Origin of the sequence: Neptunicoccus cionae (assembly GCF_014643735.1) — a bacterium.
Taxonomy (GTDB): Bacteria; Pseudomonadota; Alphaproteobacteria; order Rhodobacterales; family Rhodobacteraceae; genus Amylibacter; species Amylibacter cionae.
This window is the reverse complement of record NZ_BMKA01000004.1, coordinates 281,965-339,635: the sequence shown is the minus strand read 5'-3', so window position 1 is coordinate 339,635 and position 57,671 is coordinate 281,965. Positions and strand designations below refer to the sequence as shown.

General features: G+C 55.9%; 50 protein-coding genes and 1 pseudogene (2 of these 51 only partly in view). 28 read left to right on the top strand and 23 right to left on the bottom strand.

The features are described from left to right. From IEX10_RS15530 to IEX10_RS15480, 11 genes are all read right to left on the bottom strand, one after another. Nucleotides 1-504, bottom strand: partial view of an inositol monophosphatase family protein gene (locus tag IEX10_RS15530; RefSeq protein WP_188677315.1) — the 5' portion only. It extends 300 nt beyond the left edge of the window; 504 of the gene's 804 nt are visible here — the first part of the coding sequence; it begins with the start codon at nt 502-504; its stop codon lies off the left edge, out of view. Between the two features lie 21 nt (nt 505-525). Beyond that, nucleotides 526-1,284, bottom strand: a complete 759-nt coding sequence (locus IEX10_RS15525; protein WP_188677313.1) for a DeoR/GlpR family DNA-binding transcription regulator — start codon at nt 1,282-1,284, stop codon at nt 526-528. A gap of 2 nt (nt 1,285-1,286) precedes the next feature. Beyond that, entirely contained in the window at nt 1,287-2,978 is a 1,692-nt protein-coding gene (locus IEX10_RS15520; RefSeq protein ID WP_188677312.1) for an ABC transporter permease subunit, read from the bottom strand. Then, entirely contained in the window at nt 2,975-4,003 is a 1,029-nt protein-coding gene (locus IEX10_RS15515) for an ABC transporter ATP-binding protein (RefSeq protein WP_188677309.1), read from the bottom strand. The genes IEX10_RS15520 and IEX10_RS15515 overlap by 4 nt, the downstream gene beginning before the upstream one ends. A 116-nt stretch (nt 4,004-4,119) precedes the next feature. Next, the gene (locus tag IEX10_RS15510; RefSeq protein WP_188677307.1) at nt 4,120-5,127 is read right to left on the bottom strand and encodes an ABC transporter substrate-binding protein; all 1,008 of its coding nucleotides are present in this window, start codon (nt 5,125-5,127) and stop codon (nt 4,120-4,122) included. A 295-nt stretch (nt 5,128-5,422) separates the two neighbouring features. After that, nucleotides 5,423-5,653 (bottom strand): hypothetical protein, encoded by a 231-nt coding sequence (locus IEX10_RS15505; protein ID WP_188677305.1) that lies wholly within the window; start codon nt 5,651-5,653, stop codon nt 5,423-5,425. A gap of 11 nt (nt 5,654-5,664) precedes the next feature. Beyond that, complete coding sequence (locus IEX10_RS15500; RefSeq protein WP_188677302.1) at nt 5,665-7,311, bottom strand: amidohydrolase; 1,647 nt, start codon at nt 7,309-7,311, stop codon at nt 5,665-5,667. A gap of 32 nt (nt 7,312-7,343) precedes the next feature. Continuing rightward, nucleotides 7,344-8,792, bottom strand: coding sequence for an amidase (locus IEX10_RS15495; protein ID WP_188677300.1), 1,449 nt, complete (start codon nt 8,790-8,792; stop codon nt 7,344-7,346). Between the two features lie 121 nt (nt 8,793-8,913). Further along, complete coding sequence (locus IEX10_RS15490; RefSeq protein WP_188677297.1) at nt 8,914-9,927, bottom strand: TAXI family TRAP transporter solute-binding subunit; 1,014 nt, start codon at nt 9,925-9,927, stop codon at nt 8,914-8,916. A gap of 32 nt (nt 9,928-9,959) precedes the next feature. Next, nucleotides 9,960-11,849 carry a TRAP transporter permease gene (locus IEX10_RS15485; RefSeq protein WP_188677294.1) on the bottom strand — a complete coding sequence of 630 codons (1,890 nt, stop codon included), beginning with the start codon at nt 11,847-11,849 and terminating at the stop codon, nt 9,960-9,962. Continuing rightward, nucleotides 11,846-12,358 carry a MarR family winged helix-turn-helix transcriptional regulator gene (locus tag IEX10_RS15480; RefSeq protein WP_188677291.1) on the bottom strand — a complete coding sequence of 171 codons (513 nt, stop codon included), beginning with the start codon at nt 12,356-12,358 and terminating at the stop codon, nt 11,846-11,848. The genes IEX10_RS15485 and IEX10_RS15480 overlap by 4 nt, the downstream gene beginning before the upstream one ends. A 395-nt stretch (nt 12,359-12,753) precedes the next feature. On the opposite strand from IEX10_RS15480, the gene IEX10_RS15475 reads away from it, so the two are divergent. From IEX10_RS15475 to IEX10_RS15460, 4 genes are all read left to right on the top strand, one after another. Beyond that, nucleotides 12,754-13,407 carry a DUF998 domain-containing protein gene (locus IEX10_RS15475; RefSeq protein WP_188677288.1) on the top strand — a complete coding sequence of 218 codons (654 nt, stop codon included), beginning with the start codon at nt 12,754-12,756 and terminating at the stop codon, nt 13,405-13,407. A 67-nt stretch (nt 13,408-13,474) separates the two neighbouring features. After that, nucleotides 13,475-14,422 carry a mechanosensitive ion channel family protein gene (locus IEX10_RS15470; RefSeq protein ID WP_188677285.1) on the top strand — a complete coding sequence of 316 codons (948 nt, stop codon included), beginning with the start codon at nt 13,475-13,477 and terminating at the stop codon, nt 14,420-14,422. 223 nt (nt 14,423-14,645) lie between these two features. Next, nucleotides 14,646-14,804 (top strand): YqaE/Pmp3 family membrane protein, encoded by a 159-nt coding sequence (locus tag IEX10_RS15465; protein WP_188677282.1) that lies wholly within the window; start codon nt 14,646-14,648, stop codon nt 14,802-14,804. Next, nucleotides 14,776-15,195, top strand: coding sequence for a DUF4112 domain-containing protein (locus IEX10_RS15460; RefSeq protein ID WP_188677278.1), 420 nt, complete (start codon nt 14,776-14,778; stop codon nt 15,193-15,195). The genes IEX10_RS15465 and IEX10_RS15460 overlap by 29 nt, the downstream gene beginning before the upstream one ends. A 36-nt stretch (nt 15,196-15,231) precedes the next feature. Here the strand turns inward: IEX10_RS15460 and IEX10_RS15455 are convergent, their stop codons facing one another. Both IEX10_RS15455 and IEX10_RS15450 read right to left on the bottom strand, forming a co-directional pair. Then, nucleotides 15,232-18,261 (bottom strand): efflux RND transporter permease subunit, encoded by a 3,030-nt coding sequence (locus tag IEX10_RS15455; protein ID WP_188677276.1) that lies wholly within the window; start codon nt 18,259-18,261, stop codon nt 15,232-15,234. Nucleotides 18,262-18,271: 10 nt separating this feature from the next. Next, on the bottom strand, nt 18,272-19,324 hold the full coding sequence (locus IEX10_RS15450; protein ID WP_188677272.1) for an efflux RND transporter periplasmic adaptor subunit: 1,053 nt from the start codon (nt 19,322-19,324) through the stop codon (nt 18,272-18,274). Between the two features lie 421 nt (nt 19,325-19,745). On the opposite strand from IEX10_RS15450, the gene IEX10_RS15445 reads away from it, so the two are divergent. Continuing rightward, nucleotides 19,746-20,264: a TetR/AcrR family transcriptional regulator gene (locus IEX10_RS15445; protein WP_188677269.1), complete on the top strand. Its 519-nt coding sequence runs from the start codon at nt 19,746-19,748 to the stop codon at nt 20,262-20,264. A 54-nt stretch (nt 20,265-20,318) separates the two neighbouring features. Continuing rightward, nucleotides 20,319-20,486: pseudogene (locus tag IEX10_RS20020) on the top strand (dioxygenase); the annotation flags it as partial. Nucleotides 20,487-20,558: 72 nt separating this feature from the next. Here IEX10_RS20020 and IEX10_RS15435 read toward each other — a convergent pair. The 4 genes from IEX10_RS15435 to IEX10_RS15420 form a co-directional block, all read right to left on the bottom strand. Further along, nucleotides 20,559-21,860 (bottom strand): TRAP transporter large permease, encoded by a 1,302-nt coding sequence (locus tag IEX10_RS15435; RefSeq protein ID WP_188677266.1) that lies wholly within the window; start codon nt 21,858-21,860, stop codon nt 20,559-20,561. Beyond that, complete coding sequence (locus tag IEX10_RS15430; protein ID WP_229678587.1) at nt 21,853-22,332, bottom strand: TRAP transporter small permease; 480 nt, start codon at nt 22,330-22,332, stop codon at nt 21,853-21,855. The genes IEX10_RS15435 and IEX10_RS15430 overlap by 8 nt, the downstream gene beginning before the upstream one ends. Before the next feature lie 79 nt (nt 22,333-22,411). Further along, on the bottom strand, nt 22,412-23,440 hold the full coding sequence (locus tag IEX10_RS15425) for a TRAP transporter substrate-binding protein (RefSeq protein ID WP_188677260.1): 1,029 nt from the start codon (nt 23,438-23,440) through the stop codon (nt 22,412-22,414). Between the two features lie 49 nt (nt 23,441-23,489). Then, entirely contained in the window at nt 23,490-25,820 is a 2,331-nt protein-coding gene (locus tag IEX10_RS15420) for a cytochrome P450/oxidoreductase (RefSeq protein WP_188677257.1), read from the bottom strand. 177 nt (nt 25,821-25,997) lie between these two features. On the opposite strand from IEX10_RS15420, the gene IEX10_RS15415 reads away from it, so the two are divergent. Continuing rightward, nucleotides 25,998-26,678, top strand: coding sequence for an IclR family transcriptional regulator (locus IEX10_RS15415; RefSeq protein WP_188677254.1), 681 nt, complete (start codon nt 25,998-26,000; stop codon nt 26,676-26,678). Nucleotides 26,679-26,699: 21 nt separating this feature from the next. On the opposite strand, the gene IEX10_RS15410 is transcribed toward IEX10_RS15415, so the two are convergent. The 3 genes from IEX10_RS15410 to IEX10_RS15400 all read right to left on the bottom strand — a co-directional run bounded on the left by IEX10_RS15410 (nt 26,700) and on the right by IEX10_RS15400 (nt 31,327). Continuing rightward, nucleotides 26,700-28,325: an alkaline phosphatase family protein gene (locus tag IEX10_RS15410; protein WP_188677252.1), complete on the bottom strand. Its 1,626-nt coding sequence runs from the start codon at nt 28,323-28,325 to the stop codon at nt 26,700-26,702. A 71-nt stretch (nt 28,326-28,396) separates the two neighbouring features. Further along, nucleotides 28,397-29,428 (bottom strand): TAXI family TRAP transporter solute-binding subunit, encoded by a 1,032-nt coding sequence (locus IEX10_RS15405; RefSeq protein ID WP_188677249.1) that lies wholly within the window; start codon nt 29,426-29,428, stop codon nt 28,397-28,399. Between the two features lie 12 nt (nt 29,429-29,440). Further along, the gene (locus IEX10_RS15400) at nt 29,441-31,327 is read right to left on the bottom strand and encodes a TRAP transporter permease (RefSeq protein WP_229678581.1); all 1,887 of its coding nucleotides are present in this window, start codon (nt 31,325-31,327) and stop codon (nt 29,441-29,443) included. Nucleotides 31,328-31,433: 106 nt separating this feature from the next. On the opposite strand from IEX10_RS15400, the gene IEX10_RS15395 reads away from it, so the two are divergent. The 13 genes from IEX10_RS15395 (at nt 31,434) to IEX10_RS15335 (ending at nt 45,503) form a co-directional block, all read left to right on the top strand. Beyond that, on the top strand, nt 31,434-32,240 hold the full coding sequence (locus tag IEX10_RS15395; RefSeq protein ID WP_188677246.1) for an IclR family transcriptional regulator: 807 nt from the start codon (nt 31,434-31,436) through the stop codon (nt 32,238-32,240). Nucleotides 32,241-32,465: 225 nt separating this feature from the next. Next, nucleotides 32,466-33,413, top strand: a complete 948-nt coding sequence (locus IEX10_RS15390; protein ID WP_188677244.1) for a Bug family tripartite tricarboxylate transporter substrate binding protein — start codon at nt 32,466-32,468, stop codon at nt 33,411-33,413. A 56-nt stretch (nt 33,414-33,469) separates the two neighbouring features. Next, complete coding sequence (locus IEX10_RS15385) at nt 33,470-33,889, top strand: tripartite tricarboxylate transporter TctB family protein (protein ID WP_188677241.1); 420 nt, start codon at nt 33,470-33,472, stop codon at nt 33,887-33,889. An 11-nt stretch (nt 33,890-33,900) separates the two neighbouring features. Then, nucleotides 33,901-35,415 (top strand): tripartite tricarboxylate transporter permease, encoded by a 1,515-nt coding sequence (locus tag IEX10_RS15380; RefSeq protein WP_188677237.1) that lies wholly within the window; start codon nt 33,901-33,903, stop codon nt 35,413-35,415. Nucleotides 35,416-35,516: 101 nt separating this feature from the next. Next, a complete protein-coding gene (locus tag IEX10_RS15375; protein ID WP_188677234.1) occupies nt 35,517-36,317 on the top strand; it encodes a siderophore-interacting protein in 801 nt (266 codons plus the stop codon). A 65-nt stretch (nt 36,318-36,382) separates the two neighbouring features. Further along, the gene (locus IEX10_RS15370; protein ID WP_188677230.1) at nt 36,383-37,549 is read left to right on the top strand and encodes a M20 aminoacylase family protein; all 1,167 of its coding nucleotides are present in this window, start codon (nt 36,383-36,385) and stop codon (nt 37,547-37,549) included. Between the two features lie 176 nt (nt 37,550-37,725). Beyond that, complete coding sequence (locus tag IEX10_RS15365; RefSeq protein ID WP_188677227.1) at nt 37,726-38,754, top strand: LacI family DNA-binding transcriptional regulator; 1,029 nt, start codon at nt 37,726-37,728, stop codon at nt 38,752-38,754. A 107-nt stretch (nt 38,755-38,861) separates the two neighbouring features. Beyond that, entirely contained in the window at nt 38,862-40,157 is a 1,296-nt protein-coding gene (locus tag IEX10_RS15360; protein ID WP_229678580.1) for an ABC transporter substrate-binding protein, read from the top strand. A 135-nt stretch (nt 40,158-40,292) separates the two neighbouring features. Next, nucleotides 40,293-41,159: a carbohydrate ABC transporter permease gene (locus tag IEX10_RS15355; protein ID WP_188677221.1), complete on the top strand. Its 867-nt coding sequence runs from the start codon at nt 40,293-40,295 to the stop codon at nt 41,157-41,159. 13 nt (nt 41,160-41,172) lie between these two features. Next, nucleotides 41,173-42,003 (top strand): carbohydrate ABC transporter permease, encoded by an 831-nt coding sequence (locus IEX10_RS15350; RefSeq protein ID WP_188677216.1) that lies wholly within the window; start codon nt 41,173-41,175, stop codon nt 42,001-42,003. A gap of 11 nt (nt 42,004-42,014) precedes the next feature. Then, nucleotides 42,015-43,019, top strand: a complete 1,005-nt coding sequence (locus IEX10_RS15345; RefSeq protein ID WP_188677213.1) for an ABC transporter ATP-binding protein — start codon at nt 42,015-42,017, stop codon at nt 43,017-43,019. 82 nt (nt 43,020-43,101) lie between these two features. Beyond that, nucleotides 43,102-44,580: a mannitol dehydrogenase family protein gene (locus IEX10_RS15340; protein ID WP_188677210.1), complete on the top strand. Its 1,479-nt coding sequence runs from the start codon at nt 43,102-43,104 to the stop codon at nt 44,578-44,580. Then, nucleotides 44,577-45,503, top strand: coding sequence for a carbohydrate kinase family protein (locus tag IEX10_RS15335; RefSeq protein WP_188677207.1), 927 nt, complete (start codon nt 44,577-44,579; stop codon nt 45,501-45,503). Before IEX10_RS15340 ends, IEX10_RS15335 begins: the two co-directional genes overlap by 4 nt. A gap of 6 nt (nt 45,504-45,509) precedes the next feature. Here the strand turns inward: IEX10_RS15335 and IEX10_RS15330 are convergent, their stop codons facing one another. Both IEX10_RS15330 and IEX10_RS15325 read right to left on the bottom strand, forming a co-directional pair. Further along, nucleotides 45,510-46,583 (bottom strand): hypothetical protein, encoded by a 1,074-nt coding sequence (locus IEX10_RS15330; RefSeq protein ID WP_188677204.1) that lies wholly within the window; start codon nt 46,581-46,583, stop codon nt 45,510-45,512. Nucleotides 46,584-46,679: 96 nt separating this feature from the next. After that, nucleotides 46,680-47,465 (bottom strand): IclR family transcriptional regulator, encoded by a 786-nt coding sequence (locus IEX10_RS15325; protein WP_229678579.1) that lies wholly within the window; start codon nt 47,463-47,465, stop codon nt 46,680-46,682. Between the two features lie 217 nt (nt 47,466-47,682). On the opposite strand from IEX10_RS15325, the gene IEX10_RS15320 reads away from it, so the two are divergent. From IEX10_RS15320 to kynU, 8 genes are all read left to right on the top strand, one after another. Next, nucleotides 47,683-49,176, top strand: a complete 1,494-nt coding sequence (locus tag IEX10_RS15320) for an ABC transporter substrate-binding protein (RefSeq protein ID WP_188677395.1) — start codon at nt 47,683-47,685, stop codon at nt 49,174-49,176. A 127-nt stretch (nt 49,177-49,303) separates the two neighbouring features. Then, nucleotides 49,304-50,221 carry an ABC transporter permease gene (locus IEX10_RS15315; RefSeq protein ID WP_188677200.1) on the top strand — a complete coding sequence of 306 codons (918 nt, stop codon included), beginning with the start codon at nt 49,304-49,306 and terminating at the stop codon, nt 50,219-50,221. Between the two features lies 1 nt (nt 50,222). Continuing rightward, complete coding sequence (locus IEX10_RS15310) at nt 50,223-51,134, top strand: ABC transporter permease (RefSeq protein ID WP_188677197.1); 912 nt, start codon at nt 50,223-50,225, stop codon at nt 51,132-51,134. Between the two features lie 4 nt (nt 51,135-51,138). Then, the gene (locus tag IEX10_RS15305) at nt 51,139-52,134 is read left to right on the top strand and encodes an ABC transporter ATP-binding protein (protein WP_188677194.1); all 996 of its coding nucleotides are present in this window, start codon (nt 51,139-51,141) and stop codon (nt 52,132-52,134) included. Continuing rightward, the gene (locus tag IEX10_RS15300; protein ID WP_188677191.1) at nt 52,131-53,147 is read left to right on the top strand and encodes an ABC transporter ATP-binding protein; all 1,017 of its coding nucleotides are present in this window, start codon (nt 52,131-52,133) and stop codon (nt 53,145-53,147) included. Before IEX10_RS15305 ends, IEX10_RS15300 begins: the two co-directional genes overlap by 4 nt. Continuing rightward, a complete protein-coding gene (locus IEX10_RS15295; protein ID WP_229678578.1) occupies nt 53,147-54,727 on the top strand; it encodes a gamma-glutamyltransferase in 1,581 nt (526 codons plus the stop codon). Before IEX10_RS15300 ends, IEX10_RS15295 begins: the two co-directional genes overlap by 1 nt. Continuing rightward, on the top strand, nt 54,724-56,124 hold the full coding sequence (locus tag IEX10_RS15290) for a M20 family metallopeptidase (protein ID WP_188677189.1): 1,401 nt from the start codon (nt 54,724-54,726) through the stop codon (nt 56,122-56,124). Before IEX10_RS15295 ends, IEX10_RS15290 begins: the two co-directional genes overlap by 4 nt. A gap of 161 nt (nt 56,125-56,285) precedes the next feature. Next, a complete protein-coding gene (kynU, locus tag IEX10_RS15285) occupies nt 56,286-57,536 on the top strand; it encodes a kynureninase (protein WP_188677187.1) in 1,251 nt (416 codons plus the stop codon). On the opposite strand, the gene IEX10_RS15280 is transcribed toward kynU, so the two are convergent. Next, on the bottom strand, nt 57,529-57,671 hold the 3' portion of the coding sequence (locus tag IEX10_RS15280; protein ID WP_188677185.1) for a GntR family transcriptional regulator. It continues 571 nt past the right edge of the window; 143 of the gene's 714 nt are visible here — the last part of the coding sequence; the start codon falls outside the window, past its right edge; its stop codon occupies nt 57,529-57,531. The genes kynU and IEX10_RS15280 overlap by 8 nt on opposite strands.

Genomic DNA, 57,671 nt, shown 5'->3' with positions numbered 1-57,671 from the left:
GCCTTCGTTTATGTAAAGCGTGCAATCATCAATGCTGCGCTGGTTGGAAACCGAAATCGGCGCACCGTTGCAGGTTGCGTCCTGCCCCACCGCCCCGCAATAAATCTCGTCCAGCATCGGCATGGAAATCAACCCCGCCACAGGCGCGCCATTTTGCACATAGGACAAAAGCATCCCGAACAGCGGGTTTCCCGAAATGAAAGAGCGGGTTCCGTCGATCGGATCAATCACCCAAAGATTACCGTCGAGTCCACCATCAACGCCGCTTTCCTCGCCAAAAATACCGTCCAACGGATATTTCGCGGAAATAGCCGTTTTCAGTTCTTGCTCGATCCTTTGGTCAATTACCGTAACCGGGCTTTCGTCCTCTTTGAATTCTACCGCATTGTGCTGGCGGAAATAGGTACGGGCCGTTTTGCCAGCAGCCTGCGCAAAATCCACGCCATCTGCGAGTATTTGGCGAAGACTGATATCGCCTGCCGAAGTGGAGGTAGGGTCGCTCATGGGGTAATCTCCTGTTCTGGCCTAGATAACTACGGTTGTTCCGGCAGTTTTAAACGGATCGATCTGATCGGGTCGTGCCTTACTGTCCGTAACCAGCGTGTCAATCCGCGAGGCCTCGCAGAACCGCACGCGGCTGGTTTCACCAAGCTTGCTGCGATCACACAACAGCACCGCTTCACGGGCCTGTGCCACCATCGCGCGAGCCACCTCGGCCTCTTTAAACTCAAACGAAAAAGCCCCTTCGTGCGCATCCGCAGCAACAGGCGCGATAAAGGTCTGATCCACATTGAACCGCGCGATTTCCGACAAGGTCATCTCGCCGTAAGTGGCCGGTACATCGGAAACAATCTGTCCGCCAAGCAGGATCAGATCAATGTCAGATCCCGCCGCGCGGATGGTCTGGGCGATGTCGATGGAATTGGTCACCACCATTATTCCCGACAGTTTCGCCAGTACTTCCCCAAACACAGTGGTCGTCGTGCCTGCATCCACCATGATCGAAGACCCCGCAGGAATAAGCGAAACCGCCTTGCGGGCAATATCCTGTTTTGCGCGGTGATGGGCCCCTTTGCGGGTTTCGAAAGGCGCCTCGTTTTCCTGACGCGGCAGAACCGCACCGCCGTGGACCCGATCCACCAAACCATCGCGCTCCAGCTCCAGCAGATCACGGCGCACGGTTTCGCGGGACACATTCAGTAGATCAGCTAAATCATTGGCGCTGACCTGCCGATTACTTTGCAGCACATTCAAAATACGTTGATGGCGGTCCTGTGCCCACATGCTCAACCCGCCTTGTTCAGTTTGGGAGACCGCGACAACAGTTTCAGCCCCAGCTTCATCACACCCAAGGCCACACAGACCACCGCCATCACACATGTCGAAAAAGCAGCTGCCTGTGATGTCAGCCCCGCATCATCCAGCCGCATGATCGTCACCGCTGCCACATCCAGCTTGGCCGTGGTCAAGAACACGACAGCGGACAGCGTCACCATCGACCGCATGAACAGGAAGAAAAATACCGCAATCAGCATTGGTGCTACAAAAGGGGCCACCACGGTTACCGCCGTGCGCCCATAACCCGCGCCAAGGGTGCCTGCGGCCTCTTCCAAGGCTGACGGGAATTGGCGAAATCCAGTCATCACTGTCAGGAACGCCTGCGTGTGGTAGTGATAGAAGTTGATTACAGCGATCAGCGTTGCCGTGCCGTACAACAGATACAAAGGTGTCGCCGTGGAATTGAACGTCAGGATATAGGCAAGCCCCAGAACAATACCCGGAACCGCCGCAGGCATCGCCGCCAGAACCTGAACCGCCTGCGCAATCCCGCCAGACAGTTTGCGCAAACCCAAGGCCATGATGAAAATCAACACCGTACCACCAGCCGCCGCCCCCAACGAAATGGCGATTGTGATCCAGAGAGAGGCATATCCCCCTGCCAGAGTGATGTTGAAATGCTTGAAGGTCAGGTCATGGTTATAAGGCCAAAGCTTGACGAAACTGGCATAGATCACCACGCCAATCACCGACAGGATCATTGCCACCACTACGAAACAAGCCGCTGCCATCGGAATGTCGCGGTTGAGATAAAAGCTGGGGATGAACTTTTGCACATTGGTCGCGTGCCGCCCCTGCTGGCGCTTCATTGACTGGCGTTCGATATAATAAGACACCACGGTTGGCAGCAGCAGCATAATACCCACAACCGCCCCCATGTTGAAGTTACGCAAGCCGATCACTTGGGTATAGATTTCAGTGGCCAGAACCGAATAATCCCCGCCGATCACAGCCGCATTGCCAAAATCGGTAATCGTGATGATGAAGACCACAAAAGCGCTGTTCAACAGGGCGAAGAAAATCGCAGGCAGGGTCAGATCGCGGAACTGGCGCATGGGCTTGGCTCCCATCACCTCGGCCGCTTCATAGGTGCGGGCATCCAGCAGCACCAGTGACGCACCGATGATCATCACCGCTTGGGGCAGCGCATAAAGCGTGTTGGCAATGAGCAGCCCCCAAAATCCGTAAATATCCAGTTCAATCCCAATCGCGCGGGAAATCAAACCGTTGCGCCCCAGCAGAAAGATCAATCCCAACGCCTGCACCAAAGACGGCGCGAGCAGTGGCAGGACGATCACCCCGCGGATCAGCCATTTGCCACGAAACGCACAGCGGTGCAGGCCGTGGGCGATGATGAACCCCAGAAACACGCTGACCACAGTGGTGGCAACGCCCATGGTCATCGAATGCTGCGTCGCGCGCCAGAACCCCTTGGAGGACAGAACCTCGGCATAATTGCCAAGTCCGTAAGTTCCATCCGGCGTGGTGAGCGAGCGTAAGAAAACGATGACCATCGGGTACAGGAAGAACAACGTCAAACCGATCAGCGGGATCAGGATACAGGCCGCAGCAAGCAGTTTGTCACTGTCCATCCACCACCGCTGTTTCGGTGCGGTTGCACGGGTTTCTGCAACGCTCATTCAGACACCTCGGTGCCGTCGTTCACGACCCAAGTGCAATCGGTCGGCGCAATTTGCAACGCAACCTTCTGCCCCTCGGTTATACCAAGCGAACCGTGGGTTTCGACCACCAGATCGCCCAAAGCACTGTCCAGATTGTACCGGGTCAGGTTGCCCAGGAAACCGACCGAACGCACGGTCGCCATCCCACTCGGATCGGCGGCAAGCTGTATTTTTTCAGGGCGAATACACGCATCAAACTGTTCATCCGGCCCATCGGGTCGCTCTGCCAGAAGGGCGGGCATCTCTTGGCGGATCACTGCGGTAGGAACCAGATTGCTGACCCCCATGAAATCCGCCACAAATCGCGTTGCGGGGCGGTGATACAGGTCTTCGGGCGTCCCCGCCTGCACCACAACTCCGTGGTTCATACAGATGATTTTATCCGCCAGTGCCAGCGCCTCTTCCTGATCGTGCGTCACCATCAGGGTCGGGATTTCAAGCGAACGCTGGAGCTGTTTTATCTCATCACGCAAACTGCCACGCACCTTGGCATCAAGCGCGGACAGCGGTTCGTCCAGCAGCAAAACGCGCGGATCAACTGCAATCGCACGGGCCAGCGCAATGCGTTGTTGCTGACCGCCAGACAACTGTCCAGGAAACTTATCCGCCAAATGGGGCAGCTTTACAATCTCAAGCAACTCCGCCACCCGTGCCGTGATCTGTTCCTGCGGAGCATTGCGAATTTTCAGACCGTAACCAATGTTTTCCGCGACCGTCATGCTTGGGAACAGGGAATAGGATTGGAACACAATGCCAAAGCCCCGCTTGCGCGCGGGCAAGTCACTCAGAACCCCGTTCTCCAGTGACACGGTGCCTGAATCGATGTCCGTCAGACCCGCGATCAGCCGCAACAACGTGGTCTTGCCACAGCCGCTCGGCCCCAGAAGGCATACAAATTCGCCCTGTTCGATTGAGATGGAAACATCGTCCAAAGCGGTGAAAGTGCCAAACCGCTTGGTTACGTTACTGACGGTAAGATACATGACCGCGTGCCTTGAATAAGGGCGTTCAACGGGGGCGCTGAACGGGTATTGAATTATGGTAAATCGGGCAGACTGGCTGCGGGGGCACTGCGCCCCCGCAGCCCAAAAGAGGCAGCTTAACGACCGAACTTTTCGCGCCACTCTGCTTTGATCTCGTTCTGGCGACCGGCAGACTCTACGAAATCTACTGGGGCGAGCACGGTTGAAATATCACTCGGCAATCCCGCTTTGACGGCCGTTTCAGACGGTTTTGCACCCGCTACAGTCACCAGCGCTTTGTACTGGCTGAACAGTTCAATCGCGTCAGGGGACATGGTCCAGTCCAGAAACTTCTTCGCTTCTTCCTGCTGGTCACTGCTGGACAGAATACCGGAGGCTTCCAGTTCATAGCCTACACCTTCGGACGGGAACACCATGGCCAAAGGATAGCCCTCTTCGATGGATTGCATCGCGGTGAAAGCCAGCGAGATGCCAACGGTATATTCGCCGGTACGGGCAGATTTACACGGCTTTGACCCCGAAGACGTATATTGCGCCATGTTCGGATCGACCGCTTCCAGCTGCGCCCAACCTTTTTCCACACCCATGCCTTGCAGAACCGCATTCACATGCAAATAACCCGTGCCGGATTCATTTGGATCGGGCATCAGAACCTCGCCCTTGAATTCAGGCGCTTCCAGATCGGCCCAGCTGGTGGGCATGGTCAAGCCTTTGTCTTCCAGCCGTGCGGTGTTCACACAGAATGCGCCCATATAACCGATTTGCGCGAACCAGCGATCCTCGGTATCGCGGAACTGCGGGGCCAGCGCCTCGGTTCCGGCGATTTTCACGGGTGCCATCAATTCCAGAACCTGCGGGTCCATCATGGCTGTCACAGCCCAGCCCCAGATAACATCCGCCTGCGGATTGCCCGCTTCGGCCAGCAGACGCGCGCCCAGCTTGCCGGTGGACAGGCGCAGCACGTCGATTTCCAGATCAGGCATCGCCGCCTTCGCTGCATCGAGATAGATCGCCACCTCTTCTTCCTCAAGCGCGGTGTAGACTGTCAAAGAGTCAGCGAAAGCAGAAGATGCCGCACAAAGCGCTACGGCGGAAGCGGTAAGTTTGATGGTGTTTTTGTACATTTTGTATAATTCCCTGTTTGCAAGTTTCGCAGCATCGTCCCCCAAAAACCATTGCCACAGCCAAGGAATGGCACGGAACATGCAGCGTTTCTTCAGACCCGAATCACGATGTGATTTGAGCATATTTATGTATTAGTGTGTTTTTGTGGATTTGCGAAATAATTTCTGAAAAACACAATTCTCCACACGGACACCCCCGGCTGCGCCCCTAAAAAAGCACAGAGTAATGCCAGAACGGCGCATTTTTAATCAGAAATAGCATAGCAACAGGTGGCAGATCTATTGGACCAGCGCCCTAACCGCGCGCTTCGGGCCGGATCACCGGAGTGGTAAATGCGATCAAATCGCCTGTTGGTGTGACCCAAGTGCTGTGATCGTATGCAATCAGCGTGAAGGTCAGCGCGTTTTCGCGGAGAAAGACAGTGGAGATAGCAAGTGATGCCAGTTCCCGTAAACCCGCGTTATTTTTTCCGTTGATGTAGATGTGGGCGTGTCCTTCGTTCGCAGACACTTCGCGTTTGATCACAGAGTAACCCCCTAACGCGCGAAAACTGTATTGCCCTTCCAGACGGTCTCTTGCACCTCAATCGCGCCGATTTCCGCCGGTGTCAGCGTTTGGATATCACCGTTTAGCACGATAAAGTCTGCAAATGCCCCCTCCCGAAGGATCGACGTCTGACCTCCAAGACCGATTGCGCGGGCGGCGTTTTTTGTGAACAGGTCCAGCGCGCAATCCAGCGGGACAGACTGCGCCCCGTTCATGGTGCCGGAAAACTTTTTTGTGGGATCTTGCCGGTTCAACATGCCTGCCAGACCACTCCACGGGTCGGCGTCCGGTGCGCTCGCGGGCCAGTCCGTGGCGAAGATAACCTCTGCACCCGCGTCCAGCAAATCGCGTATACGGTGCAGGCGGTTCATCTGCTCTGCGTTCAAAACTGCCTTTTGTGACGGGGTCGCGGCGTTTGGCATCCAAAGCTTCGGAGACACTTCGGCAACAGCGTCGAGCACGGCGAAACGGGGTAAATCCGCGTCGCTGACAAAGGCGGAATGGGCAATTTCATGGCGCAAGCCGGAAAAACCGTTGGTCCGTCGCGCTGCCTCTATCGCGTCCAGCCCCTTGCGGATTGCGTTATCCCCGACCGCGTGCATCTTGACCACATAGCCGTGCCGGTCCAGTTCTGTCACCTTGTCATTAAGATCCGATGGGGACATCAGCAAAGTCGCATCAGGATCGTGAGAGTCCGGATCATAGCCCACCGCAGGCTGGTAGGGATCGAGAAAAGACGCAGTATGAGCTGGCGCCACCCCGTCCAGAAACAGCTTCGCGTAATCCAGTCGCAGATCATCCCGAGTGTAGGTGTTTCGCAACCGGTTTATTTCATCCAACGGTACATTTCCGTCGGAAAGGGGCGAATAAGCTGTGATATGGGCAGCGGCGTGCAGACTCCAGCGCCCCGCGTCGCAGGCTTGTGCATAGGCGGCAAGTGTCCTCTCATCTGCCATAGGTTCCTTGAAACCTGTGTACCCCAGACTGTTAAGATACCGCAGCGCATAATCGCAGGCTTCGCGCAGTTGCTCCGGTGTTTCTTTGATTTTGCCACGAACCGGCGCAAGGGCCGCTTCGGCCAGCATTCCGCTCAGTCTGCCGGTTGCATCCCGCTCTATCACACCACCTGCTATGGGTGGGCTATCTTCATCAAAACCACATAGGGAGAGCGCTTGGCTATTACACCATACCGCGTGCTGGCTGGTGTCAAACAGGGCCACAGGATGGGCCGGTGCCAGTGTATCGAGCCAGTCCCGTGGTGACATGCCCAGTTCGTCGCGCATTTCATAACGCCACGGACCGCCGCTGATCCAGAGGCCTTTTGCGGTGGACTCCGCGCGATTGCGGATCGCCTGCGCCAAGGTTTGCGATGTGGCGGTATAGCCAACATAGACCTCGAACAAATCGCGGCACGCCCCCCAAAGCGCATGGGTATGGGACTCGATCAAGCCGGGCATAACAAACCGCCCCCCGAACGAGACCTTCCGCGTCTGCGGCCCCACAAAGGCATCGATGTCTTGGTCGCTGCCACATGCCAGCACATGCCCTTTGGCAACGGCAATCGCCTCCGCATGGGGCTGTGAAGGATTTAGTGTCAGGATATTGCCACCAAGAAAAACCGTATCCGCCTTTTGCATTTCAGCACCTTTCCTGGACTACGCGCCACTGCTTAGGAGTGCGTCACGTTGGGATCAATCGGGCCAAGCGGACCACCGACAGCCATTTCCACGGCGCGGGCGGCGGCAAGCAGATCAGCTTCTCCACGTGGTTTACCGATCAGTTGAATCGCCACAGGCAGTCCTCGTGGACCGATCCCAACCGGCACGGAAATCGCAGGCAACCCTGTGACGGTGGCAAGATACGCAAAGCGCAGCCAGCCAAGATAATCGTCAAAGGTAACTCCCCCCACACGTTGCACCCATTCTTCGCTTTGTGCGTGGGGCAAACACCCAACAGTGGGACAGGCCAGCACGTCAAAATGTTCAAACAACCCGACCATGCGCGTGTAAATTCCAGAGCGGGTCCGGTGGGCAGATGCAATGTCCGACACGCCCAAGGACTCGCCGCTGGCGATGTTTTCTTCAAGCGTATCTTTGAAGTGGGCGCGGATCTGGGGTGCAACCCCCTGCCCCATCGCAGCCCACATTAAACCGCGTAAGCTGCGGTATGCGGTTTCAAGGCCAGTCAGATCGGGGCATGTTTGCTCTACAACCGCCCCCTCCCGCGTTAACAGCCCCAGCACCCCTTCAAGGTGTTGGGAAACTTCGGTATCCACCGGCGAAAATCCGTTCAGATCCGGTGAATAAGCGATGCGCAACTTGCTATCTGCCCGCAGCACTGCGTCCTGAAAAGACCCCTCAGGCGCGGGGATCGACAAGGGATAGCGTCTGTCAAAACCCGCCATCGCATCCAGAAACAAGGCGCAATCCCGCGTGGAACGGGCCATCGGCCCCTGTGCGCCTTCGATCATGTAGAGGTTATCAAAGTTCCCGCTGCTGATCCGTCCGGGGCTGGGGCGCATACCCACCACGCCGCAAAAAGCAGCCGGTGTACGCAAGCTGCCACCGTGATCCGAACCATGGCTCAGCCAAACCTCACCAGCCGCAATCGATGCTGCCGCACCGCCAGAAGATCCCCCCGCATTCAGCCGTGTGTCCCAAGGGTTGCGGGTCGGGCCGAAAACATCGTTGAAGGTGTTGCCCCCCGCCCCGAATTCCGGCGTGTTGGTTTTGCCAACCACTATACCGCCGCGCTTTTCCAGCCGCTCTACCAGCGGGTCACTGGCATCGGGGATATGATCCCCCAGACCGCGTGTTCCAAATGTAGTGCGCACCCCCTTCACCGGAGTGAGATCCTTAATCCCGAGCGGCAGCCCACCGATCCAACCCGCGTGATCCGCGTTGGTATAGTCTAATTTGTTGGCGGCTTCATACGCACGGGACGGACAGATCGTCGGGCTGGCATTGATCGCTGGGCTTACCGCTTCGATCCGCGCAAAACTAACGTCGAGCAATTCCTTCGGGGAGACCTCTTTACGTTTAAGAAGATCGACCACCTCATAGGCTTGCAAGGACGACAGATCATCGCCGGTGAAATCTCTGTGTGTTGTCTCGGCCATCGTGTCTCCAGCGCTTGGGGCTTTGGGTTCAGAGGCATCCGCTGCGATTGCCCCAATTCATTATATGTAAGGGAAGGCCTGCGCCGGATCTTTGATCAGGGCGCAGGCCGATTTTATTTTATCAGTCCGCTTTACCAAAGGTCACTGGTTCTGGAATTTCCCAGCCCATTTCACGGTAGTAGCGTTCGGCGCCCGGATGCAAGCGGCTGGCAATTTGCTGCAACGCATCTTCTTTGCGCACGGTCGAGGGCATCCAAATCGCTGTCTCGTGGATTTCGTCGATATTCTCCCAGATCGCTTTGGTGACCTGATAGACGACCTCTTCGTCCACGTGCATCCCCGCCGAGAAGTTCACCACAGCCCCGTGGGTGCGCGCGTCTCCGCCAACCTGATTGCTACCATAAGTGTCGCCGGCGATGGTGTTCACCGTCCCACCGGTTTTGGCGTTGATGGTCAGCTTGTCGATGTCCACATCAAGAATGCGAATTTCCTTGGTCAGCGCAAACTGCTGGATCGGCGGGCTTGGCATGTTTGTCGGCAAAACAATCACGTCGATTTTGTCGTCCTGAAACGCCTGAATAGCCGCATCAAACCCGAAGGTTTGCACCTTCATCTCATCCGCTTTGATCCCTGTCGCAGATTCTATATTACGCAGCACGACGTTCTTTGCAGCCCCGCCCGGAGGGCCCGCGAATACGGTGCGCCCCTTGAAATCAGCCAGCGTCTCAATACCGGAATCCGCCCGCGTCACGTAATGGTACGGGCCGATCTGGTAGGCAAAGATCATGCCGATATTCTTTTCAATCTCCGGTGCTTTGGCCATGTTTTTAAATGGGCCAATGTTTTCCGCCATCAGCCAGTTGATCGTTGAGGACCCGAACAAGAAGTCTACTTTCCCCATGCCCGCATCAACCATGTGTTTGGTCGCTGCCCCGGTGGCGCGGACCTGAAACTCTACGTCATCCACATGCTTGTTCACCACTTTCGCGATTGCGGTATTCACCACGAACGGGGACATGCCGGGTGCGGTAGAGGTTACTTTATAAAGATCTGCAACAGCAGCGGTTGCTGGCAGCGTTACTGCCAAAACACCGGCGAGCGTCAGGCCCTTAGCTTTAGTTATAAGATTTAACATTCAAGTATACTCCCGTTGATTGAATTGAAATTTCAGGTTTTGAGTGGGGCCGTCGTTGTCGGCGTTTTAGAAAACAGCCCCACTGCAAGGGTTGCAATGACCGCAGGTGCCCACAGGTAAATCAGCGGCATCATTGCAGCGGCGCCGATCAAAAGCCGGATGCTACGCTGCCCGACACCCAAGCGTCCCACCCGTGGATCAGCTCCGCCCAAGGCGCTGGCGAGCATCCAAACAGCCGCCAGCAGGCGCAGTATCGTGCAAGCAAATTCCACCCATGAGAATCCGTCAGCAACCAGCAGGATCGAGGGCGAATAGACAAAGACGTAAGGCACCACCAAACCGATGACCGATATGCGCAGCGCAACAAACGACGTGGCCAGCGGGTTGCCCCCTGCAATTGGCGCGGCCACGTAACACCCATAGGCAATCGGTGGCACAATCGACGAGTAGACTGCGAAATAGAGAACGAACATATGGGCGGCGATCGGTTCCACTCCGGCTTTGATGATCGCAGGCGCAATCATAATCGCGATGATCAGGTAGGCCGGAAGCGTAGGCAGCCCCATGCCAAGGATCAGCGCCCCGAACATGGCAAGGATCAGCGCCAGAATAAGACTGCTTTCCCCAGCCGCCGCGATAGAAGTCGCAAAACGGATCGCCACGCCGGTTTCGTTCACCACGGCCAGCACCATGCCAATCACCCCGACCGCAAGAATAATTTGCGCAGCACTGACACCCCCATCGGCGAGCGCATGAACAATCCGTTTAGGCTCGCGCCGGAAATCAGGGTTCAGCAAAGCGCCCATGATGATCGCGGTCAGCAACCCGTAAAGACCTGCCATCGCCGGGCTCTTGCCAGAAATAAACGCCACCATCAAAGCGCCGATCGGCACGAAAACCAGCGCAGAATTTAGCCAGTCCCGCGCAGTAATTTTAGGGATCTGATCTTCCGGCAGGTTTTTGATATCCAGACGGATCGCCTCGGCGTACACCTGTGCGAACAGGCCGATGTATTTAAACAGCGCAGGTATCGCAGCTGCTGCCATGACCATCACAAAAGGCATCCCAACAAGATCAGCCATCACAAAAACCGCAGCAGCCATAATAGGCGGCGTCAATTGCCCCCCCGAAGAAGCTGCTGTTTCGACCGCGCCGGCGAAGTTCTTGGAGAACCCCTGACGTTTGATCATCGGGATCGTAAACACGCCAGTCCCCGCAATATTGGCTGCAACGCTTCCGCTCATCATGCCAAACACAGCCGAGGCGACAATTGCTGCATGGGCCGCGCCGCCACGAATACGCGCTGTGAGGGCGGTGGACAGATGGATCAGACTTTCACCTGCGCCAGTCCGCTCCAGCACCGCGCCAAAAATCAGGAAGATCAGAACATTGTCCGCCACCAGACCGGTCACGCGGCCAAAAACACCGTCAAACGAATACCAGCCGATTTGCATGAAACCGGCCAAATCCATGCCGAAGTGTTCCAAAATACCTGGCAGATATGGTCCCGCAAAACCGAACACGACAAAGACAACCGCCATGATCGCAAGGGACACCCCCCAAGCGCGGATCGACAGGACAAGGATTGCCAACATGCCAGCCAGCCCCGCCACGATGTTTTCAGGGGTCGCGGTGAAAAAGCCGGTGTAAAGTTCTTCTTTCACCCGAAAAAACCACACAGCCGAATACAAGAACGCAAGCATTAGGCCGAGATCAAGCACCCAACCCAAGCGGCCCATCCGCCCCTTGTCCGACGTCAGCGCAACCACAGCGAGGCTAATTGCCATAACCCCGAAACGGGCGTTGGCTTCGTCGATGACAAAGAAAGCGATCACCGCAATGATGATCAGCGAAAACACTACAGCAAGCCCTCGACCGAGGATCTGTAACGGGTTTCTGGGGGCCAGCAACGTATTGGTCATGATCTCGGATCCTGTTTGGATTTCAGCAAGGTGGCGTTGTGGGCAATCATCACGTCCAACAGGCGGTTAAGCTCCGCCTGCTCATCAGGGGACAGCACGGATGCCATCACCGCGTTGCGTTCAATTGTGAAAGAAATACAGTCATTGTGAAGGCGGCGGCCCTCTGACGTCAGGGTCAGCTCAATCTGCCGTTTGTCCGTCTGACAAGCCTGGCTGGACAGCAATCCCCGTGCGATCAACTCTTTCACCACGCGGCTCAGCAGTCCGTGGTCCATCACAAGTATTTCCCGCAGGGTGCTGGTCAGCATCGGTTCGGATTCCGCCACTAAACCGATGACACGCCATTCCGACAGGCTCACACCAAGCTGATTGCGAAAATGATGGGAACCGTTCCGCTCGTTTATTGCAGCGAGGCGGGAAATACGGAAACTCAGAGCCCCTGAAAGGTTCTCAATCTGGGGTCCGTGCACCAATGGCGCATCGTCAATCTGCATCTTTAAATCCGGCATTCCCTGTCCTCCTGGTTAACATGTGTACCTCATTACGTGATAAAGTCACCTAATTTTCGTGACATTATCACATAAAATCTGAGTAGTGTCCGCATAATGCTTTAAAAACCGGACGATAGAGCGGTCGTGCAATTTCCAGAAACATCCCCGCAGAGCCCAACAAATGCCCGCCGGAAGCAGTCTTCAGGGACGCAGGGAGAATCACCCTTGAGCGTTTTGCACAGGATCGAAAAACCATCACGCGGGAGCGCTGGCCGAATTACGCCTGTAAAAGGGGAACCAATATCTTGGTCAATACGTTGTGGTTGCAGGGACAGGTTTAGCGGACTGAAACGCTGATCCACCCAGCACACCAGAACACATGCATTTAGAACGAACCGACGAGACCCAGTGACATGAGCGATGAAGCTACGACTCCGCAGGTGCATGACCAGCCTAAGTTGCTCATCGGTTTGGGCGCCTTTGCCATTTTTGGGTGTGTTGTGCTTGGCTTGTCGATCCTAATTGCGGACATCATCGTTCCTGATCACGACTGGATCGCGGATACGATCAGCGATCTTGGTGCGGGCAAATACGAGTTCATCGTTGATATCGGCATATACGCTTTCGCCGCCGCGCTGATCTCGATTGCGCTGCTGTCGGCCCATGTGCATCTGGGCGGCTGGATCTGGAGCCTTGGCGCCGTCGGGTTTGCTTTGCTCGGGCTGATCGTGTTTTTGATTGGTGCGCGGAACGAATATGGCGACAGTGATAATGACGGTGTGGTGATCCATATCTACCTTGTCTATGTACTCGGCATCTTGATGACATTGATCCCCATCGGAATGGCAAAAGGGGCGCATCGTGCGAGCGCGGCTTATGGCTATACGCTGATTGGCGTGGCCATCGTCTGGACCCTATCCGCGCCGGTTTTCTTTTTCCTGCCCACCGGCATCGACGGCATTTACGAACGCTACCTTGGCCTGATCGCCATTGTCGCCGTGGTAACTCTGGCCCGTCTGTTCATCGCGCGGGGGCGCGCCCTGCTGAACAGTGCAGGGTCCTATTAACTAGCGCCGATTTGCCTATCTCGGCACCGACCCTAACTAAAATAATATCAACAACAAGGAACCGAACATGGATGAAGTGGACACAAACCCCGGTCTTATATTCGATAAGATTGACGCTTGGCTGGATGGCCTGTTCAAACTGCTGCCCAATATTGCGGTGGCGATTGTCGTGCTTGTCATTTTCTGGCTGATCGCACGGGGGATCAGTTCGCTCGTCCGGCGCTACGCGAAAAAGCAGGACCGCCCGAGCCTTGCCGATGTGGGTGGCTCGCTGGTGAAATGGGCGATCTTCATTGTCGGCATAATGCTGGCTGTAACCATCGTCGCGCCCACGATCTCTCCGGGTGATCTGATCGCCGGACTGGGGGTCAGTTCGGTCGCAATCGGCTTTGCGTTTAAGGACATCCTGCAAAATATGCTGGCGGGTATTCTGATCCTGCTGCGCCAACCATTTGAGATCGGTGACCAGATTGTGTCCGGGGGTCACGAGGGCACTGTAGAGCGGATTGAAACGCGGGCGACCTTGATCAAAACCTACGATGGACGCCGCGTGGTTATTCCGAATGCCGACATTTACACCGACAGTGTTGTGGTCAACACGGCCTTTGAAACACGCCGCTCGGAGTATGACATTGGCATTGGTTGCAACGATGACTGGGATAAGGCACGCGACCTGATGGTCAAGGTCTGTGCTGGCGTAGAAGGTGTGTGCAGCGATCCTGAACCGGAAACCATCCCGATCGAGCTCGGCGATTCTGCAAATGTGGTTCGTTTGCGTTGGTGGACAAAATCCGACCGTGCCAGCCAGATCCACACCTTTGGTGACGTTTTGCAAAGCGTGTACAAAGCACTGGACGAGGAAGGCATCGACATGCCCTACCCAACCCAAGTGCATCTGTTTCACGATCAAACCGAGGAAGTCGATGGCGACCGCGCCAAACAGCGCGAAGGTTGGCCTGCTGGCAAATCCGAGGTGCCAAAACCGGCCCGCACATCGCGTCAGGCAGCAGATTAACCACTGCAGATCACCGGTTGATGGGGTTTACCGAGAGCGTTCTGTCGCGCTTGGTAAACCCTTTTTGCATGGGTTCACGTGGATCAATGACAGGCGTGCAGTCCCCGCGTGCAGCGTTGATAAACGGGTCAGTGTATCGTTTTCCCCCATTTTCACATCTTCCGGGAACCACAGCGGGCCTTGGCGCGTTAAGTGACAAAGGAAGTCACTCTAAGGGTTTGAAATGGACATTATTAAAATCATCATCGCTATCCTGCTTCCACCGCTCGGGGTGTTCCTTGAAGTCGGTCTTGGCAAGCATTTCTGGCTAAATCTTCTCTTAACACTTCTCGGTTATATCCCAGGGATCGTCCATGCTGTCTACATCATCGCTCGCCGATAACAGCCCCGCAATGGGCCAAAGGTCACATGACCGTCGTGCACGGATCGAACGGCTGGACCGTTTGGCTGACAAACTTGACACGCGGTTCCGTGTTTTCGGGATACCCGTAGGGTGGGATTCCATCCTCGGGCTCATCCCGGGCGTTGGTGATCTTATCACCGCCGGTCCGGGCGCGGTCATGTTCTATGAGGCCCATAAGATGGGTGCGCGCAAGCGGGCCAAGGTGAAAATTGCGGCGAATACCGGTGTGGATATGCTGATTGGTGGTATTCCGCTGGTGGGAGACCTGTTCGACGTGGTGTTTAAATCCCACCGACGTAATATTGAAATTCTGAAGCAGGAATTGGAGCGGGTCGAAGCCGCCGAGCAACGAGAAACAGCGCGCCAGTAATTGTCGCGCTGTTCCATTTTTAAGTTGTAAAATCCTTCACCCAGCTTTGCGGGCTGTTGGGAAGAAGGCGTAATAGAACACCGGCGCCGCGATCAACGTCAGGATTGAGGCAAAGGCCAACCCCCCCATTATCGTAATCGCCATCGACTGGAAGAAAGCGTCCCAAATCAGTGGGATCATCCCCAAAATAGTTGTTGCCGCTGCAAGGATTACGGGACGCAACCTTGAGGTTGACGCGCTCACAATTGCGTCTTTCAGGCTCCAACTTGGCCGATCCGCGCGTACGATGTCGATCTCCTCTACCAATACGATACCGTTCTTGATCAGCATCCCTGACAGAGACAAAAGCCCCAAAAGTGCGGTAAAGGTGAAGGGCAAACCTGTTCCTAGCAACGCCAAAGCAACCCCGTTCACCGACATCGGAACCAGCAGCCAGATGATTAATGGCTGGCGCAGCGCGTTAAACAACAAAATCGAAATCAGCACCATCACCACAAGGCTTAGCGGCAGTTGCCCCGCGAGGCTTTCTTGAGCTTCGGTGGAACTCTCCAACTCCCCGCCCCATGCCATTTTGTAACCCGCAGGCAGTGGCATGGTGTCGATAGCGTCCTGCACTTCGCCCTGAACCTGTGCCGCGGTAAGCCCCTTCGCCACATCAGCGCCCACGGTAATCGTCAACCGGCGATCCCGTCGCTTCACCAAGGTGTTCTGCGGATCAAAAGTGAACCCGTCGATGATCTGCGCTAGGGGCACAAAGGTCTGGCCGCTGCCCGAATAAATCAGATGGTCCGTCAGCGCGAGACCAGCATCAGGATCAGCCCGCATCACAATCGGGATCTGGCGTTCGCCTTCCCGAAATACCCCAGTCGTTTTGCCTTCTGTAGCAAACAGCAGAGTATCTGTCAGATCGTCCCGCGCGATACCCGCCTCTTTGGCACGGTCCGTGGCGTAAATCGGGCGAAGCACCTGTTCCATCTCGCGCCAGTCGATGCGCGGCGTCTCAATGTTGGGCGACGCCTCTGACAATCGGGTCGCGGCTTGTTTGGCCAAGTCCCGCAGCACTACCGGATCAGTCCCCGAGAAGCGCACCTGAATTGGATCACCGCCCCCCGGACCAAATGCAAGCCGCTTTGCGCGGAACTCTCCCTGTGGCAGGGCTGACGCCGCAAAATCCCGAAACTCTGCAATCAATGGCGCGATTGTCTCAACAGCGCCGGTGCGCACGATGATGTGCCCGTAGCTGGGGTTCGGGTCTTCGGACTGATATGTCAGCATAAAACGGGACGCGCCCTGTCCGGCGTATGAAGTATAGGCCAAAACGTCTTCGTGCCCGTCAAGCCAATCCTCCATCACGTCCAGATCGCGTGAAGTCTCGTGGATCGATGCGCCCTGGGCAAGCTTGTAATGCACAAAGAAAAGCGGTGTATTGCTGTCTGGGAAGAACTGCTGTTTCACCTGACCGAACAGCGCGAAACAAGCGACCGTAATAACCAGCAAAGCAGGGATCATCGCCCACCACAGCGTTAGACACAGCCCAAGCACTTTACCATAGGCGCGGAACAACAAGCCGCCATAAGCGTCCGTATCGCTCCCATCTCCCTGCTTGAAAAAGTAATGGCCAAGCAGCGGTGTCGCCGTGAGCGCAAGCACCCAAGATAGCATCAGGGAAATACCGATTACCGCAAAAAGCGAGAACAGGAACTCCCCCGTTGCATCAGGGCTAAGCCCGATACCGGCAAAGGCCATAATCCCGATCACGGTCGCGCCAAGCAGCGGTACTTGCGTCTTGCTGGCCGCCTCGGATGCCGCCTCGCGGGAGGTTTTGCCCTGCCGCATGGAAATCTGCATGCCCTCCGCAATAACAATCGCGTTGTCGACCAGCATGCCCATCGCAATGATCAACGCACCAAGGGAAATGCGCTCCATTTCAATAGAAAAGATCGCCATGAAAAACAGCGTGCCCACGACTGTAAGCAGCAGCGTCGTACCAACCACAATTGCCGCGCGGGGACCCATGAAGATTGCAAGCACAGCAACAACAATCGCCACGGACATGGCCAGATTAACCAGAAACGCGCTGGAGGCTTCGTCTACGATGATATGTTGTTGGTAGATCGGGTGCAGGCCAACACCCACAGGAATCTGCGGTGCCAGCTCTGCCAGTTTGGCATCAACCCGTGCACCGACTTCAACGATGTTTTCGCTACTCAGACCAGCCACACCAACGGTAAAGGCGTCCACCCCGTCATGACGAATGATCAGATCGGGGTTCTGTTCGCGCTGGCGCGACACGGTGGTAAAGTCTCCAAGATTCAGCACCTTACCACCCACTCCGACAGAAAGGGCAGCGATTTCTTGTACTGTATCGTCCCCTTCAGGCCCCTGTATCAGGGTTCGTCCCGCAGCCGATTGTATCGCCCCCCCGTCACTAACGGAGTTTGCCGCCGATAAAGCCCCTTCTATTGCCGAGGGTGGGACGTTCTGGTTCACGTTCAAAACCAGATCAGGCTCTACATAGATGACTTCATTTGGAACCCCCGAGAGGTTCACATCCGCAACACCGTCCACGGCGAGCAGTTCACGGCGCAGGAATGTGGACAGGTCGTAAATCTCGGCATCCGTAAATCCGGGTGCGGTGACAGCGTAATAAAGCCCGTAAACGTCCCCGAAACTGTCGTTCACGAAAGGAGTGCTCGTCCCGCTTGGCAGTGTGGCATCCGCCACGCGGTTGCGCAGTTTGGTCCAGATTTCGGGCAGTTCGGAACCGTCGTATTTGCTCTTCATATCGACGGTAATCCACGACAACCCCGGTTGGTTCATGGAACGGACTTCATCCACCTCGGCCATCTTTTGGATTTCGGACTCAAGCGGTTCAGAGACCTCTCGCGCCACATGTTCGGCATCCGCGCCGGGGTATTGGGTCACCACAACTGCGGTCTTGATGGTAAAAGCCGGATCTTCCAGCCGCCCGAGCGTGGCAAATCCCCACAGCCCGCCCAGCAGACAGCCAAGAATAATCAGCCACGTCAGGATCGGGCGATTGATAGAACCGCGTGCAATATTCATGATACCGGTCCTATCTTGCAAAACCGGTGAAACGGCGGACCCGTTCACCATCTGCAAGCAGGTTGGCCCCGCTTGCTACGATTTCTTGACCTTCTTTCAGGCCCGAGGTCACGATGACCTCCCCCCTGGGACCGGGCGTGATGGTGACAGACACGCTTTGCACCGTTCCAAGGTCCCCGTCTTGCGGATTAAATGCCATGACCCGCGAGTTGCCGGCGGAATCTGTAATAACGGCTGAATTCGGTATAACTGGCGCCTGATCCGTGGCTGGCATTGTCGCATACACCGTTACAGATGCACCGGGCAAAACCAGAAGATCTTCGGGCGGCGCCATGCCAAGGGTGATCTGATAAGTCTGACCGATATCGGCTGTTTCTGCATTAAACTCGCGCACTGCCAATTCGTATTGCGTCTCGCCAGAGGGGAATTGGGCCATCAATTTGATGTCATCCTCTTGATCCGCATACTGGAATAGGACCTCCGGGACTGCAATTTCGATCCTGAGGTCGGACATATCGTGCAAACGCACCACAGGCGTACCCGCCGCAACGGTGGCAAATTTTGCCACATTGCGCGACGCAACAAGCCCATCAAAAGGCGAGACAAGATTGGCGTTACACAAAGAGCGTTCCGCATCCCGCAATGCGATCGAGGTGATTTGCAACTGGGTATCCGCGTCATCAACACTGACCTGACTGACGGTTTCGCCTTGCAGCTTTTTCAGCCGCTCGAACGTGCGCACCGCCTGATCGTACTGCACTTGTGCCTGATCACGCGCCAGTTTGTAGGGTTCCACATCAAGGCGTGCGATCAGCTCTCCTTGCGCAACGGTTCCCCCTTCGGTCACGGGGAATTCCACGATCTGCCCGTCCACCTGAAACGCCAGATCGACAGTTTCCTTTGCCACCACATGCCCAAAAAACTGGCGCGTCTGGCCTTCGTGATCGGCGGTCACAGTGATGGTTTTGGCCAGCTTGACCGGCCCGTCCTGCGCCATCGGCATCGTTGCAAACAGAGGAAACAAGAAGGCTGCGAGTATCCCGCGATTGACAAAGGATTTCATTTCGGAGTCCTGAAATTAGTAGGTTTTACACGTTTGAAAGCCACAACACGTTAGGAAGTCTTGTGCAATCGGTCTTTGGGTCGATACCCTTCACAACATACCATCCATGTTCTGGCCGTGCATCGGCAGCAGGCAAGGCGCACCGTGGTCTAGGGAACCACAGCCAAGCAAATGCCGCCATATCTACCGCGTGCCGTTTGCGCCTTAAATGGATCAGAATAGAAGGTCATTCAGTGTCCTTTCGTAAAGCCGAACCGCCCCGGTGGTGCCACGATCCGGCACGCTCCCGCTTATGGATCAGGCGTTCCATATACAGCATTTGACTTATGGAGCAAGTGTTCCGTAAGAGGGGGTAAACACATATTCTTGATCAGGGAGACACAAAATCGATCCGCGCCAACAACGAACCCAAGAAGCCCTGTTGGGCGCGCTTGATGAATTGCTCGCCGAGAAACCGTTCAGCGACATCAGCGTAAGCGATCTTGCGCGACGGGCGCAGATCGGGAGGCAAACGTTTTATCGCCATTTCGATAGTATCGGCGCGATGCTCGAAATGCGCTTAAGCTTTGTTTTGTCGGGACAAAAGGAATGGGCCTCTGCGAATGCAGATAATCTGTCACCCCAAGAGTGGTCTTTTCAGGTGCATCTCTTTGCGTTTGAACAAGTCGCGACACTGCCCCATATCGCCCACGCCATCTTAAGCGGTGCAGCGGGGAAGAACGCTTTAAGCTCTTTTCAGGAACAGATTATTTCCTTGCGCAATGCCCTCCCCCATAGCGCGCCTCATTGCGGCACACCTGAGCTACAGCATTTCCTTCCATCCTATCACGCAGGTGCAATCGTAAGCGTTCTTTTGAAATGGGTCGAATGCGGTTGCAGCCCTGACGCCGAGACGATGGCACGCTTCATGGTTCAGATGACCAACCCGAATGACAACTAAAGACATGACGCCGACGGCGAGATAGAGCCACCCGTCCCCATACAAATATCTGTCGTGCCTAATATCGCGCAGCAATGGGCAAAGACCCTGAATGACGCGGAAGAGCACGCCAGCGATGATGAATGGCGTCAGGGCATCGCGTTTCTGAAAGGCTGCGCTGTCATCGAAACAAAGGACCGGCACAAGTTTGTCCTTGCGTCCGATGTTCTTGGAATGTCGTCATTGATTGATATGCCCCACTCGTCACCTCACTCTACGTCTTCATCTGTTTTGGCGCCGTCCTGCGTGACTGTGCTAATACGCCATCCCCGGCAACCAGAGCACCAGCGCCGGAAAGGCAACCAGAAGTCCAAGACGCACAAAATCCGCGAGGATGAATGGAAATATCCCCTTAATAATTGTGCCAAGCGGTATATTTCCCGCCGCAGCCTGCGCCACGAACAGGTTCATACCGATGGGCGGCGTGATCAAACCGATCTCTGCCACTGTCACAACAATGATGCCAAACCAGATCAGATTGAAATCCAGCTCCAGCGCCACGGGAGCCAGCAAAGGCACCGTTAACAGGATCATAGACATGGCATCCATGAAACAGCCAAGAATCACGTAGAACAACAGGATCAACACCATCACCTGATAAGGCCCAAGACCGGACGATCGGATCATCTCGATCAGCAGTTGTGGCAAGCCAGTGTTTTCCAGAAAGAAGTTAAACAGGGCGGCACCGATCAGGATGAAAAAGATCATCCCCGTCAGGCCCGCTGTTTCAAACACAGAGGCGCGCATGGCACCAAAGGTCAGCTCTCCTGATAACAGTGCCAGCACGAAGGCACCAACAGCGCCAACGGCTGCGGCCTCGGTCGGGGAGAACCAGCCAAGGTAAATCCCGCCGATCACAAGCGCGAACAGCAAAACCACTTGCCAGACTTTTCCAAGAAAGCGAAACCGGTCCGGCCAGCTTGTCCGTTCAGCTGCCGGAGCGATTTCAGGGTTCAGGCGCACGCGCACCATGATAGCACCGGCATAAAGCAGCGCCCCCAATAGGCCCGGAACCAGCGCGCCAATGAACAGTTGCCCGATAGAGCTTTGCGTAAGCAAGCCGTAGATCACCAGCAGCACAGAAGGCGGGATCAACACGCCAAGCGTCCCCCCCGCAGCAACAGTCGCGGTAGACAGGGACGGATCATAACCGTGACGCTTCATTTCCGGCAGGGCCACGCGGCCAATCGTGGCCACGGTTGCCAGCGATGATCCACAGATCGCCCCGAAGAACGCGCTCGCCCCGACAGTTGTGACAGCCAGCCCGCCTTTGCGGTGGCCGATGAAAGAGTTGATCACGTCAAACAGCGAACGGGACAACCCCGCATGAGACGCAAAAACCCCCATCATCACAAACAGCGGAATTACCGAGAAAGAATAGGGAAAGATCGATTCAAACGGTGATGATCCAAAGATATAGGCTACCCCCATCCAACCGTTCAGATACCAGTAACCGACACCGCCAATCACCCCCATCGCAATTGCAACAGGTGTGCCAAGGGCAATCAACCCAAGGGCAGCAGCGAAACCGACCAAGCCAAGAACTGCATCACTCATCTGCGGTCTCCGGTGATGTATTGGTAAATAGGGAAAGCGGAATTGCGACCAACGATACCGCCAGCCCAAGCAAAAGCGGATACCAGTACCACGCAATCGGAATCCCCAGCTGCTGGGAGCGGTCTCCGAACATGGTGCGGGTCTGGAATGTCAGATAGCCCTGCCACAACATCAGCGCGACCAACCCAAAGGCCAGCACCGCCGAAAACAGCGCGAGCGGCAGTTGAACCGCGCGCGGGGCGTTTGTTAGCAAAAGGTCAACGCTTACATGGGTGGCAGCTGCAAAGGCAAACGGCATGACCAGCCAAGCGCCCGAGACCACAAAAAGCTGCACCAGATCTACAACGCCGGTTATCGGAAAACCGAACCGCCGCCCGATTACATCTGCCACTGTCACAAGTGCTGCGATGCCATAGGCCAATACGCCAAGCACAGCGAGTCCATCAATCAGCCGACGGGCTGCGGTTTTCACAAGATCCAAAGGCCACCCCTTTCAAGAAAACAGCCAGCGCGACGGAATCGCGCTGGCGCAAATTTTTACAGGCGGCGGATTACTCCGTTTTCATGGCCTGAAATTCAGCAATTTTATCCTGCATTGCCTGGTAGATTTCATCGGCATTGTCGACACCGGCATCTTTCACCGACTGGAGATATTCCTTCATCATCGGCTTCAGAGCTTCACGCCATTTTGCGCGTTCTTCGTCCGACAGTTCGGTGATCTCGTGACCGGCATCCATCGCGTCCTGACGGCCCGGCACATCCCAGCCGTCCCACCAATCGCCAAATTTGGCAACCAGATCGGCACCGGAGTACTGGTCGATACAGGATTGGGCTTCGGTGCTTAACTTGTCAAAGGAGCGCTGGTTCATCACATAGAAAAACGACACCGTGTATGCGCCAAGATCAAGGTGATAGTTCAGCACTTCGTTCAGGCCAAAACTTTTGACCGGATCCCAAGGGAAAACCGTCCCGTCGATCACCCCTTTTTGCAGGCTTTCATAAACCTCACCGGGCGGCAGACCTTGTGGATCAGCCCCCAGATGGGACAGCATTGCAGACACTGCAGGGCTTGGCGTGCGAATACGCAGGCCTGCCATGTCTTCCATAGTCTCGACTTTTTTCTCGTTGGTGTGCAGCAGACCGCCATTGTGGGCATGTAGCGCCAGAACCTTCAGACCGCGGTATTCTTCGGCCAGATATTCGGGGAACAACTCCCACAAAGCATAGCTTGCAGCCGCCGCGTCATCCGTCAGGAACGGCATGTCGATCAGAGATGTGCGCGGGAAACGACCGCGCGGGATGCCGTGCAGACCGTGGGCAATGTCAACCACACCGGCCATCACTTGTTCTTGCTGACGTGCCACATGGCCCATTTGGGTGCCGGCCGGAAAGATCTCAAACTGGACTTCGCCGTTTGTGCATTCCGTGATCTGCTCGCTCCAAGGTTTGATAAAGTCTTTATGCAAACCGTGAACAGCCGGAAGATAGTGGCTGATTTTAAGTGTAGTTTCCGCCTGCGCAGTAGCAGCAGAGACAGTCGCCAGCGCCAGTCCGGCGAGTAAGGTTTTCTTTAGTGACAATTTCAGTTCCTCCCTATTGTCGGTGGGTCGTTGTTACAAGTCGTTGAAATTACAGGGCAAGCTTCAGCTTTCCGCCGGTCGAACGCGAACAACAGGTCATGATCCGTTTATTCTCGCTCCGCTCGGTACGTGTCAACACCATATCCCGGTGGTCGATGTCTCCCTCTTGCACCGCCACCTCGCACGAACCGCAAAGCCCTTCGCGGCAATCACATGCGATGTCGATGCCCGCCGCCAGAATAGTATCAAGCACGGTGGTATCATTGGCGACTTCCAATACCATACCGGAGTCGACCAGTTCTATTTCAAAGGCAGTTTCCTTTTCAGGGTCCAGACCCGCATTAGAAGTACTGAAATGTTCAAAATGGAACGTGCCGTCAGGCAAATCCGCTGTCAGGTCTTCCAAAGCGCGCAGCAACCCTTGGGGACCGCAGGCATAAATTTGCGCGCCTTTGCCCAGACCTGCCACCATTGCTGGCAAATCCATAAACGTCTGTTCGTCATCAGCATAAAGGGTCAGCGCCGAACCGTGATCCGCTTTTAGACGCGCGGTGAAGGCCATCGTGGTTAACGAACGCCCCGCATGGTGCAGCTCATAGCTGCGCCCTTCAGCTTTCAGGCGGTCGGCCATTGCAAGGATCGGGGTGATCCCGATACCGCCAGCCACCAGCACATAGTGGGCGGCGTCAGGGTCAAGCCGGAACAGATTTGAAGGTCCGCGCAGCTTTATCGCATCGCCCGCTTTTAGGGTTTCGTGAATAAACCTTGATCCGCCGCGCCCCGTATCTTCCCGCAGGATTGCCACCTGATAGCTGTCGCTGTCTGGATCACCACAAAGCGAGTATTTGCGGTCGAAATCACCAACGCAAAGCTCGATATGCGCTCCGGCGCTCCATTTTGGCAGGGGGCGACCTTGGGCATCCTCTAGGGTCAGACCAAGAATATCGTCTGCTTCCTGCCGCAGCTCCGCCACCCGCACCTTTCGGGCAATATCACGCCGCGCCGGTGCGCCAACTGCAAAATCGCGGCGCGGTTCAAGGGCGGTGTTATCCACCCGTTCAGGATTTCGCGCAGGATCCCATTCTACCCACAATTCATCCGGTCCACGGAAAGAGGTGTTCGGGAGATAGCTGAACGACTGCTCTGACAATTGCAGATGGGGTAGACGGCGTGACATTTCTTCCAGAAAAATCCGCATCTCCATACGTCCGATGTTCTTTCCCATACACTGATGCGCGCCATAGCCGAAGGTCAGATGATCCACCGCATTATCGCGGTAGATGTCAAACGTGTCGCCATCTTCAAAGTGTCGTTCGTCCTGATTACCAGAGGCCTGAACCACCAGCAGTTTCGCCCCCTCCGGCAGATCCACACCACCGACCGAGGTTGGTGCAGTCGCCTGTCTACGCCATGCCACGATGGACCCCGCGTACCGCAGGCATTCCTCTACCGCATTGGGGATCAGTGAAGGATCGGCGCAAATGTCTTCCCACGCCTCGCGGTGGGTCAACAGTGTCTTGAACATATTGGCCGAAGCCAAAGAGGTGGTTTCATGGGCGGCAACAATGATCGCCATCATCATCGAATGCACGTAACTGTCCGTCACCACATCGGGCATTTTGGCGTTCATACGAATGGTGTGATGCATCCAGCCCGTGCCCTCCGGCTCTGCCCGCATCTTTTCGATCACCTGTCCGGCGTATTGCCAGAACCGGCCCACATCATGAGCGACTTCGATCTGCTTTTCGTCCGTAGGTTTGCCCCAAGTGTTCACCGAATGGGCGAGCGAGAAGGATTTCAGCGTCTCGATTTCATCCTCTGGCACGCCAAGAAAGTGCAACGCCACCAGAAGCGGGACTTCGTATAGCATCGATTCCACAAGATCCGTGCGGCCTTCATTGATAAAAGCGTCGATTTTTTCGCGGGTCAGGCGGCGCACCATATCCTTGTGCTTTTCCAGCTCGCTTGGCACGAAATGATCCAGCAACACGCGTCGGCGTTCCATATGGGCGGGCTCATCTTCGTTCACTAACGTCTTGTTCATCCCGTAGCCATAGCTTTGCAGGATTTCCATCGCCTCGGGTGTGGCGGGTGTGATCTTTTCCAGCACGTTTTTCGGGGAAAACAGAACCGGATCGCGAAAGACCGATTTTATGTCATCATAGCGGCTGACCACCCAATAGCCGAGTTCGGGCGCAAAGAAGACTGGCAACTGGTCCCGTGACCAGCGCAGCGCTTTGGCGGGGTCGAGCTGATACGCCCCCTCAAAAGGATTGAAGGCGCGGGCGTTGTCGGCCGGATCACCCATCGGGCAAGTATCCTGCGCCGCTGCACCGGAAAACGGGCAGCCTGCCGCAGTTGCTTTGGCTTTGCTGGTCATAATTGCGCCTCCTCCTTCCCCAAAGGGTGCAGCAGAAATAAACGAGTAGCCCATCAGGTTCAATAGCAAATAGTGAAAGTATTGTTGCACATAGTGCAAATGCATTGCCAACTGGACAAAGTCGGCCTAATATTGTTCCTCACCACCGATTGTTTAACAAAGGATCGCGATACACTTATGTCCACCGGCAAACTACAAACTCTGGAACGCGGAATCGCCCTGCTGCGTCTTGTCTCCCAAAGCCCCGAGGGGATCAGGATCAACGAACTGGCTGCGCAACTGGGATTGAACCGACCCACCGCCTATCGGATCGTGGCCACGTTGGTGGATCAGACAATGGTGCGCCGGCTGGAAGATGGGCGGATCGTCATGGGTGTAGGCGCCTATCAACTGGGAGCGCGTTCGTCGGACAGTATCCAGATGCTGGCCCGTCCGGTGCTGGAAAAACTGGCGCAGGATACCGGTGCCACATCATTCCTTTCGATGGCTGAAGGTGAAACCTGCGTTGTTGTCATGACAGCCGAGCCGCGCAACACAGCTTTTAACATCCATTATAAACTCGGCACCCGCCACCCTATTGACCGCGGAGCTGCGGGGATCGCAATTCTGGCCTCGCGCCCCGAAAGACCAGAGGATTCCGAAGACATCCAGTTCGCCCGCGCCAACGGGTACAGTGTGACCAAAGGGCAATTGCACAAAGGCGCTGTCGGGGTATCAAGCCCGGTCGTGTTTCAAGACGCGGGGCTGACAGGGCTGGAGTTTTCCATCGGCGTTGTTGCTTTAGAAGCGCTCGACATCGACGGGGCCGCCGCAGCGGTGCCCGACGCGGCGGCAAGCCTTGTCAAAGTGCTCTCCTGAAGACTGTCGCGGCGGGCCGGATTATTCCTCCGGCTCACCCATTCGCGACAGAGCGTCATTATAATCCTCTTCGGTCGCAAAACCGATCACGATGCCTGACTTGGCCTCGCTCATGTAAACACCGCGCTTTTCGATTTCCGCGTTCGATATGGTCGTGCGCTGGCTGATGCGGCGGCTCCACTGGAACAATAACCCGTTCAAACGGGCGCACTCCGCTTCATAGGCAGGATCAGCGCCAAGATCGACAAACTCGTTCGGGTCTTCCTGAAGGTCAAACAACATCGGGCGGAAGCCGTCTGCAAAAATGTACTTCCAGCGACCGTCATACAGCATGGTCAGATTGGCGTCTTTTACATCGACCCCAAGCTTACGGCGGGCACGGCGGAAGGAATAATCGTATTCGGAAATCACAAAATCCCGCAGCGCATCTGTTTCGCCGTTCAACAACGGGCGCAGGGATTGGCCTTCGATGATATGGCCAAGCTCCGGCCCGTCATAAAAGTCGAGGATCGTTGGCACCACGTCGATTGCTTCAACCAGTGCGTCGCTGACGGTGCCCCGCGTCTTGTCCGCTTCGGGTGAAGGGTCTACCACGATCAGCGGAATGCGGGCGGAAGGGTCGTGGAACAGTTCTTTCTCGCCCATCCAGTGATCCCCGAGATAGTCACCGTGATCAGAGGTGAAGATGATCATCGTATCATCCGCAATCCCCTGTTCATCAAGAAACGCCATCAACGCGCCGGTCTGGTCGTCAATCTGTTTGATCAACCCCATATAGGCCCCGATGACCTTGGCGCGGGTCGCGTCATTGGTGAAAGCTTTAGACACCCGTTCTTCCATAAACGCCTTAAAAATCGGGTGGGGATTTTCTTGCTCGGCGTCCTTGCGCAGAATTGGTTGATGGGTCTGCGGCCCGTACATATCGTGATAGGGTTCCGGCACGATATAGGGCCAGTGGGGTTTGATGTAACTGAGGTGAAGACACCACGGGGTATCGCCGGCCTCTTGGATAAAATCCATCGCGCGGCGGGTGATGTAGGGCGTTTCGGAGTCCTCCTCCTCTGCCCGCGCTGCCTGATCGGAATTGTCCAGAAACCAGCCGCTTAGCAGGTTGCCGTCTTCGTCCTCACCGCTGTTGGCGACGCTTTCCCAAGGATTCTCATCCTCCCAGCCCTTATCCTTCATGTAGTCTTTATAGTTTTCGTTGCGCTTCTTCTTGCGCGCGCTCGGATGCAGACCGTCATCGCGCTCGTAAGGTTCAAAACCGCATTCCGAGACCAGCGCACCGATTTCGCTGTCAGGGGCAAGGCCGAGACGCTTCATCCCTTCCACGTCCGCAGACATATGTGTCTTGCCACAAAGTGCAGTGCGCACGCCAAGGGGGCGCAGATGATCGCCCAGCGTCATCTCCCCGACTTTTAGAGGGATGTTATTCCACGTAGAGCCGTGGGAGCTGACATATCGTCCGGTATAAAACGACATCCGCGAGGGACCGCAGATTGTGGATTGCACATAGGCGCGATCAAAGCGGACACCCCGTTTGGCAAGCGCGTCGATATGGGGCGTATCCAGATGGGGATGGCCTGCACAAGACAGATAGTCCCAGCGCAGTTGGTCGCACATAATAAAGAGCACGTTTTTAGCCATGACGATCCCTAAGTCTTTAAAATTAGTTTGGCCGGAGCCTCGACGGCTCCGACCTGTATCAAGTCGCTTTATCAGCCTTTTGCAGCGTCTGGAATATCGACGCCCAGTTCAGTCAGCGCACGCAGGCTGCCCGGGTGCAGCGGCAGATTGATGTCCTCAACCGCGCCTTGTGGTGTGACGGCGCGCAACCACGGGGATGTTTCTGCCTCGGCTGCAACACCGGCGTAGAAGGCTTTAGTCATCTCATAAACCATCGCTTCATCAGCCTGTTCATTTGTCACGATCCCCACAGTCACCCCAAGAGTTGTCACATCGGAATCGTTTAGCTGTTTATCGCCGTAAACACCCGCTGGCAGGGTTGCCGCGCTAAAGCCCGGACGGCTCACCAGTTTTTGCACCGCTTCGGTTTCCAGCTTGTCAGCCGGAATGCCAAGGAAACGGATTTCATTCGTGACGGCGATCTGTGTCAGCGCAGGGCTCGGCGCGTTGGTTGGATTGCAGTAGACATCAAGATTGCCGTCCTGAAATGCTGCAGTTGCCGCATCCCAGCCGAGCTTTACGGCCTCATAATCCGTGCCTTCTTCCAGACCGGCCACAGCTTTGAACAGACGGGACATGGTTGCATAAGCCGCACCACCTGGTGGTCCAAGAAAGACCCGCTTGCCTTTGACTTGATCAATCGAGGTAATGCCGGAATCCCCGTAAACCGCGATGTGATAAACGCCCATCGGGAAATTCAGCACGGTGCGCAATTTTTCAACCAGTTCTGGCGCCTTGTCGATTTTCGCATACATCGCCGCCTTGTTGCGCATCAGTGCGTGGATGGTCGGGGAGGACATGCAAAAATCGCTCCGGCCCATCGCCACTTCCAGAACGTGACGGGTGGCAGCACCTGTGGCGTTCAACTGGATTTCGTAGTCGGGCAGAGATTTGTTCACCACATTGGCAAAAGTCGTCATCACAAGGTTCGGGCTGGTGCCCGGCCCCAGCGTGGACATGCGCAGCAGTTCCTTGGCGAATGCGCCTGTTGGCAAGGCTGCAACGGCTGCAATGCCGGCGGTTCCAGCCAGTAGGCCGCGCCGTGTAAGTGTTGTATCAGTCATAATAGTTCCTCCTCAGGTGTGTGAATTTTCAGGCATTGGTACAGCGCCGAACCGTGAAGCGGACAACAGCGCGACACCCGCCGCGACAGCGATCCAGGACACAGTCGGCCCAAAGAACAAGAGCGCCACCGCTATGGCGAGCCCGATTGGCGCGTAGCGTTTCTTGCCCCGCGCCGGATAGCAGGCGCGCGAGATCAGCAGGACGGCAAAGCCGACAAACAGGATGGACTGTGCGGAGTCCGACAGGCTGTAGCCGGTTCCAAGCAGCATCGCGGGTTGGTAAATAAAGGCGAACGGGATCACGAACCCCGGCAACGCCAGCCGTGATGCCTCAACCGCTGTGCGCATGGCACCGGAGCGCGCGATAGGCGCCGCTGCAAATGCAGCCAGAGCGACAGGCGGGGTCACGGCGGACAACACCCCGAAGTATAGCACGAACATGTGGGTGTGAATGATCGGCACACCAAGACGTTGCAGCGCCGGACCCATCACCAGAACGATGATCAGATAAGCCGGAACCGTGGGCATCCCCATCCCGAGAAACAGACAGGCCAGCGCCATCAAAAGCAACGAGACCATAAGCTGCCCTTCAGCATAGCTTGCCACAAGAGACGCGAACCGCAGGCCAACACCGGTTAGGTTCAGAATTCCGATAATGATGCCAACTGCGCCCACAATGACAACTAACTGCGCCGAGATCATCCCCGCAGACCGGATAAACCGGAGCCATGATTTCAGATCCACCAACAAATTAGGGCGCAGCGCAAAGCCGAGCACGACCGCAAAGGCAACGCCGATAAAGCCGGAGTATGCCGGGGACGCGCCGCCCACCATCGCCACAACAATCGCTGTGAGGGACAGCATGAAAACAATGATCTGCGCAACTTCGCGCCAGCTGAACTGAACTTTCTCAGGGGGCGCAACGTCCAGATCCATATCCCGCGCGGCGCTGGAAATCGACATGAACAGTCCCGCATAATACAGGATCGCCGGAACCGTCGCAGCCGCGCAGATCGTCAGGTAGGGCTGGCCGGTCACATCCGCCATAATGAAGGCCACAGCCCCCATAATCGGTGGCGTGATCTGACCGCCGCTTGAGGCCGCAGCCTCTACCGCGCCGGCGAAATGGGCTTTAAAGCCGCGTTTCTTGATAAGGGGAATGGTGATGACACCGGTGCCCACTACATTGGCCACAGCACTACCCGAAATTGTCCCGAACAGCCCGCTTGCCACAGTGGCCGCTGCCGCCGGCCCGGAGCGCACCCGCCCCGTTGCGGCAAGAGCCAACTTCACCAGCACCTGATCGATGGTCAGAAACTCCAGCACCGCGCCGAATATGATAAAAATCAGAATGGTCGAAACCACCGTCGCCATAGGACGCCCGAACACGCCGTCAAAAGAATACCACAGGACCTGTATCAATTCTTCGGATGTGATCCCCGCATGACGCATAAAACCGGGTGCATATTGTCCAAGCGCACCGTAAAGCAAAACAATCGCTGCCACACTGGCCATCACCATCCCGACAGACCGGCGGGTCAGTTCGATCACAGCGATCAGCCCCAACCAGCCAAGCCAGATGTCCGCATTTGTCAGAAAGTACAGCCCTGTCTCAATCTCGGCGGCAGCTTTGAAATATTGCCAGACCGCAACCGCGAGGAAACCTGCCGTCACCACCGCAACCAGTCGGTCCGAGAATTTCAGGCTCTCGTTGATGTGAAACAGCAAGACCAGCAGCCCCGCCAGCAGCAACATCCCCACCCGCAGGTAAGATTCGTTAAAGACACCAAAAACCGAAACGTAAAACACAACAGAAACGATAAGCGCAGATAGCGCCAAACTCGCACCGTTGATGGATCGGGAAAGCAGGTTTTGCACCATCCGATTGTTCTCCTCCATGATCATCACCAATCTCGCAAATGTGCTAGACGCGGTGATTCTTATGTGACTACCTAGACACCCCGATAAATTTAGTCGAGACTGCGTTTCACTAGGTGGAACGCAAATGACGAAGACAAATCGCTCCGTAGAGCGCAGTATGGAAATTCTGGAAGTCGTATCGGAAACCGGCGTGTCTTCGCTGGCATTTCTAGCCGCACAGACCGGTTTGCCCAAACCCACAGTGCTGCGGATTTGCGCCACACTGGTTGCACGCAGGTGGCTGTCCCAAAGCAGAAATGACAGACGCTACCGGATGGGTCCACGTTTCCCACGAATGGAAACCGCGCCAGTTCTGATTGATGCGTTGGTTGAAGTAGGCAGCGGCCCCATCGTGGAATTGTCCGTAAAGACTGGTCTGGGAGTTGATCTGGCTGCGTCCATCGGTGACGGGCGACTGGAGATTGTCGACACAACCCGCCAGTTTTCGGTTCATGGCATTTTTCCCGATTGTATCGGCTATCGCCCCTCCCCGTTCCGCTCTGCGCTCGGATGCGTGTTCCTGGCAACTTTGGAAGACGAAAGCCGCAGCAAATGTATCACTAAACTGTCAGCCACGCTTACAGGATCAGACCGGGCAGCGGCCTTGGAGTTCCCAACCAAATTAGCAGACATAAAGGCGACGGAATTTGCTGTGCGCGAGAAGGGATATTGGGGACGTGCGGTGGATTATGGGGGCGTGCCCACGGCCATCAGCGTTGCAATCCGATTCGGCCCAAATGCGGTTGGCGCCCTCAGCTTAGTGTGGCTCGCTGAAGACTACGACACAGACACGGTGGTCGCGCAACATTTGGGCCGCCTGCACGCGACAGCGCAGACTATCGGCGCGCAACTGGCAGCAGAACATCCCAATCTCTTGCTGCCCTCCATCTAACACGCGCTACGCCGAAATACGCCCCTGTTGTTCCATTCTTTAATGTGTTTAGCTGACACAATGATACCAAAGCAGTTTGCGTGTCCGAAAATTATTAAGCATAATTAGGGGGTTAATTCGCTTGGGAGGGGAACATTAGGCGTCGTCCGAATTTCCTGCATTGAACGCCCTTGCAAAAGATGCTTAACATATTAACAAGAATTTCACTTTACGGGAGGATAACAAGTGAACCTGAAATCCAAAATTTTTGCGCTCGGCGCATCCGCTCTTATGGCCTTTTCAGCGCCGGTTCTCGCAGAGGATTGGGCACCGGACGGCCCGCTTACCATTCAGATCGGCTTTGGCGCGGGGGGCTCTACCGATACAATGGGGCGCGTGCTGGGCAAGGTGATGAAGGACAATACCGGCTGGAATGTCGTCGTTGAAAACAAACCGGGCGGGGGGGGCGTGGCCATGTTTACCGGCCTGTCCCAGATGCCGCCAAACCGGAATATCGTCGGGATGGGGGTCAGCATCCCTGTGCTGGTTCAACTGGTAAATCGCGGCGACCAACTGCCGTTTGATATCGACAGTTTTGATTACCTTGGCACTGTCGCCAAGGCCGAACTGGCGCTTGTGGCCAGCAAGGACGCACCCTTTGATACGCTGGAAGAAATGGTCGCACACGCCAAAGAACAAGGCACGCTGGCAGTCGCCACAATGGCGCCACCGCAGGTCCTGGTGATGAAGCAGACCGAAGCCAAAACCGGCGCGAGCTTTAACCTAGTGACAGCCGACGGCGGGGCTGAAGTGATGAAGCTGATTCTTGGCGGACAGGTTCTGGCGGGTTTCGGCTCGGGTGAGCAATACCCCTACCTTGAGTCCGGTGACATGAAGGTCATTGCCGGTGCGAACCAATCCCGTCTGAGCTATGCGCCGGATGTGAAAACCTTCACTGAATCCGGTGTGCCAGCCTATGTTGATCCGGTGTTCTTCCTTGCGATGACCGGCGGCACTGATCCAGAGGCCATCAAGGCGATTTCAGCGGCCATAGACGAGGCGATTAAAGCGCCCGAATTTGCAGAAATCGTGCGCAATGCGGTGAAAGGCGATCCGATCAACATGGGCGTCGAAGGCACCAAGCAAATGATGGTAGACGGTCTGGCCAACGCCAAAGTCCTGTTTGGCAAGTAAAACTGAACGCCCCCTGCTGGCAATCCAGCGGGGGGCATCCAAGGGGGGATCACGTAGTGTCAGCGGACCGCATTTCCGGTATTTTCTTTTTGTTGCTCGGGCTCGCGATGTATTTCGTGGTCAACCCCGCCTATATCGAGACGGTGGAAGGGGGCAGTTTGAACCCCAAAACCGTGCCCAATATTATCTCTGTGATCATTGCGCTGTGCGGCGGACTTTTGGTGGTGAAACCGACGCACCACGAAGTAGGCGATCTTCGAAATATCGCGCGGACGGGGTTTTACAGCCTGCTTCTGATCGCGGGGCTCTATGCCATGTCACGGTTCGGTTTTGAGTATGTCGCACCGGTCCTTGCCTTTGCCATCATGTGGTTCATCGGTGAACGCCGCCCCTTCTGGTTGGCCTTCGGAGCCGTCGGAATGCCAGCACTGATCTGGTTTCTCGTGACCCAAGCGCTAGGCCGCGCATTGCCTTAAAGGACCGCTCTATGGTGGATTTAGCAACAATAACCGCCGGTTTTGGTGACGCGTTTACCCCGTTCAACCTGATGTTCGTGTTGTTTGGGGTACTGCTTGGCCAGTTCGTCGGCGCGGTGCCAGGGATCGGGCCGATCATGGCCATGGCCATCGCGATCCCCTTTACCTTCGGGTTGGATCCACTGCCCGCGATTGCCTTTCTTGTGGGCGTGAACAAAGGCGGGCTGGTTGGCGGTGCGGTGCCTGCAATCCTGATGAATACGCCCGGCACACCCGATGCGGCCGCCACGGCGCTGGACGGGCATCCGCTGGCCAAAAGGGGAAAGCCGCTGAAGGCGACAAAAATGGCGCTGTTTTCGTCCGTTACGGGGGATCTATTCAGCGATATTGTTCTGATTACTGTGTCTGCCCCGCTGGCGATTATGGCGCTGAAAATGGGCCCGATTGAGGTTGTCGCGCTAATGATCTTCGCTTTTTCCATTTTGGCAGGACTAATCGGAAACTCCCTGATCAAAGGCATGATCGCGGCCGCACTTGGCCTGCTGGTGGCCTCGGTCGGACAAGACCCCGAGCATTACACTCCGCGCCTGATTTTCGGGTATTGGGATCTGTTCGACGGGCTGCCCCTGCCCTCGGTCGCGATCGGGATGCTCGCCATTTCCGAAATCCTGCGCCGTATGTCGCTGGCCCATGGTAACGTGAAATCGGGTATTATCACCGACGGTTCCAACAGGCCGGAAGACCGCCGTGTCAGTTGGGCAGAATACTGGGCCTGCCGTTATACGATGCTGCGCGGTGCAACGATTGGAACAATCCTAGGCGCCCTACCCGGTATCGGATCCACGGCGGCGGCCTTCATGTCCTACGCCATGACCAAAGCCGGATCAAAAGACCCGTCAAGCTTTGGCAAGGGCAATCTGCAAGGGATCGCAGCATCTGAATCCGCAAACTCTGCCGTGGTCGGAGCAAACCTTATCCCGCTGCTGACACTCGGTATTCCGGGCAGTGTGGGTGCGGCGCTGATCATTTCGGCCTTTATGATCCACGGAATGCAGCCCGGCCCGCTGTTGTTTGAACAACAGGGTCGTCTGGTCTATGGGCTGTTTGGCGCGATGCTGATGGCGAATTTTGTGAACCTTTGGGTGGGACAATTGGGGCTGCGCTTCTGGACCAAAGTGGTGTCGGCACCGGAGTCCATCATCTTTTCCGCAGCTTTGTTGTTGTGCATCGTCGGGGTTTCCATGGCTACCAGCGGATTGTTCGGCGTAGCCATCATGCTGATCTTCGCCATTGTCGGCTATCTGATGTCCACCTTCGGCTATTCACTGGTCATCTTCATCATCGCGTTTTTCCTTGGACCCCGTTTTGAAAAATCCATCGCGCAATCGCTGGCTTTGACGAACGGAGACCTGACGCAGATGTTCAAAAGCCCCGTTGCAGTCGCTTTACTGGTGCTGTCGGTGGTGTCTTTTGTCTATTTTATGCGCAAGAACGCTGAAGCGGAGGCGATCGACAGCAAAACCTGATCCGGCGAGGTGCCTTTACGCTCGAACCTTTCAAGATACCGTGATACAATCCATTTCAACAGGCAGGTATTTTCCCACCCACGACATGACAGGAAGATACCATGAAAGAACCAGCCCGTAGCAAACGTCCGCCCCGCCTTTTTACCGTTTCCGCCGTTCGTCGGGTTTCGGCCCATATGATCCGCGTGACATTCAGCAGCCCCGAGATCGGGGAGATCGCCGATGGATGTGAGGGGGCAAATTGCAAACTGTTCCTTCCCGAACCGGGTCAGGACATAGCAGCCTTTCGCAAGCAATTGAACGAAGGCCCGCGTCCGGATGTGCGCACCTATACAGTCCGCCATCAACGGCAGGCTGCCTGCGAAATGGACATCGATTTCGTTGATCACGGAGACGCTGGTCCGGCCTCTGCATGGGCAAGGGCAGCACAGGTTGGTGCGTATTGCGGTTTTGCAGGACCCGGTATGGTTAAAGTCAAATCCTTTGAGGCCGAACACTACTTGGTGGTGGCTGATCTTTCTGCTCTTCCACTGGCCGCTGCAACACTGGAGGCTATGCCGGACACGGCCAAAGGCACTGCAATCTTTGAGATCACCCATCCCGATGACCGGCAAACCCTTACGATGCCTGCAGGTGTCACAGCCCATTGGCTGGTAAATCCCACCCCGTCCAAACCGGATGGTCAGGTGGACAAACTGGTGCGTCAGCTCCCTTGGCCAAAGGAGCGTTTGCAAGTTTGCATCGCAGGGGAAAGCAGTATGATCCGCGCCCTGCGACAGTACATCCTTTTGGATCGCAAGCTGCCAAAAGCAGACGCTTATATCGCTGGCTACTGGAAAATCGGACTGATTGAGGACGAACACCAGATCGAAAAACGCAAGGAGGCAACTCCGGTCAGCTAATCTCTGGTCAACCTGCGGTGCGCAGCCTAAAGTGCTGCAAACCCGCAGAGATTTAGGACCAGACCATGCCTGTATTGCCCCAGATTGCCGACCACGCAGAGACCCTTACCGAAATCCGGCGCGATCTTCATGCACACCCCGAACTCGGTTTTCAGGAACACCGCACCAGTGGCATTGTGCAGGGTTTGTTAAAGGAATACGGCGTGGATGAGGTCCACAGCGGTCTTGCCACAACAGGGGTTGTCGGCTTGATCCACGGCAAGGGAACAGGCCCCAAACGCATCGGGCTGCGGGCGGATATGGATGCCCTGCCAATCCATGAAACAACCAATCTGCCCTACGCCTCTAAAACGCCGGGACTGATGCATGCCTGTGGCCATGACAGCCACACTACGATGCTTCTGGGGGCTGCAAAATACCTGTCCCAAACACGAGATTTCGACGGCACAGCCGTGCTGGTTTTCCAGCCCGCCGAAGAGGGTCTTGGCGGTGCGCGCACTATGATTGCAGATGGTCTGTTTGAGAAGTTTCCTTGCGACGAAATCTACGGGATGCACAACAATCCCAACGGCAAGCCCAACCATGTCAGCGTGAAACCCGGTGCGGCTATGGCGGGGGCGTGCTTTTTCGATATTACCGTAAACGGAATTGGCAGCCATGCCGCCATGCCCCAAGCCGGACGGGACACGATTGTGATCGCCGCGTCTCTGGTTGGAGAACTTCAATCCATTGTAAGCCGTAACGTCGCCCCAACCAAACCGGCAGTTCTTTCGGTGACTACTTTTAATTCAGGGAACGCCTACAACGTGGTGCCAGCTTCGGCCACACTGACAGGTACTTTGCGATACTTCCACGACGACGTGCGCGAACTGGTGGAGCTGCGCATCAATGAAATCTGCACCGGTCTGGCAAAAGCCCACGGCATTGAGATCTACGTCAAAATCTGGAACGTATTCGATGTTCTGATGAATGATGCCGACCTATCCGAAGAAATGCTGGATGCCGCCGCCGAAGTGGTCGGGACCGATATGATAGAGCGGTCGGACCAGTTGCGCACCGGTAGCGAGGATTTTGCCGATATGCTGAAGGTGGTGCCGGGGGCGTATTGCACGCTTGGACACAGCGGGACCGTCTCTGTTCACAACCCCGCCTATACGCTTGATGACGACATCCTGCCCGTTGGGGCCAGCATCCTGTCGCGAATCATAGAGCGACGGATGCCACTTTCGTAAAGTAACTACCGTTGGTTGATTTTTCCCGCCTCACGGGAGCGGGTGTTTCGGCTTTCCCGTCCGGGTTATCGTATTAACTAACCTGCTCTGTTGACCGCAGCCCAATTGTAACACAGTATAACTTTGCGCGCGGAAAATTTCTATTTGCGGCAGAGAAGCTTTATCAAGGACGCCCAATGGTTGGTCAGAAAATTCGGAACATGGAAGAATTCTCCGCGAAATGCGGCGTGTCCCGTCCGACAGTCTCTAAATACTTTAACGAACCGACCAGCGTGCGTGCCTCCACCCGTCAAAAAATAGAGGCGGCGCTGGAGCAATATGACTTTCGCCCCAATCTATACGCCGTCAACCAAAACCGGCGGATCACGAAGAACATCGGCATTGTCGTGCCTTACGTGGCTGACCCGTTCTTTTCCGAAGTTGCCCGTAAACTGGAGCGATGCTGTATCGAAGCGGGTTTCTCTCCGTCTACCTTCAGTTCCCACGGCAGCCCCGACCACGAGGTCGAGATCCTCGAAATATTGCGATCCATGCGCCCTGCGGGTGTTTTAATGGCGCCGATCGGTCGAGTTTCCCACAAAAATAAACTGGAGGCTTTCTGCAGGGAGATTCCGACAGTTCTGGTCGATAGCAATCTTGAGGGAATCGGCGCGACGTTTATCGGCTCCAACAACTTTCAGTCAGTGCCTTTGATGGTCGAATATCTCTGCCGCACCGGAGAGCCGCCCTGTTTCTTCGAGATGCCTCCAGTCAATCCAAACGCCAACAAGCGGCGCGCAGCCTATACTCAGGCGATGGAAGAACTGGGTCATACCCCCCACGTGATCCGCGTTGACGGCAACGATTGGGAATTTGAGGAGATCGGATACAAGGGCGGTTTGAAACTACTTGGAAAGGACGATTTGCCAAGCCGGACAATCCTTTGCAGCAATGACAGGCTTGCCATCGGCCTTATGGCCGCCGCTTATGAATTAGACATAAAGGTTGGTATTGCACCCGATTGCAGCTTACGGATCGCCGGCCACGACGATCATCCTTTCGCCCGATATACCTGTCCGTCACTGACAACGATCTCGCAAGACTATGAAGCTATCACGGAGCGCAGTGTCGATGCGCTGGTAAACCTGATCGAGCACGGGCGCGCGACAAAGCAACGTCAGGACACTTTGTACGAGGGCCGTTTGATTATGCGGTCATCTGCCTAACCGATAACTTTACGCGCGTTAATTTTTAATTGACACCGCGACAAGATACATTCTAAGGTCATCCCAGCATCTGATTCACCAAGGGAGGACTAGGGATGAATTTGACTATGCCACTACGCCTAACAAGCATTGCTGCCATACTAGCAGCCAATGCCGCGTTTGCGGAAACTACTATTACCATCGCGACAGTGAACAACGGCGACATGATCCGCATGCAGGGTCTGACCGAAGACTTCACGTCGAAAAACCCTGACATCAAACTGGAATGGGTGACACTGGAAGAGAACGTTTTGCGCCAGCGCGTCACGCAGGACATCGCGGCCAAGGGCGGCCAGTTTGACGTGATGACCATCGGCACTTACGAAGTCCCAATCTGGGGTGCACAAGACTGGCTGGTATCTTTGGATGACCTGCCTGCTGAGTGGGACAAAGACGATATTCTGCCCGCAATCCGCGGTGGCCTGACAGTAGACGGCAACCTCTACGCCGCACCGTTCTACGGTGAGAGCTCTATGGTGATGTATCGCAAAGACCTGATGGCAAATGCTGGCATGGAAATGCCCGAAGCGCCAACATGGGACGAAATCGCCAAAGCTGCCGAAGCCATGACCGACAAGGAAAAAGGCATCTACGGCATCTGTCTGCGCGGTAAAGCAGGCTGGGGCGAGAACATGGCGTTCCTCTCTGCAATGGCAAACAGCTATGGCGCACGTTGGTTTGACGAAGACTGGAAGCCCCAGTTCGACACCGAAGAATGGGCCGCAACGCTGAACACTTACATGGACCTGATGAACAACTACGGTCCTCCGGGTGCTTCTACAAACGGTTTCAACGAAAACCTGTCCCTGTTCCAGCAAGGCAAATGCGGCATGTGGATTGACGCGACAGTTGCTGCGTCGTTCGTGACAAACCCGACAGATTCCACCGTGGCCGAACACGTCGGCTTTGCGCTGGCACCGGACAACGGTCTTGGCAAACGGGGCAACTGGCTCTGGGCATGGTCGCTGGCGATCCCTGCCGGTTCCGATGCAACAGACGAAGCCAAGAAATTCGTCGCTTGGGCCACATCCAAGGAATACACCGCCCTTGTTGCTGAAAGCGAAGGTTGGGCAAACGTACCTCCGGGCACGCGGACATCCCTCTATGAAAACGAGGAATACAAGAAGGTTCCTTTCGCAGAGATGACACTGAACTCCATCAATTCTGCTGACCCGACGAACCCGACTGTTGATCCGGTTCCCTACACAGGTGTGCAGTTTGTTGCCATTCCCGAATTTGCCGGTATCGCAACTCAGGTTGGTCAGGAATTCTCGGCAGCGCTGGCAGGCCAGCAGTCCGTGCAAGAGGCGCTTGAAAAAGCCCAAGCCCTAACCGCTGAAGAAATGGAAGCTGCAGGCTACTAATCCTTTGCACAGCCCGGGGGCGATCCCCGGGACACCAGGACCCCGGGCTGTGTTATATCCTTTCCTGACAGACAAGAACAACTGCACGGAACCCGTGCAAACAGCCGCGCCCCTTTCTGCGCGAGGAGATATGTCATGGCGACCCAACATTCCCGATCCGCTGCCCGCATGATGATGGCCCCAGCAGTAATACTGCTTCTAGGCTGGATGCTCGTGCCCCTGACAATGACGTTGTTTTTCTCTTTCAAGAAATACCTGCCGATGCGAGGTGGGGATCTTGGATGGGTAGGATTTGACAACTACATCCGATTTGTCACCTCCAGCGCCTTCTGGCCTTCGGTTGCCGCCACCCTGATTATCGTGCTCGGCGTCCTCTTTATCACCGTTGTCTTCGGTGTCCTGCTGGCGATCCTTCTGGACCAGCCTATGTGGGGACAGGGTATCGTGCGCATTCTGGTTATCGCACCCTTCTTTGTGATGCCGACCGTTACCGCGCTGGTCTGGAAGAACATGTTTATGGACCCTGTGAACGGTCTGTTTGCCCATCTGTGGCAGGCTTTCGGGCTGACGCCTGTAGAATGGCTCAGTCAGGCGTCGCTCGGCTCTATCGTGATGATCGTGTCTTGGCAATGGCTGCCTTTTGCGACCCTGATCCTGCTGACCGCGATCCAGTCGCTGGACAGTGAACAACTGGAAGCCGCCGAAATGGACGGCGCCCCGCCCCTGTCGCGCTTTGGCTATATCACCCTGCCCCACCTGTCCCGAGCGATCACAATTGTCGTGCTGATCCAGACCATTTTCCTGCTGTCGATCTTTGCTGAAATCTTTGTGACCACCCAAGGCAGCTTTGGCACCCGCACACTGACCTATCTGATTTATCAACGCGTACTGGAAAGCCAGAACATCGGACTTGGCTCTGCCGGTGGCATCTATGCCGTCATCCTTGCGAACATCATGGCAGTCTTCCTGATGCGCATCGTTGGCAAGAACCTGGACGCCTGAGGAGGAACTGAACATGGCTCGCAGCGTCACAACACAACGCAAGCTCGTTAACACCATCGCCGCTTGGTCGATCGGGTTCCTGATCTTCTTCCCGATCCTCTGGACAATCCTGACCAGTTTCAAAACCGAAGCCACGGCCATCGCCGATCCACCGGTCTTCCTGGCTTTCAACTGGACACTGGAAAACTACGAAGTGGTTCTGGAGCGGTCCAACTATGCCCGCTTCTTGTGGAACTCGATTTTCATCGCCGGCGGCTCTACACTGCTCGGCCTGATCATCGCGATCCCTGCGGCTTGGTCGATGGCCTTTGTTCCATCACGCCGCACCAAAGACATCCTGTTGTGGATGTTGTCCACAAAGATGCTTCCGGCGGTTGGGGTACTTTACCCGATCTACCTTATCTTCATCAAAATGGGCCTTCTGGACAGCCGCATCGGTCTGACAGTCGTGATCATGCTTATCAACCTGCCGATCATTGTCTGGATGCTTTATACCTACTTCCGCGAAATTCCAGGTGAAATCCTTGAAGCGGCGCGGATGGATGGGGCGACTCTGAAATCGGAAATTCTTTATGTCCTCACTCCGATGGCCGTTCCCGGTATCGCATCAACCTTGCTGCTGAACTTCATCCTAGCTTGGAACGAGGCCTTCTGGACCCTCAACCTCACCGCCGCCAAAGCGGCCCCGCTCACCGCGTTCATCGCGAGCTATTCCAGCCCTGAAGGGTTGTTCTACGCCAAACTCTCGGCGGCTTCGACAATGGCGATTGCACCGATTTTGATCCTCGGCTGGTTCAGCCAGAAACAGCTTGTCCGTGGCCTGACCTTCGGCGCAGTTAAATAAGGAAGTTACACATGGGACAGATTACACTCGAAAAAGTGAGCAAGACCTTCGGCGATGTCGAAGTCATCCCGCCGCTCGATCTGACGATTGAAAACGGAGAGTTCACAGTCTTCGTCGGACCATCCGGCTGCGGTAAGTCTACGCTGCTGCGCTTGATTGCAGGGCTGGAGGACATGTCCTCTGGTACTCTGAAAATTGACGGACAGGACGCTACCCACGTGCCCCCCGCCAAACGCGGTCTGGCGATGGTGTTCCAGTCTTACGCGCTTTATCCGCATATGAGCGTGCGCAAGAACATCGCCTTTCCAATGCGAATGGCAGGTGTCGATAAAGCTGAACAGGACCGTCGGATCGAACAGGCAGCCGCTGCGCTGAACCTGACCGACTACTTGGAGCGTCGTCCCGGTCAACTCTCAGGTGGCCAACGCCAGCGTGTTGCCATAGGACGTGCCATCGTTCGCGAACCCGAAGCCTTCTTGTTCGACGAACCGCTGTCCAACCTTGATGCCGCCCTGCGGGTTGGCATGCGGCTGGAAATCAGCGAGCTGCACAAACGCCTTGAAACAACGATGATTTATGTGACCCACGATCAGGTAGAAGCCATGACAATGGCCGATAAGATCGTGGTGCTACGCGCAGGTCATATCGAACAGGTTGGCAGCCCGTTGGAACTTTACCACAAGCCGCGCAACAGCTTTGTGGCAGGCTTCATCGGGTCTCCGAAAATGAACCTGATCGAAGGCTCTGAAGCCGCCAAGCACAATGCCCACACCATCGGCATCCGCCCAGAGCACATCGACGTAGCGGACAGCGGCGGGCAGTGGCAAGGTACGGTCGCGGTCGCAGAACACCTCGGTTCGGACACCTTCTTCCACGTGCATGGGACAGGGCTGGGTGAAACCATCACCGTGCGGGCAACCGGCGAAGTCGGCTTCAAATATGGCGACACCATTCACCTTACCCCGCGCGCCGATCAGATTCACCGCTTTGATGCCTCCGGGCTGCGCGTGGAATAACCAAATGGATTTCCAAGACACGACGGGACGCGAGAGCGGCCCGGGGTCGCCCTATGGCCACCCGAAAGCAAGGCATACAAAAATGAAACCGCTTGTACCCCTGTCCGACAGTTCTCTTGGTCAATTGGCCAGTGACATCCGCACGCCCAAGTACGACCGCGCCAACCTAACCGCCGGGATGGTGCATATTGGACTGGGAAATTTTCACCGTGCCCATCAGGCATGGTACACGCACCGGCTGTTTGATGCGGGCAAAAACCATGACTGGGCCATCGTCGGTGCAGGCGTGCGACCTTCGGATGCGTTGCAGCGGGAAAAACTGCTGGCACAAAACTGCCTGACAACTCTGATAGAGCTTGATCCTTCTGGCACTTCCGCCGAAATCTGCGGTGCCATGATAGATTATCTGCCGGTAGAGCCAACCAATCAGGCACTAATCACATGTATGGCCCGTCCCGAAATCCGCATTGTGTCTTTGACTGTCACAGAAGGCGGATATTACCTCGACGCCGCGACCGGTGGTTTCGACGCTGGCCACCCCGAAATCCGGCACGACGCCGAAAATCCTGCCGAACCCCGCACCGCATTTGGCGCGATGATTGCAGCGCTGCGTCTGCGCCGCGAATCCGGCACGGGCCCGTTCACCTGCATGAGTTGCGACAACCTGCAAGGCAACGGCACCGTGTTGCATCAGACGTTGACGTCTCTCGCGCGGCTGTCCGATCCTGATCTTGCTGCTTGGATTGATCAAAACTGCAGCTTTCCTGATTCAATGGTGGATTGCATTGTGCCTGCCACCGGTCCAAAAGAAATTGCGCTGGCTGCTGCTTTTGGTGTCGCTGATAATGCTCCGGTAACGCACGAAAATTTCCGCCAGTGGGTGATTGAAGACAACTTCTGCGCAGGCCGTCCTTCATGGGATGACGCGGGCGCAGTTCTGGTCAACGATGTCGATCTTTATGAGACGATGAAAATCCGCATGTTGAACGGCGGGCATCAGATCATCGCAGGGGCTGGTGACCTTTTGGGGTTGGAAACCGTCGCGCAAGCTATGGCGCATCCGCAGCTGAATGCGCTGATGCGCAAGGTCGAAACCGAAGAAATTGTCCCCCACATCGCCCCTGTTCCAAACATCACGCCGCTGGCCTATCTTGATCTGATCACCGCTCGCTTCTCTAACAGCGAGATCTTTGACACGACCCGTCGTGTCGCCTTTGACGGCTCAAGCCGCCAACCCGGCTTTATCATCCCCTCCATCCGTGACGGGCTCCAAAGCGGTGCTCCAGTTGAGGGGCTCGCCCTCGTCTCGGCAATCTGGGCGCGGTACTGTCAGGGCCACCGAGAGGACGGCAGTACAATCGCGCCGAACGATCCCCATTGGGAAGACCTGACGCAAACCGCACAAGAGGCCGCGGACGCACCAATGCGCTGGCTAGAGATGTCGCAATACTACGGCGATCTCGGTCAGAACCAACGCTTTGCAGATGCATTTACGCAGTGGTTCGAAAAAATTCAGACCAAAGGTCTGGAGGACACTCTCGAAGGTTATCTGAACTCATGATCCTGTGTTGCGGTGAAGCCCTGATCGACATGATCCCCAAACCGACCCTTAACGGAGTAGACGGTTTCGTCGCCCACACGGGCGGCGCGGTCTTCAACACCTCCGTGGCATTGGGCCGACTTGGAATGGACTCCGGCCTGCTGACCGGTTTGTCCACAGATCTGTTCGGAGCACAATTGCAACGCGCCTTGGCGGATAGCAACGTAGACACCGCCCACGCGATTGTATCGGATCGCCCGACCACACTGGCGTTTGTGAAATTGCAGGACGGTCAGGCAAAATACGATTTCTACGACGAAAATTCCGCCGGACGGATGATCGCACCAGAGAACCTGCCACAACTGCCTGACACGGTCAACGCGCTGTTCTTTGGCGGCATCAGCCTTGCCTCCATGCCTTGCGCCCAAACCTACGAAACGCTCCTGACCTCCCAAGGGGATGGGCGCGTTGTCATGATAGACCCGAACATCAGGGAAAATTTCATAACGGATGAAACAGCTTACCGTGCACGGTTAAAGCGGATGATCGCGATGGCCGACATAGTGAAAATCTCCGATGAAGATCTGGGCTGGCTTATTGTGGGCGCACGATCATACGAGGAAAAAGCTACCGAGCTTTTGTCGTCAGGACCGCAATTAGTGATTCTGACAAAAGGCAGCGAAGGGGCATGCGGTTTCTTGAGAGGCGGTGCGCAAGTCAGCGTTCCGGCCCAAAAAGTAGAGGTCGCAGACACCGTGGGCGCGGGCGACACGTTCAACGCGGGCGTGTTGGCGTCACTGGCCCAATCCGGCGCATTGAACAAGCAGGCAATCGCATCGCTGTCAAAAGACACACTGGAAAAAGCGCTTGCACTCGGCGCCCGTGTTGCTGGCATCGTTGTATCCCGCGCAGGCGCCAACCCGCCTTGGCATTCGGAACTTTGATCAGGGTCACTCGCCGGGGTCTCGATCGATCATAAACGGTTTAATCCGGTTTTTCCGGCGTTGCTTGATCCAGTCTTGCTCTCTTTCGCGCCAGTCACGAAATGCGGCTTCGGCTTTGGCATGGTCGTCTTGTGACCATTCACATACTTCGGGCACCGTAGACGGCGCAGCCGGAAAATCCAACTCGGGCGCATATCGAAGCGCCTCTGCTGTAAAAGCGTCCCGTTCCTTGGGCGTGCGCCAGAACCCATAGGTCGTATCGTCCCCAAAAAACCTCCGATGTTCTGGCAAATAGGCGAACAATTTCCGCTGATTGAACGCTCGTTTGGTAAACTTCGGTAGCTTCTTAAAGCGCCGCAACCACAGCGTTGCCGGTTTTGGAACAGATCGGCGCTCCATCACTGCGTCCTGTTGAAACACCGCGCCGATGCCAAGATCCGAAAACATATTGCCGATCAAGCCACCCTTGGCCCTGTTTTCATATACAAAATGACGCACTGGAAAAAACTGTTTGAAAGTCGCGATTTGCGCGCCATAGTCAAAGCGGAATTTTTGGAAATTCTGGAATTCCTCAAAGCTGCGTGTGGATTTTCCGTTCACGATCCCTTCGGTGTACATGGATTCCGCAAAACTGTCAGGACGTCTGAAGTAGACCAGTATTTCTGCATCAAAACCGTCGAGCAGCTCTGCAAGTCGTGCAAATATAATTGAACGCAGTCCACGGATATTTGTGGCAGCCGAGCGCTCCGCCGTACTTAGGTTCGTCTTGTTCGGAAGCATCCTGTAGAATGTCTCTGCACTCAGGATAATTTTTGAATATTCCTGCCGTATTTCTAACAGATGTTGACGAAACCCGGCCAATTCTTCGCGGTCTTGCGCCCCGTATATACCCAGCGATTTTGGCACCTCGAAATGGGCATTCGTACTGATCGCGGTACTGCGCTTTTTTCCGATGAAGCGGTAGGTTTCGGGATAGTACACACCCCGCTCTTTCAGCGCCGCACGGTTATCCGCCAGCACAGATTGCAACAGGGTTGTTCCCGTTTTATGGGATCCAACGTGGATAATTACTTTGGTCATTTTCAACACACGTAAACAAAAAACTTGTTGGCCGAATTCACGGCGCACCCAAGGCTAACGTCCTTGGGGATCGGGGATCAAGGAAAACCTCGGCGCTCAGTGGCGCAGTGCTGGTCCCATTGCATTCGCAGTATCAAGCAGGAGCGGCACGATCTTCTTTTGTATTTCATCCTCGCTCCACTGGAACGAAGAAACCGAACATTGTATCGCGGCATAGGCCACACCGGAAGGGCCGCAAATGGGGGCGGCAACACCAATTTCGTTCAGGATCATTTGGTTACGCGATATAGCAAAACCATCGATGCGGGCTTTTTCAACGCTGCGGGCAATTTCCTCGCGGTCTAGTGTCGTGCTGGGGGTAAGGCGCCGCAAGGTCCAGTCTGCAACCGCCTGTTGGCGCACCTCATCTGGATGGGTCCCAAGCATGGCCCGTCCCGAAGAGGTACTTAGAACCGGAAGCCGACGACCGATTACCGTGGCTGCAAAGTAGGTCCGCTTACAGGGCAGACGACTGACATATATGATGTGGTCCCCTGACATCTCGGCCAGATTGATCGTTTCCCCCAGTTCCTGCGACAGGTCGATCAGTTTAGGCATCGCCACAGGGATCAGCGGGTCGGACCAAAGGTAGGAATACGCGAAGTTTAGAAACGCATGTGATGGCCTGAATCGCCGCGTGTGGGGGTCTTTTTCCAACATCCCCTCAAGGTGCAGCGTATTGGCCAACCGCTGCACTGCACTTTTTTCCAACCCTGTGCGTTCCGCCAGTTCAGGGAGCGACATTTCAGTGTGGTTCTCGTCAAACGCCTTCATAAGACTTAGACCTTTTGCAAGAGAGGCCACAAAAAGCGTATTCTGCTTTGGTTTTGTTTCGAAATTCACCGTTGTTACCCCTCCCAAGTCGCAAACGTTAGGTCGATGACCTTAAAGATCAGTCTTTACCGGAATGTTTTGTTCTTGACGACTCGTTAAACCCGTTGATACGTTTAATTACAATTCGATGCTACATATTATAATATAATATGGCAACAACGAAGCCGGGGGCACCTGGCAAGTCAACAAGGGAAACAAAATGACTTTCAAAGCTAAAGCATTGGGAATGGCTGCGGCTGCCGCTGCGATGATCGCCGCTGGCGCGGCACACGCAAATAAGGCAGACGGCGTTCTGAACGCAGCCTTCACCAAAGAGCTGGAAAACGTAGATAGCTACTTTAACTCCTCCCGCGAGGGCGTTGTTCTTCAACGGGCTATCTGGGACGGCCTGATCTATCGTGATCCGGCCACAAACGAATATAAAGGGAACCTCGCCACATCCTGGGAGTGGATTGACGATACAACGCTGGAATTCAAACTGCGTGAAGGCGTGACGTTCCACAACGGCGAAGCGTTCAACGCGGATGACGTTGTTTACACCGTAAACTTTGTCGCTGATGAAAAGAACGGCGTTAAAACACAGCGCAACGTGAACTGGATGAAATCGGCCGAGAAAATCGACGATTACACCGTCCGCATCCACCTTAAGGAAGCTTTCCCAGCAGCGATTGAATTTCTGTCCGGTCCGGTATCCATGTATCCGAATGAATATTACGCTGAAGCTGGCCCATCGGGCATGGGTCTCGAACCTGTTGGCACTGGCCCCTACAAAGTAACCAAGGTTGTACCGGGCTCTCACTTTGTTCTGGAAAAGAACGAGAACTATCACGACAGCCCCAAAGGCCAGCCGGAAATCGCAAAAGTTGACATCCGTACGATCCCTGATGTGAACACACAAATTGCCGAACTGTTCTCCGGTTCTTTGGATCTGATCTGGCAAACACCTGCGGACCAAGCTGAAAAACTCTCTACAATGGAGCAGTTTACAGTGGCTAATGAAAGCACCATGCGGATCGGTTATCTGACACTGGACGCGGCTGGCCGCACAGGCGACGATAACCCGTTTACCAAGCTGAAGGTGCGTCAGGCCGTGGCACACGCCATTGACCGCGAAGCACTGGTTGGTGCGCTGTTGAAGGGTAAAAGTAAAGTTGTCTCCTCCGCGTGTTTCCCCAGCCAGTTCGGGTGTGAACAGGATTTGACAAGCTATGAATACGACCCTGAAAAAGCCAAGGCTCTGCTGGCCGAAGCGGGTTATCCGGACGGATTTTCCACCGACTTCTACGCATACCGCGACCGCGATTATGCTGAAGCGATCTCCTCTTTCCTGAATGCGGTTGGAATCGACACCAACTTCAACATGCTGCAATATTCCGCACTGCGTGAATTGCGCATGAAGGAAGGGACGCCGGTATCGTTCCAGACTTGGGGTTCCTATTCGATCAACGACACGTCCGCGATCACCAGCCAGTTCTTCAAGTTCGGCTCGCTCGATGATGCACGCGACGAGGAAATCCGCGACTGGCTGAACACTGCGGACAGTGCCACTGATCCAGAAGTGCGCAAGGAAAACTACTCCAAAGCGTTAAAGAAGATTGCAGACCAAGCCTATTGGGTGCCGATGTTCTCTTACAACACGAACTACGTGTACACCAAAGAGATCGACTACACACCGACACCGGATGAGGTTCTGCGCTTCACTACAATGAGCTGGAACTAATCCATCCTGAATATCGGGCGGAGGCTGTCATGGCCTTCGCCCGTTTTTTTATTGCCCCCTGCGCGGTTCCTTGACCTTTGGCGCAACGGGCCCCTTTCCCGCACTTAGCAAAGAGGTATTCACGCCAGTGCTGAACTTTATCTTGAAACGCTTGGGCCTTGCCGTTCTGGTTGCGTTCACCGTGTCATTCATCAGTTTTTCGCTGATGTTCCTGTCCGGTGATCCCGCAGCTGCACTGGCAGGCGAGACAGCATCGGACCAGGACGTCGAAGCGATCCGGGTTCTCTATGGTTTTGACCGTCCTATGTTGGTCCAATACTGGGACTGGTTGTCCTCTGCTCTGGTTGGGGATCTGGGCGAAAGCTATTACTTCAAACTGCCCGTATCGAGCTTGATTGCGGAACGTCTGCAAGTGACCATGCTGCTGGGGTTGTGCGGGATTTCGTTTGCACTGCTGACAGCGGTGCCTCTGGGTGTTGCGGCTGCGATCCGCCCCAACTCTATCATTGACCGCATCGCGCTGTTTTTGTCGGTTGCCGGTCAGGCGATGCCGTCTTTCTGGTTCGGCCTGATCCTGATTGTGGTTTTTTCCATCCAGCTTGGGTGGTTGCCGCCGTCCGGTACAGCGACTTGGCGCCACTTTATTATGCCGACCATTGTGCTTGGCTATTACGCGATGCCAGCGATTATGCGTCTGACTCGTGCCGGTATGCTGGAGGTTCTGTCCTCTGAGTATATCCGCACAGCACGGGCCAAAGGCGCGAGCGAGTTTACCGTTCTGTTCAAACACGCGCTGCGCAATGCGATCATTCCGGTGGTCAGCCTCGCGGCTGTGCAAATGGGCTTTATGCTGGGGGGTTCCATCGTGGTAGAAAGCATCTTTGCGCTTCACGGTGCGGGGTATCTGGCGTGGGAAAGCATCGCGCGGAACGATCTGCCAACCGTGCAGGCGCTGATCCTTGTGTTTTCCCTTTTCTATATCGTTTTCACATTCTTGTCGGACGTTCTTAACGCTTGGCTTGATCCGCGTATGAGGGCCGGTTGATATGAGCGACGCAACAACAAACATGACGTCCGACCCCATGCTGGAGGCCATTGTCGGCCCCACGCCCGGACAAATGCTGCGCAAACGGATTTTCGGCCACCAAGGTCTGATGATCGGTGTCGTGGTGCTGGGCATCCTGGTGCTTGTGGCCATTTTCGCGCCTCTTCTTGCACCCCATGACCCCTACGCCCAAAGCCTGATGGCGCGGATGAAACCGCCGGTATTTCTGGGCGGCACATGGGAGCATCCCCTTGGCACCGACCATCTGGGACGGGACTACCTGTCGCGGCTGATCTACGGCGCCCGAGTCTCGCTTATGATCGGTGTCGTAGCTGCCACTATTTCCGGCGTGATCGGGACTGCGATGGGGGTGGCTGCCGGTTACTTCGGCGGCAAAGTTGATGCGGTTGTGACCTATCTGATCAACGTGCGACTGGCGATGCCGGTGGTTCTGGTGGCGCTGGCCGTCGTTGCGATCCTTGGCGGATCGTTGCAGGTGGTGATTGTGGTGCTGGGTCTGCTGCTGTGGGACCGGTTCGCGGTTGTCATGCGCGCCAGCACTTTGCAGGTGCGTGGACGGGAATATGTAGCGGCCGCAAAGGCCGTTGGCTGTTCCACCCCGCGCATCCTGATGTCCGAAATCATGCCGAACATCGCCAACAACCTGATCGTTGTCATGACACTGGAAATGGCCCACGCCATTCTGTTGGAAGCTGCACTGTCGTTTCTGGGTCTGGGTGTCCAACCCCCCACCCCAAGCTGGGGTCTGATGGTATCCGAGGGCAAGAACATGATGCTGTTCGAGCCGTGGATGGTCCTGATACCGGGTGCCGTTTTGTTTGTGTTGGTTCTGGCAATCAACCTGATGGGCGACGGTCTGCGTGACGTCACTGCCCCAGAAAACCGGAGTTGAGCTGATGAACAGTCCACTTTTACGCGTCAAAGACCTGACCATCGACATTCCTGTCGGTGGGGGCACTCTGAATGCGGTGCGCGGCATTGATTTTGATCTGAACCGCGGGGAAACCTTGTGTATCGTCGGGGAAAGCGGATCGGGGAAATCCCTGACCTCGCTGGCATTGATGGGGTTGCTTGGCGGGCGGATCAAACGCACCGCCAGCCAGATGGAATTTGACGGCATCGACCTCACCAAAGCCAACAGCAAGACAATGCGCGCTTTACGCGGTGATCGCATGGCGATGATCTTTCAGGAGCCGATGACCTCGCTCAATCCCGCTTTCACCATTGGCAACCAGTTGATGGAAGCGCTGCTGCTGCACCGCAATGTCGGCAAGGAGGCCGCTCGCGCCCGTGCGATCGAGCTGTTGGAAAAGGTTGGCATCACCGCCGCCGAGAGTCGCCTGTCGCAATATCCCCACCAGCTTTCGGGTGGTTTACGCCAGCGTGTGATGATCGCGATGGCGCTGATGTGCGAACCCGAATTGATCATTGCGGACGAACCCACGACCGCGCTTGATGTGACCATTCAAGCGCAAATCCTGCGTCTGCTGGTGGATCTCGGGCGCGAAATGAACATGGCGATGATCCTGATCACGCACGATCTGGGCGTTGTGGCCCGTGTCGCGGATAAAGTCGCGGTGATGTATGCGGGCGAGTTGGTGGAAACCGGATCAGCCGATCAGGTGTTCAACGCGCCGATGCACCCCTACACCCGTGGTCTGCTGCGCTGCATCCCGCAACCGGGCAAAACCGAACGGGGCGCGCGGCTTGGCACCATTCCGGGCATCGTTCCCAACCTTGTGGGCGGTGTGACCGGCTGCCCCTTCCGCACCCGTTGCGACCATGCTGTTGCGGCCTGCCGCAACGCCATCCCCCATAGAAAGCCTGCGGAGAACCACCGTTTCCGCTGCGTCCACGAGACAGGCCATCAAACAGCGGAGACCGTCGTATGAGCAATACCGACACGACCCAACCGGTGCTGGAACTGCGGAGCGTTTCCAAAACCTACACCGTGAAACAGGGCATGTTTGGCAAGCCCAAGCCCCTTAAAGCGATCAACGATGTCTCAATTTCGTTGAAACGGGGCGAGGTTCTCGGGCTGGTCGGGGAATCTGGCTGTGGTAAATCCACGCTCGCCAAAATCCTGCTCGGCCTTGAAGAGCCGACCAAAGGCGAAGTGCGCGTAGACGGAGAGGTCATCGGCGCCACTGACAGACGAACCCTCGCCCGCCGCATCCAGCCGATTTTTCAGGACCCTTACTCCTCGCTTAATCCGCGCAAATCCATTGAGGATATTATCTCTTTGCCGTTGCGGGTGCATAGCATCGGGGACAGCAACACGCAGGATAAGGCAGTTCGGGAAATTCTTGACATTGTCGGCCTGCCGCAACGGGTAATGCGCACCTATCCAAGCCAGATGTCCGGTGGCCAGCGCCAGCGTGTTGCGATCGCGCGGGCCTTGATCATGAAGCCTGAAATCGTGATTTGCGATGAACCAACCTCCGCGCTGGACGTGTCGGTGCAAAGCCAGATCTTGAACCTTCTGAACGACTTGCGGGCCGAGTTTAATCTGACTTACCTGTTCATCAGTCACGACCTTGCCGTGGTTGAACATCTCGCCACTCGTGTGGCTGTGATGTATCTGGGGCGGATAGTGGAGGAGTCGTCTGTCGGGGGGCTGTTTGATACTTCGGGCCACCCCTACACGCAGGCCCTGCTGAAATCGGTTCTGACACCGGAAGCGGGCAAAGGCGTGCCTGACACCGAACTTGGCATGGAATACCCCAACCCGATTGCCCCGCCAAGCGGATGTCACTTTCACCCCCGCTGTCCGATGGCAATGACCCATTGCGCGACAGTGCCGCCGCGTCCCGTTCCAACGCCCGAGGGCCATGTGGAATGCCATTTGTTTGACACGGAAAACGGCCATGACACCGGCACACCGCTGATGCGGGAGGGCGTGTGATGATCCCGAATCTTTCAAACAGCCAGACCGTGCGCAAAACCGTGATCGAAACAGAACATGGCGTGGTTGCGGCGCAACACTCCCGCGCTGCACGGATTGGTGCAGAAGTGCTTGCCGCGCGTGGCGACGCGGTAGATGCGGCCACAGCCGTGTCCTTTGCGATTGGTGTGGTCGAACCTTGGATGTCCGGACCAGCGGGTGGTGGCGCGATGATGTTGTGGCGTGCTGACGAACAGCGCGCCTATACGCTCAACTATGGCATGCGCTCCCCCAAAAACCTCGATATTGCGGACTATCCTTTATCAGGCGAAGGCAAGGCCGATGACCTGTTCCCATGGGAAAAAGTCGTTGATGACCGTAATGTTCAGGGCGCCAAATCCATCGCCGTACCTGGTCTTGTCGATGGTGTCGGCAAAGCCCACGAACGGTTTGGCAAAATGCCTTGGCGCGATCTGGTGCAGCCTGCTGTCGATCTGGCCAATGAAGGGCTCTATGTGGACTGGTATGCGGCGCTGATAATTGCCTCAACCACCCGTGCCCTGTCCCAAGATTCCGATGCAGCCGCGCTGTTTCTGGAAGATGGCCAATGGCCCACCATCGCGGGTTGGACCAGCATTGCGGAAAAGCGGCTGGATATGTCGGCTATGGCAAAGTCACTGGCGCAGATCGCCGAAAAAGGCGCACGGGAGCTTTATGACGGAGAGCTCGGCGCGGCGATGGCTGCGGATATTCAAGCCAAAGGCGGCAGCCTTAGCCATGAAGACCTACGCGCCTATCACGCCACCTTCCATGATCCCCTGCAATTCAGCCACGGCAGCGCAAAATTCAACGTTCTGCCCGGTCTGACCGCTGGTCCCACCTTCCAGCAGGTATTCAGTCACCTCGACCCTGCTGCCATGAATGGCACAACGCCGGATGGCGCGGCCTATGCCGCCTATGTGGACGGGTTGAAATCGGCCTATGCCAAGCGGCTGGACGAAATGGGCCATGACGGGGAATCCCCCGAAGCCCCCGGATGCACTACCCACTTTTCGGTTGTGGACCGGCACGGCAATATGGTTGCCCAGACCCAAACCCTGCTGTCGATCTTTGGCAGCCGCGTTGTGTCGCCTTCAACAGGTTTCCTGATGAACAATGGCATTATGTGGTTTGATCCGACACAGGGCAAGCCGAACTCTCTGGCGGCGGGCAAGCCCTGTCTGATGAATGTTTGCCCTGTTCTGGGGGAAACCGGTGACGGTGCCCGCTTTGCCTTTGGCGCATCGGGCGGACGCAAGATCGTTGGCGCGGTCTCACAGCTATCGTCATTCGTCAGTGACTACGGCATGTCCCTGTCGGACGCCTTCCACCACCCGCGCATTGATGTGTCGGGCGGTGATACGGTGGTTGTGGACGACAGCTTGCCTGCTGATGTGCAGGCCGGTCTGGCCGAAAAACACCCGATCCACAGCGCACGCCGCACCGTATTTCCGTACGCATTTGCCTGCACCGCTGGTGTGATGCGCCGTAACGGAAAAAACGCCGGCTGTACCGAAATAATGTCGCCGTGGGGCGATGCAATATCCGAGGATCAAATATGACCCGTGACGCAGCAATAGAGCGTATCAGCAGCTACTTCGACAGTGGCACTTTCCAGTCCGAACTGGCCGATCTGGTCTCCCATGAAACCGAAAGCCAGAACCCCGAGCAGAAAGCCAAGCTGGGGATTTATCTGGAAGAGGCTATCCAACCTCGCCTTGAAGCTGCCGGTTTCACTTGTGAAATCTTCCCCAACCCCAATCCCGTCGGTGGTCCGCTGCTGATCGGGGAGCGGATCGAGGACCCTGCCTTGACCACTGTTCTGACCTACGGCCACGGCGATGTGATCCGTGCCCAGACGGATCAATGGCGCGAGGGGTTGCATCCCTTCAAGCTGGTAGAAGAAGGCGAGCGGCTGTACGGGCGCGGAACGGCTGACAACAAAGGCCAACATCTGATCAACATCGCCGCGATAGAGGCTGTGCTGGCCGAACGCGGATCCCTTGGCTTTAATGCTAAAATCGTTCTGGAGATGAGCGAAGAAACCGGTTCCGCCGGTCTGCGCGAATTTTTTGAAGCCCAAAAGGACGGTCTGTCTGCGGATGTCCTGATCGCATCCGACGGACCACGCTTGCAGCCCGAACGCCCGACCATGTTTATGGGATCACGGGGCGGAGTCGGCTTTGATCTGACGCTTGAGTTGCGCGAAGGGGCGCATCATTCTGGTAACTGGGGCGGCTTGCTGGCCGATCCGGCGATGATCCTGTCCCATGCGCTCGCCACTATTTGTGATCGTCGCGGCCAGATCCAGATCCCCGAGTGGCGCCCGACCAGTTTAACGGATGATATTCGCGCTGCTCTCAAAGACCTGCCCGTGTCCGAAGGCGATGGGCCAGAGGTGAATGAGGACTGGGGCGAGGAAAGCCTGACCCCTGCGGAGCGAGTCTATGGCTGGAACAGTTTTGCAGTGTTGGCCATGTCCTCTGGCGTGCCCGAAGCGCCTGTGAACGCGATTTCAGCGACCGCGCGGGCGACTTGTCAGTTGCGTTATGTGGTCGGGACTGAAACAGACGACATCCTGCCAGCCTTGCGCCGCCATCTGGATGCAAACGGGTTTGAGGATATACAAATCACCCCGCAGGACCGCGGCTTCTTTGCGGCGACCCGCCTTGATCCCAATCACCCTTGGGTGGCTTACGTCAAGGACAGCCTTACCCGCACCGCTGGGCAGGAACCCCATGTGCTGCCCAATCTGGCAGGCTCCCTGCCGAATGACAGCTTTAGCGAAGTGTTGGACCTGCCCACGGTTTGGGTGCCTCACAGCTATCGCGGTTGTTCGCAGCACGCACCGGACGAGCATGTTTTAAAGCCCGTTTGCCGTGACGCCTTGCAGGTGATGGCCGGTCTGTTTTGGGACATTGGATCGGATAAGGATGCCGTTCCTGCCAAAACGAAATAGCGCCAGACGCAATAGGATATAAAAGACCGCCAATGTGCGGTCTTTTTTCGTTTTACGGTCGTTCGCAAGCAATTTTTATCCTCAAGCAAAATTATATATAATCATTGAAAATGGCTCCGAAGATATATACACACCAAGCCATAACCTTAGTGGAGCCTGACATGACCCAGCACACCTATACCCGTAACGCGATCGCACAAATGGATGCCAATGACCCGATGGCCCATCTGCGCGACCGCTTTGAACTGCCAGAAGGCGTGATCTACCTCGATGGCAATTCCCTTGGTGCGCTGCCTAAAGGGGTTAACGAACGCCTGCAAAAAGCTGTCACAGAGGAATGGGGCAAGGGCCTGATCCGCAGCTGGAATGACGCGGACTGGTATCCGGCACCCCAACGCACCGGCGCGGCAATTGCCCGTCTGATCGGAGCGGGAGAAGACGAAGTGGTTGTCTGCGACTCCACCTCTGTGAACCTTTACAAGGTTCTTGTTGGTGCGCTGCGGATGCGCAAGGACCGGAAGGTGATCATTTCCGAACAGGGCAACTTCCCGACTGACGTTTATATCAACGCGGAAGTGGCCGATATGATGGGCTACGAACTGCGCTGTGTCGCGCCCGAAGACGTAGAGCAAGCCATTGCAGAGGCGGGTGAAACCCTCGCCGCTGTGCAACTGACCCATGTGCATTACAAATCCGGCCGAATTTACGACATGAAGGGTATCACCGAACAGGCGCAGACTTTGGGGGGGCTGGTGATCTGGGATCTCGCCCATTCCGCAGGAGCGCTGCCGGTCGATCTGAACGGCTGCAACGCCGACTTTGCAGTCGGGTGCGGGTATAAATACCTTAACGGCGGTCCGGGCGCGCCAGCCTTCCTGTTTGTGGCGTCCCGCCATCTGGCGGAGATGCACCAGCCGCTGGCGGGCTGGCATGGTCACGCCAAACCGTTCGCGTTCACCCAAGGGTATGAACCTCATGCCAAGATCGACCAGATGCTGACCGGCACCGCGTCACAACTGGGTCTGATCGCGCTGGAATCCGCGCTAAAAGTGTTTGCTGATGTGGATATGAGCGCGCTTCGCAAGAAGAACCAGCAGCTTGGCGATCTGTTCATCGCTTTGGTCGAACAGGAACTGGACGGCATGGGCTTTGAACTTGCCAGCCCGCGTGATGGCGCGGCGCGGGGCAGTCAGGTCTCCCTGACACATGCCGAAGGCTATCCGATTGTGCAGGCGTTGATTGCGCGGGGCGTGATCGGCGACTTCCGCGCGCCCGACATCCTGCGCTTTGGTTTTGCAGCGCCCTATGTGAGCTATCAGGACATCTGGGACTCGGTCAGCCACCTGCGCGAAATTATGAAAACCGGGGAATGGGATCAGGCCAAGTTCAAAACCCGTCAGGCCGTCACCTGACCTGTTCGCCGCTAGCAGCGTTAAACACCTGACGTGTCAGTTGGATATGCGCGCCGAGCAGACGTTCGGCGCGTTTTTTGTCCCGATCAATCACCGCTTCCATAATCTCCGTATGACCTTCCAGCGACAGCGCTT

What these genes read in the sequence shown, in the direction of transcription:
- IEX10_RS15525 (WP_188677313.1), bottom strand. Translation starts at nt 1,284, where the DNA reads ATGTGGGCACAGGACCGCCATCAACGTATTTTGAATGTGCTGCAAAGT.
- IEX10_RS15520 (WP_188677312.1), bottom strand. Translation starts at nt 2,978, where the DNA reads ATGAGCGTTGCAGAAACCCGTGCAACCGCACCGAAACAGCGGTGGTGG.
- IEX10_RS15515 (WP_188677309.1), bottom strand. Translation starts at nt 4,003, where the DNA reads ATGTATCTTACCGTCAGTAACGTAACCAAGCGGTTTGGCACTTTCACC.
- IEX10_RS15510 (WP_188677307.1), bottom strand. Translation starts at nt 5,127, where the DNA reads ATGTACAAAAACACCATCAAACTTACCGCTTCCGCCGTAGCGCTTTGT.
- IEX10_RS15500 (WP_188677302.1), bottom strand. Translation starts at nt 7,311, where the DNA reads ATGCAAAAGGCGGATACGGTTTTTCTTGGTGGCAATATCCTGACACTA.
- IEX10_RS15495 (WP_188677300.1), bottom strand. Translation starts at nt 8,792, where the DNA reads ATGGCCGAGACAACACACAGAGATTTCACCGGCGATGATCTGTCGTCC.
- IEX10_RS15490 (WP_188677297.1), bottom strand. Translation starts at nt 9,927, where the DNA reads ATGTTAAATCTTATAACTAAAGCTAAGGGCCTGACGCTCGCCGGTGTT.
- IEX10_RS15485 (WP_188677294.1), bottom strand. Translation starts at nt 11,849, where the DNA reads ATGACCAATACGTTGCTGGCCCCCAGAAACCCGTTACAGATCCTCGGT.
- IEX10_RS15480 (WP_188677291.1), bottom strand. Translation starts at nt 12,358, where the DNA reads ATGCCGGATTTAAAGATGCAGATTGACGATGCGCCATTGGTGCACGGA.
- IEX10_RS15475 (WP_188677288.1), top strand. Translation starts at nt 12,754, where the DNA reads ATGAGCGATGAAGCTACGACTCCGCAGGTGCATGACCAGCCTAAGTTG.
- IEX10_RS15470 (WP_188677285.1), top strand. Translation starts at nt 13,475, where the DNA reads ATGGATGAAGTGGACACAAACCCCGGTCTTATATTCGATAAGATTGAC.
- IEX10_RS15465 (WP_188677282.1), top strand. Translation starts at nt 14,646, where the DNA reads ATGGACATTATTAAAATCATCATCGCTATCCTGCTTCCACCGCTCGGG.
- IEX10_RS15460 (WP_188677278.1), top strand. Translation starts at nt 14,776, where the DNA reads ATGCTGTCTACATCATCGCTCGCCGATAACAGCCCCGCAATGGGCCAA.
- IEX10_RS15455 (WP_188677276.1), bottom strand. Translation starts at nt 18,261, where the DNA reads ATGAATATTGCACGCGGTTCTATCAATCGCCCGATCCTGACGTGGCTG.
- IEX10_RS15450 (WP_188677272.1), bottom strand. Translation starts at nt 19,324, where the DNA reads ATGAAATCCTTTGTCAATCGCGGGATACTCGCAGCCTTCTTGTTTCCT.
- IEX10_RS15435 (WP_188677266.1), bottom strand. Translation starts at nt 21,860, where the DNA reads ATGAGTGATGCAGTTCTTGGCTTGGTCGGTTTCGCTGCTGCCCTTGGG.
- IEX10_RS15420 (WP_188677257.1), bottom strand. Translation starts at nt 25,820, where the DNA reads ATGACCAGCAAAGCCAAAGCAACTGCGGCAGGCTGCCCGTTTTCCGGT.
- IEX10_RS15415 (WP_188677254.1), top strand. Translation starts at nt 25,998, where the DNA reads ATGTCCACCGGCAAACTACAAACTCTGGAACGCGGAATCGCCCTGCTG.
- IEX10_RS15410 (WP_188677252.1), bottom strand. Translation starts at nt 28,325, where the DNA reads ATGGCTAAAAACGTGCTCTTTATTATGTGCGACCAACTGCGCTGGGAC.
- IEX10_RS15405 (WP_188677249.1), bottom strand. Translation starts at nt 29,428, where the DNA reads ATGACTGATACAACACTTACACGGCGCGGCCTACTGGCTGGAACCGCC.
- IEX10_RS15400 (WP_229678581.1), bottom strand. Translation starts at nt 31,327, where the DNA reads ATGGAGGAGAACAATCGGATGGTGCAAAACCTGCTTTCCCGATCCATC.
- IEX10_RS15395 (WP_188677246.1), top strand. Translation starts at nt 31,434, where the DNA reads ATGACGAAGACAAATCGCTCCGTAGAGCGCAGTATGGAAATTCTGGAA.
- IEX10_RS15380 (WP_188677237.1), top strand. Translation starts at nt 33,901, where the DNA reads ATGGTGGATTTAGCAACAATAACCGCCGGTTTTGGTGACGCGTTTACC.
- IEX10_RS15375 (WP_188677234.1), top strand. Translation starts at nt 35,517, where the DNA reads ATGAAAGAACCAGCCCGTAGCAAACGTCCGCCCCGCCTTTTTACCGTT.
- IEX10_RS15370 (WP_188677230.1), top strand. Translation starts at nt 36,383, where the DNA reads ATGCCTGTATTGCCCCAGATTGCCGACCACGCAGAGACCCTTACCGAA.
- IEX10_RS15365 (WP_188677227.1), top strand. Translation starts at nt 37,726, where the DNA reads ATGGTTGGTCAGAAAATTCGGAACATGGAAGAATTCTCCGCGAAATGC.
- IEX10_RS15360 (WP_229678580.1), top strand. Translation starts at nt 38,862, where the DNA reads ATGCCACTACGCCTAACAAGCATTGCTGCCATACTAGCAGCCAATGCC.
- IEX10_RS15355 (WP_188677221.1), top strand. Translation starts at nt 40,293, where the DNA reads ATGGCGACCCAACATTCCCGATCCGCTGCCCGCATGATGATGGCCCCA.
- IEX10_RS15350 (WP_188677216.1), top strand. Translation starts at nt 41,173, where the DNA reads ATGGCTCGCAGCGTCACAACACAACGCAAGCTCGTTAACACCATCGCC.
- IEX10_RS15345 (WP_188677213.1), top strand. Translation starts at nt 42,015, where the DNA reads ATGGGACAGATTACACTCGAAAAAGTGAGCAAGACCTTCGGCGATGTC.
- IEX10_RS15340 (WP_188677210.1), top strand. Translation starts at nt 43,102, where the DNA reads ATGAAACCGCTTGTACCCCTGTCCGACAGTTCTCTTGGTCAATTGGCC.
- IEX10_RS15335 (WP_188677207.1), top strand. Translation starts at nt 44,577, where the DNA reads ATGATCCTGTGTTGCGGTGAAGCCCTGATCGACATGATCCCCAAACCG.
- IEX10_RS15330 (WP_188677204.1), bottom strand. Translation starts at nt 46,583, where the DNA reads ATGACCAAAGTAATTATCCACGTTGGATCCCATAAAACGGGAACAACC.
- IEX10_RS15320 (WP_188677395.1), top strand. Translation starts at nt 47,683, where the DNA reads ATGGCTGCGGCTGCCGCTGCGATGATCGCCGCTGGCGCGGCACACGCA.
- IEX10_RS15310 (WP_188677197.1), top strand. Translation starts at nt 50,223, where the DNA reads ATGAGCGACGCAACAACAAACATGACGTCCGACCCCATGCTGGAGGCC.
- IEX10_RS15305 (WP_188677194.1), top strand. Translation starts at nt 51,139, where the DNA reads ATGAACAGTCCACTTTTACGCGTCAAAGACCTGACCATCGACATTCCT.
- IEX10_RS15300 (WP_188677191.1), top strand. Translation starts at nt 52,131, where the DNA reads ATGAGCAATACCGACACGACCCAACCGGTGCTGGAACTGCGGAGCGTT.
- IEX10_RS15295 (WP_229678578.1), top strand. Translation starts at nt 53,147, where the DNA reads ATGATCCCGAATCTTTCAAACAGCCAGACCGTGCGCAAAACCGTGATC.
- IEX10_RS15290 (WP_188677189.1), top strand. Translation starts at nt 54,724, where the DNA reads ATGACCCGTGACGCAGCAATAGAGCGTATCAGCAGCTACTTCGACAGT.
- kynU (WP_188677187.1), top strand. Translation starts at nt 56,286, where the DNA reads ATGACCCAGCACACCTATACCCGTAACGCGATCGCACAAATGGATGCC.